This is a genomic window from uncultured Pseudoalteromonas sp., assembly GCF_963922945.1.
GTDB lineage: Bacteria > Pseudomonadota > Gammaproteobacteria > Enterobacterales > Alteromonadaceae > Pseudoalteromonas.
The window spans coordinates 1-57,671 of record NZ_CAWUKC010000012.1 but is presented as its reverse complement, the minus strand read 5'-3'; the positions used below and the strand labels follow the sequence as shown (position 1 = coordinate 57,671).

General features: G+C 40.7%; 53 protein-coding genes and 1 tRNA gene (1 of these 54 running past the window's edge). 40 read left to right on the top strand and 14 right to left on the bottom strand.

Annotated elements, in window-relative coordinates; translation table 11 throughout:
- The 4 genes in view from AABI99_RS04690 to AABI99_RS04675 are tightly spaced (at most 3 nt apart) and all read right to left on the bottom strand, a layout consistent with a single transcriptional unit that may run on beyond the window.
- A protein-coding gene (locus AABI99_RS04690; protein WP_338363886.1) for a VWA domain-containing protein crosses the window boundary here: on the bottom strand, positions 1–522 show its 5' portion. 465 nt of this gene lie to the left of the window's left edge; 522 of the gene's 987 nt are visible here — the first part of the coding sequence; its start codon is at positions 520–522; the stop codon falls past the left edge of the window.
- Positions 515–949, bottom strand: coding sequence for a DUF4381 domain-containing protein (locus tag AABI99_RS04685; protein ID WP_338363885.1), 435 nt, complete (start codon positions 947–949; stop codon positions 515–517). Before AABI99_RS04685 ends, AABI99_RS04690 begins: the two co-directional genes overlap by 8 nt.
- Positions 950–951: 2 nt before the next feature.
- Positions 952–1,896: a DUF58 domain-containing protein gene (locus tag AABI99_RS04680; RefSeq protein ID WP_338363883.1), complete on the bottom strand. Its 945-nt coding sequence runs from the start codon at positions 1,894–1,896 to the stop codon at positions 952–954.
- Positions 1,897–1,899: 3 nt separating this feature from the next.
- Positions 1,900–2,856: a MoxR family ATPase gene (locus AABI99_RS04675; RefSeq protein WP_029773481.1), complete on the bottom strand. Its 957-nt coding sequence runs from the start codon at positions 2,854–2,856 to the stop codon at positions 1,900–1,902.
- A 330-nt stretch (positions 2,857–3,186) separates the two neighbouring features.
- Between AABI99_RS04675 and fadI the strand changes: the two genes are divergently transcribed.
- The 3 genes from fadI to AABI99_RS04660 all read left to right on the top strand — a co-directional run bounded on the left by fadI (position 3,187) and on the right by AABI99_RS04660 (position 7,337).
- A complete protein-coding gene (fadI, locus tag AABI99_RS04670; protein WP_286246520.1) occupies positions 3,187–4,497 on the top strand; it encodes an acetyl-CoA C-acyltransferase FadI in 1,311 nt (436 codons plus the stop codon).
- The gene (fadJ, locus tag AABI99_RS04665) at positions 4,497–6,719 is read left to right on the top strand and encodes a fatty acid oxidation complex subunit alpha FadJ (protein ID WP_338363873.1); all 2,223 of its coding nucleotides are present in this window, start codon (positions 4,497–4,499) and stop codon (positions 6,717–6,719) included. Before fadI ends, fadJ begins: the two co-directional genes overlap by 1 nt.
- Before the next feature lie 108 nt (positions 6,720–6,827).
- Positions 6,828–7,337 carry a GNAT family N-acetyltransferase gene (locus AABI99_RS04660; protein WP_338363871.1) on the top strand — a complete coding sequence of 170 codons (510 nt, stop codon included), beginning with the start codon at positions 6,828–6,830 and terminating at the stop codon, positions 7,335–7,337.
- A 37-nt stretch (positions 7,338–7,374) separates the two neighbouring features.
- On the opposite strand, the gene AABI99_RS04655 is transcribed toward AABI99_RS04660, so the two are convergent.
- Positions 7,375–7,761, bottom strand: a complete 387-nt coding sequence (locus AABI99_RS04655; protein WP_338363869.1) for an MmcQ/YjbR family DNA-binding protein — start codon at positions 7,759–7,761, stop codon at positions 7,375–7,377.
- 194 nt (positions 7,762–7,955) lie between these two features.
- Here AABI99_RS04655 and yeiP point away from each other — a divergent pair, with 194 nt between their 5' ends.
- A complete protein-coding gene (yeiP, locus tag AABI99_RS04650) occupies positions 7,956–8,528 on the top strand; it encodes an elongation factor P-like protein YeiP (RefSeq protein ID WP_338363867.1) in 573 nt (190 codons plus the stop codon).
- A 261-nt stretch (positions 8,529–8,789) separates the two neighbouring features.
- Here yeiP and AABI99_RS04645 read toward each other — a convergent pair whose 3' ends face one another.
- Both AABI99_RS04645 and AABI99_RS04640 read right to left on the bottom strand, forming a co-directional pair.
- The gene (locus AABI99_RS04645; RefSeq protein ID WP_338363865.1) at positions 8,790–11,048 is read right to left on the bottom strand and encodes an EAL domain-containing protein; all 2,259 of its coding nucleotides are present in this window, start codon (positions 11,046–11,048) and stop codon (positions 8,790–8,792) included.
- A gap of 56 nt (positions 11,049–11,104) precedes the next feature.
- Positions 11,105–13,828 carry an insulinase family protein gene (locus tag AABI99_RS04640; RefSeq protein ID WP_338363863.1) on the bottom strand — a complete coding sequence of 908 codons (2,724 nt, stop codon included), beginning with the start codon at positions 13,826–13,828 and terminating at the stop codon, positions 11,105–11,107.
- Positions 13,829–14,010: 182 nt separating this feature from the next.
- Here AABI99_RS04640 and sixA point away from each other — a divergent pair, with 182 nt between their 5' ends.
- Complete coding sequence (sixA, locus tag AABI99_RS04635; protein WP_338363861.1) at positions 14,011–14,481, top strand: phosphohistidine phosphatase SixA; 471 nt, start codon at positions 14,011–14,013, stop codon at positions 14,479–14,481.
- Between the two features lie 15 nt (positions 14,482–14,496).
- The gene (locus AABI99_RS04630) at positions 14,497–14,847 is read left to right on the top strand and encodes a RidA family protein (protein WP_338363860.1); all 351 of its coding nucleotides are present in this window, start codon (positions 14,497–14,499) and stop codon (positions 14,845–14,847) included.
- 6 nt (positions 14,848–14,853) lie between these two features.
- Here the strand turns inward: AABI99_RS04630 and AABI99_RS04625 are convergent, their stop codons facing one another.
- Positions 14,854–15,786: an AEC family transporter gene (locus AABI99_RS04625; protein WP_338363858.1), complete on the bottom strand. Its 933-nt coding sequence runs from the start codon at positions 15,784–15,786 to the stop codon at positions 14,854–14,856.
- A 15-nt stretch (positions 15,787–15,801) separates the two neighbouring features.
- Positions 15,802–16,359: an endonuclease SmrB gene (gene smrB / locus AABI99_RS04620; protein ID WP_338363856.1), complete on the bottom strand. Its 558-nt coding sequence runs from the start codon at positions 16,357–16,359 to the stop codon at positions 15,802–15,804.
- 151 nt (positions 16,360–16,510) lie between these two features.
- On the opposite strand from smrB, the gene prmB reads away from it, so the two are divergent.
- The 8 genes from prmB (at position 16,511) to AABI99_RS04580 (ending at position 23,628) form a co-directional block, all read left to right on the top strand.
- Complete coding sequence (gene prmB / locus AABI99_RS04615; protein WP_338363854.1) at positions 16,511–17,446, top strand: 50S ribosomal protein L3 N(5)-glutamine methyltransferase; 936 nt, start codon at positions 16,511–16,513, stop codon at positions 17,444–17,446.
- 59 nt (positions 17,447–17,505) lie between these two features.
- On the top strand, positions 17,506–18,603 hold the full coding sequence (aroC, locus tag AABI99_RS04610; RefSeq protein WP_338363852.1) for a chorismate synthase: 1,098 nt from the start codon (positions 17,506–17,508) through the stop codon (positions 18,601–18,603).
- A 120-nt stretch (positions 18,604–18,723) separates the two neighbouring features.
- On the top strand, positions 18,724–19,101 hold the full coding sequence (locus tag AABI99_RS04605; RefSeq protein WP_338363851.1) for a DUF4112 domain-containing protein: 378 nt from the start codon (positions 18,724–18,726) through the stop codon (positions 19,099–19,101).
- A 118-nt stretch (positions 19,102–19,219) separates the two neighbouring features.
- Positions 19,220–19,867 carry a glutathione S-transferase family protein gene (locus AABI99_RS04600; protein ID WP_338363848.1) on the top strand — a complete coding sequence of 216 codons (648 nt, stop codon included), beginning with the start codon at positions 19,220–19,222 and terminating at the stop codon, positions 19,865–19,867.
- Positions 19,868–19,968: 101 nt separating this feature from the next.
- Complete coding sequence (locus AABI99_RS04595) at positions 19,969–20,523, top strand: elongation factor P hydroxylase (RefSeq protein WP_338363846.1); 555 nt, start codon at positions 19,969–19,971, stop codon at positions 20,521–20,523.
- Complete coding sequence (locus AABI99_RS04590) at positions 20,513–21,643, top strand: ATP-NAD kinase family protein (RefSeq protein WP_338363844.1); 1,131 nt, start codon at positions 20,513–20,515, stop codon at positions 21,641–21,643. Before AABI99_RS04595 ends, AABI99_RS04590 begins: the two co-directional genes overlap by 11 nt.
- 4 nt (positions 21,644–21,647) lie before the next feature.
- Complete coding sequence (locus AABI99_RS04585) at positions 21,648–21,923, top strand: YfcL family protein (RefSeq protein WP_338363843.1); 276 nt, start codon at positions 21,648–21,650, stop codon at positions 21,921–21,923.
- 148 nt (positions 21,924–22,071) lie between these two features.
- Positions 22,072–23,628: an AbgT family transporter gene (locus tag AABI99_RS04580; RefSeq protein ID WP_338363841.1), complete on the top strand. Its 1,557-nt coding sequence runs from the start codon at positions 22,072–22,074 to the stop codon at positions 23,626–23,628.
- A 78-nt stretch (positions 23,629–23,706) separates the two neighbouring features.
- Here the strand turns inward: AABI99_RS04580 and AABI99_RS04575 are convergent, their stop codons facing one another.
- The 3 genes from AABI99_RS04575 to AABI99_RS04565 all read right to left on the bottom strand — a co-directional run bounded on the left by AABI99_RS04575 (position 23,707) and on the right by AABI99_RS04565 (position 26,771).
- Positions 23,707–24,297 (bottom strand): hypothetical protein, encoded by a 591-nt coding sequence (locus tag AABI99_RS04575; RefSeq protein ID WP_338363838.1) that lies wholly within the window; start codon positions 24,295–24,297, stop codon positions 23,707–23,709.
- 257 nt (positions 24,298–24,554) lie between these two features.
- Positions 24,555–26,345 carry a DEAD/DEAH box helicase gene (locus AABI99_RS04570; RefSeq protein WP_338363836.1) on the bottom strand — a complete coding sequence of 597 codons (1,791 nt, stop codon included), beginning with the start codon at positions 26,343–26,345 and terminating at the stop codon, positions 24,555–24,557.
- Between the two features lie 162 nt (positions 26,346–26,507).
- The gene (locus AABI99_RS04565; RefSeq protein ID WP_338363834.1) at positions 26,508–26,771 is read right to left on the bottom strand and encodes a GrxA family glutaredoxin; all 264 of its coding nucleotides are present in this window, start codon (positions 26,769–26,771) and stop codon (positions 26,508–26,510) included.
- A gap of 265 nt (positions 26,772–27,036) precedes the next feature.
- On the opposite strand from AABI99_RS04565, the gene AABI99_RS04560 reads away from it, so the two are divergent.
- The 9 genes from AABI99_RS04560 to AABI99_RS04520 all read left to right on the top strand — a co-directional run bounded on the left by AABI99_RS04560 (position 27,037) and on the right by AABI99_RS04520 (position 36,722).
- Positions 27,037–28,065, top strand: a complete 1,029-nt coding sequence (locus tag AABI99_RS04560; RefSeq protein ID WP_338363832.1) for a response regulator — start codon at positions 27,037–27,039, stop codon at positions 28,063–28,065.
- Between the two features lie 21 nt (positions 28,066–28,086).
- Entirely contained in the window at positions 28,087–28,683 is a 597-nt protein-coding gene (locus AABI99_RS04555) for an isochorismatase family cysteine hydrolase (protein WP_338363830.1), read from the top strand.
- Between the two features lie 7 nt (positions 28,684–28,690).
- The gene (locus AABI99_RS04550) at positions 28,691–31,495 is read left to right on the top strand and encodes a PAS domain-containing protein (protein ID WP_338363828.1); all 2,805 of its coding nucleotides are present in this window, start codon (positions 28,691–28,693) and stop codon (positions 31,493–31,495) included.
- Positions 31,496–31,973: 478 nt separating this feature from the next.
- Positions 31,974–32,264: a hypothetical protein gene (locus tag AABI99_RS04545; protein ID WP_338363826.1), complete on the top strand. Its 291-nt coding sequence runs from the start codon at positions 31,974–31,976 to the stop codon at positions 32,262–32,264.
- A 291-nt stretch (positions 32,265–32,555) separates the two neighbouring features.
- Positions 32,556–33,380, top strand: coding sequence for an EAL domain-containing protein (locus tag AABI99_RS04540; RefSeq protein WP_338363823.1), 825 nt, complete (start codon positions 32,556–32,558; stop codon positions 33,378–33,380).
- A gap of 91 nt (positions 33,381–33,471) precedes the next feature.
- The gene (locus AABI99_RS04535) at positions 33,472–33,843 is read left to right on the top strand and encodes an Hpt domain-containing protein (protein WP_338363821.1); all 372 of its coding nucleotides are present in this window, start codon (positions 33,472–33,474) and stop codon (positions 33,841–33,843) included.
- An 11-nt stretch (positions 33,844–33,854) separates the two neighbouring features.
- Positions 33,855–35,249 (top strand): sigma-54 dependent transcriptional regulator, encoded by a 1,395-nt coding sequence (locus AABI99_RS04530; RefSeq protein WP_338363819.1) that lies wholly within the window; start codon positions 33,855–33,857, stop codon positions 35,247–35,249.
- 256 nt (positions 35,250–35,505) lie between these two features.
- Positions 35,506–36,036: a peroxiredoxin-like family protein gene (locus tag AABI99_RS04525; protein WP_338363817.1), complete on the top strand. Its 531-nt coding sequence runs from the start codon at positions 35,506–35,508 to the stop codon at positions 36,034–36,036.
- A gap of 239 nt (positions 36,037–36,275) precedes the next feature.
- On the top strand, positions 36,276–36,722 hold the full coding sequence (locus tag AABI99_RS04520; protein WP_338363815.1) for an Hsp20 family protein: 447 nt from the start codon (positions 36,276–36,278) through the stop codon (positions 36,720–36,722).
- Positions 36,723–36,780: 58 nt separating this feature from the next.
- On the opposite strand, the gene AABI99_RS04515 is transcribed toward AABI99_RS04520, so the two are convergent.
- On the bottom strand, positions 36,781–38,337 hold the full coding sequence (locus AABI99_RS04515) for a cryptochrome/photolyase family protein (RefSeq protein ID WP_338363813.1): 1,557 nt from the start codon (positions 38,335–38,337) through the stop codon (positions 36,781–36,783).
- A 90-nt stretch (positions 38,338–38,427) separates the two neighbouring features.
- The gene (locus AABI99_RS04510; protein WP_338363811.1) at positions 38,428–38,889 is read right to left on the bottom strand and encodes a globin; all 462 of its coding nucleotides are present in this window, start codon (positions 38,887–38,889) and stop codon (positions 38,428–38,430) included.
- A gap of 365 nt (positions 38,890–39,254) precedes the next feature.
- Between AABI99_RS04510 and AABI99_RS04505 the strand changes: the two genes are divergently transcribed.
- The 17 genes from AABI99_RS04505 (at position 39,255) to AABI99_RS04425 (ending at position 57,590) form a co-directional block, all read left to right on the top strand.
- Positions 39,255–39,331 (top strand) — tRNA-Met (locus AABI99_RS04505).
- A 279-nt stretch (positions 39,332–39,610) separates the two neighbouring features.
- The gene (gene rimP, locus AABI99_RS04500; RefSeq protein WP_338363809.1) at positions 39,611–40,066 is read left to right on the top strand and encodes a ribosome maturation factor RimP; all 456 of its coding nucleotides are present in this window, start codon (positions 39,611–39,613) and stop codon (positions 40,064–40,066) included.
- Between the two features lie 38 nt (positions 40,067–40,104).
- Positions 40,105–41,604, top strand: coding sequence for a transcription termination factor NusA (gene nusA / locus AABI99_RS04495; protein WP_338363807.1), 1,500 nt, complete (start codon positions 40,105–40,107; stop codon positions 41,602–41,604).
- Between the two features lie 25 nt (positions 41,605–41,629).
- Positions 41,630–44,287 carry a translation initiation factor IF-2 gene (infB, locus tag AABI99_RS04490; RefSeq protein WP_338363805.1) on the top strand — a complete coding sequence of 886 codons (2,658 nt, stop codon included), beginning with the start codon at positions 41,630–41,632 and terminating at the stop codon, positions 44,285–44,287.
- Between the two features lie 109 nt (positions 44,288–44,396).
- Positions 44,397–44,804 (top strand): 30S ribosome-binding factor RbfA, encoded by a 408-nt coding sequence (rbfA, locus tag AABI99_RS04485; protein ID WP_338363802.1) that lies wholly within the window; start codon positions 44,397–44,399, stop codon positions 44,802–44,804.
- Positions 44,804–45,748, top strand: a complete 945-nt coding sequence (truB, locus tag AABI99_RS04480; RefSeq protein ID WP_338363800.1) for a tRNA pseudouridine(55) synthase TruB — start codon at positions 44,804–44,806, stop codon at positions 45,746–45,748. Before rbfA ends, truB begins: the two co-directional genes overlap by 1 nt.
- Positions 45,749–45,857: 109 nt before the next feature.
- Positions 45,858–46,127, top strand: a complete 270-nt coding sequence (gene rpsO, locus AABI99_RS04475; RefSeq protein ID WP_004585888.1) for a 30S ribosomal protein S15 — start codon at positions 45,858–45,860, stop codon at positions 46,125–46,127.
- A 336-nt stretch (positions 46,128–46,463) separates the two neighbouring features.
- Positions 46,464–48,590, top strand: a complete 2,127-nt coding sequence (gene pnp, locus AABI99_RS04470) for a polyribonucleotide nucleotidyltransferase (RefSeq protein WP_338363793.1) — start codon at positions 46,464–46,466, stop codon at positions 48,588–48,590.
- Positions 48,591–48,730: 140 nt separating this feature from the next.
- Positions 48,731–49,609 (top strand): lipoprotein NlpI, encoded by an 879-nt coding sequence (nlpI, locus tag AABI99_RS04465; protein WP_338363791.1) that lies wholly within the window; start codon positions 48,731–48,733, stop codon positions 49,607–49,609.
- Between the two features lie 34 nt (positions 49,610–49,643).
- Entirely contained in the window at positions 49,644–50,783 is a 1,140-nt protein-coding gene (locus AABI99_RS04460; protein WP_338363789.1) for a hypothetical protein, read from the top strand.
- A gap of 183 nt (positions 50,784–50,966) precedes the next feature.
- Positions 50,967–53,759 (top strand): monovalent cation/H+ antiporter subunit A, encoded by a 2,793-nt coding sequence (locus AABI99_RS04455; RefSeq protein ID WP_338363787.1) that lies wholly within the window; start codon positions 50,967–50,969, stop codon positions 53,757–53,759.
- Entirely contained in the window at positions 53,759–54,112 is a 354-nt protein-coding gene (locus AABI99_RS04450; protein WP_338363783.1) for a Na+/H+ antiporter subunit C, read from the top strand. The genes AABI99_RS04455 and AABI99_RS04450 overlap by 1 nt, the downstream gene beginning before the upstream one ends.
- Positions 54,109–55,626, top strand: a complete 1,518-nt coding sequence (locus tag AABI99_RS04445; protein ID WP_338363781.1) for a monovalent cation/H+ antiporter subunit D — start codon at positions 54,109–54,111, stop codon at positions 55,624–55,626. Before AABI99_RS04450 ends, AABI99_RS04445 begins: the two co-directional genes overlap by 4 nt.
- A complete protein-coding gene (locus AABI99_RS04440) occupies positions 55,626–56,162 on the top strand; it encodes a Na+/H+ antiporter subunit E (RefSeq protein WP_338363778.1) in 537 nt (178 codons plus the stop codon). Before AABI99_RS04445 ends, AABI99_RS04440 begins: the two co-directional genes overlap by 1 nt.
- Complete coding sequence (locus AABI99_RS04435; RefSeq protein WP_013464545.1) at positions 56,156–56,425, top strand: K+/H+ antiporter subunit F; 270 nt, start codon at positions 56,156–56,158, stop codon at positions 56,423–56,425. The genes AABI99_RS04440 and AABI99_RS04435 overlap by 7 nt, the downstream gene beginning before the upstream one ends.
- A 9-nt stretch (positions 56,426–56,434) precedes the next feature.
- Positions 56,435–56,767, top strand: coding sequence for a Na+/H+ antiporter subunit G (locus AABI99_RS04430; RefSeq protein ID WP_338363766.1), 333 nt, complete (start codon positions 56,435–56,437; stop codon positions 56,765–56,767).
- A gap of 325 nt (positions 56,768–57,092) precedes the next feature.
- Positions 57,093–57,590 (top strand): DUF2059 domain-containing protein, encoded by a 498-nt coding sequence (locus AABI99_RS04425; RefSeq protein ID WP_338363764.1) that lies wholly within the window; start codon positions 57,093–57,095, stop codon positions 57,588–57,590.
- Positions 57,591–57,671: the final 81 nt, after the last annotated feature.

The following is a 57,671-nucleotide window of genomic DNA, read 5'->3' as shown; positions in this document are numbered from 1 at the left end:
GCCAATAGCAGTGGCACGCCCAACTAAGCCAATTTGAGATTCGCTGAGCATTTTACTTACGGTTTTAACGTCGCGAGTCAGTGGCGTTTGTAAAAATGCGGTGTCGCCAAATAATATCAGGCCTAGCCTGTCGCCTTGGCGCTGCTCTATAAAGTCGCTCAATACCGCCTTTACCATAGTGAGGCGGTCAACATATTGGCCGTTGTAAGCCATGTCTTGTTCGGTCATTGAGCCAGATAAATCGACCGCAAGCATTATATCGCGTCCTTCATTAGGTAATGAAATAGGCTCATCTAACCACGTTGGGTTTGCAGCCGCTGTTACCAGTAAAAACCATAAAATCCATTCAAAAACATTTAACTTACGTGCGCTTTGTTCGAGGCTATGCGTGGTTAAGTTGTGTTTGGCAAAGCTAGGAATGCGAAGGCGTGTTTGTGCGCTAGTTGCAGCCGGTTTTAATAATAAAAGTAATAAAGGCAGGGGTAGTAATAAAAACAACCAAGGCCAGCTAAATTCAAACATGTACTGACTCCTTTAGCTTAAATTGTTTTATGCCTAGGCGTAATTTTTCGTTAAGCGCGTCATTGCTGTGCTGCGCATTATACAGGCTTAAAAGCTCATGCTCGGTAAAGCTTAAACCGGTTAACGTATTAAGTGTGTTACACCAGTTAGCTGTTGATTGCGTTGCTAGGCGTTTATCGTAATACTCTATTACTAGGCGCTTTAAAATAATATGAAGTGTTTGCGCGCTTTGCTCGGTGTGGCTTAAATCGATTGCGTAGCGCTTAGGCTTTTTAAATTTATAATTTTTGTAAAAGCAAAAAGCAGCTGCACACAGTGCTATAAACAACAGGGTAATAATAACCCACCAAGCAGGAGCGAGTGGCCACCAACTAACTTGGCTTGGCGCTATTATATCGTGCAGGCCATCGAGTGGATTGGTTTGCATGGTTATTTTCTCACTAATTGCAGCTCAAGCGGGCTGGCTGCATTGAATGATATTAAATTAAGTCCCGATTTAGTTAAGCGATTTAGGCGTGTGCTAAATGCGTGTTCGGCGTTTTTTGCAAAGCGTGCTCTAAAGCTTTTATCCATCAGCGGTAACGTAAAATCTTGGCCGTTAGCATTGACAGTGACTGCCTGTTTAAACGCAGGGAGCGTATGTTCAAACGGATCACTAATATGACAGCCTATCAGCTCACAGTGGCGGCTTAAAATTTCTAATTGTTTAAAGCTTGCATCATCAAGGGCATTAAAGTCAGAGACTAAATACACTAAGCTGCCAGGTTTAGCTAAATGGTTAAGGCGTTTTAAATTATCGCTAAAGTTATTGGTGGCTTGCTTGTCTATATTGTTAAGTGCTTGCTGGTGGCTATCGCACAGGTTATGACAAAGTTTTAGAACGGCTTTTTCTCGGGCGCTGGGCTTTAGCTCTAAATGCGAGTGCTGGTTAAACACAATGCCGCCAATTCTATCCCCGCGTTGACACGCCGACCACGCAACTAGTGCACTAATGTGGGCAGCCTGTACCGACTTAAGCAGCAACTTTGAGCCAAATAGCATAGAGTTTGAAAAATCAGTAAATACAAAAACTGGGCGCTCTTTTTCTTCTTGAAAAAGTTTTGTGTGGGTTTCGCCGGTACGCGCTGTTACTCGCCAGTCAATAGAGCGAATGTCATCGCCTTGCTGATAATGGCGCACTTCGGCAAACTCCATGCCTCGGCCTTTGTGTGGCGCAAGGTATTGCCCAGCTAAACTGTTTTTAATTTTAACTTTTGGTGCAAGCTCGAGTAATTGCGCTTTTGCTTTGTAATACATAAGCTCTTTTAGCGCTAAATTTACACCGTGGCTATGGCTTTGCTTTAGCCACGCCTTTGAGTCTAATTGTGTTTGCATAACTTAGGGTACGGCTACAAGTTCAACAATACGGCTTATAACCTGATCTTTAGTAATGCCATCAGCCTGTGCTTCGTAGCTTAAAATAATACGGTGGCGCAGTACGTTATGCACAACGGCTTGAATGTCATCGGGGGCTACAAAATCACGGCCATGTAACCAAGCGTGGGCACGGGCACATTTATCAAGTGCAATGGTGGCACGTGGGCTTGCGCCAAACTCAATCCAGCGGCCAAGTTGCTCATCAAATTTAGCGCCCTCACGAGTGGCGATAATAAGCTGTACTAAATATTGCTCAAGTGGCTCGGCTAAATACAACCCTAAAATAGCTTGGCGAGCGGCAAATAAATCGCTTTGAGTAATTTGCTGCATAACAGCTTGGTGTTCATTAAGCGCTTCACCACGGGTTAAGCGAAGTATATCGAGCTCGTGCTCTGCACCTGGGTAATCAATGCTTAAATGTAATAAAAATCGGTCAAGTTGTGCCTCTGGTAGTGGGTAAGTCCCTTCTTGCTCGAGCGGATTTTGGGTTGCCATTACCATAAATAAATCGCTCAGCGGGTAGGTATTTTTACCAACCGTTACTTGGCGCTCCGCCATGGCTTCTAGTAGCGCAGATTGTACTTTTGCTGGAGCACGGTTAATTTCGTCGGCTAAAATAAGGTTATGAAAAAGAGGGCCTTTTTCAAACACAAATTCGCTAGTTTGTTGGCGGTAAATATCGGTGCCAGTTACATCAGCAGGTAATAAATCAGGCGTAAATTGTACGCGTTGAAACGAGCCTTCAATGCCTTTAGCAAGGGCGTTAACAGCACGTGTTTTTGCAAGCCCAGGCGGGCCTTCTACCAATAAGTGGCCATCAGCTAAAATGGCAATAAGGAGTGCTTGAGTGAGCTCTGGCTGGCCAATAATTTGTGTATCTAAGTACGTTTTTAATTGTTTGAATGCGTTAGCTGCCATATTAAATAGACTTCCTCGTCAGCTGGATTTGTACCTAATTTATTTTAGGTGATTAATACTGACCTAGTTATAAGGTTTATAAGTGAGTAACTCAAGAGTTAGACTGTATTTTTAAAAATAGTTCGTTATTTTTTAACGGTTTTTAGCGTACCACAAAACTTTGTAAAAACGCGCAAAAAAGCCTATTGTGATAACCACTATTAAGCATTATTTAAAGGTTAAGCCTTTAGTGCTTTTGTATAAATTTGTGTTTATCTATTGGCATTAGCACACGGGTTGTTTAGAATCGAGGAAAACAAACAGGTCAGACCTGTCAGCGGGAGAGCATAAATGTCTGAGCAAAACATACTAAAAACACCAAAAGGCGACCGTATTGCCATTGTAAGCGGCTTACGTACACCTTTTGCAAAACAAGCAACCGCGTTTCACCATGTACCGGCCCTTGATATGGGTAAGCTGGTGGTTAACGAAATGCTTGAACGATTAAATTTCGACAAGTCAGAAATCGATCAACTTGTATTTGGTCAAGTAGTGCAAATGCCAGAAGCGCCAAATATTGCACGTGAAATTGTATTGGGCACGGGTATGCCAGTTGGCGTAGACGCGTATTCTGTATCACGTGCGTGTGCTACCAGCTTTCAGGCCATTGCTAATGTAGCGGAGTCTATTATGGCAGGCTCTGTAAATGTAGGTATTGCCGGTGGCGCCGACTCATCTTCAGTGTTACCAATAGGTGTAAGTAAAAAATTGGCAGGCAGCTTAGTTGATTTAAACAAAGCACGTACCCTAGGCCAGCGTTTACAAATATTCTCAAAACTGCGCTTAAAAGATTTACTACCCGTACCGCCTGCGGTTGCTGAGTACTCGACAGGCCTTTCTATGGGGCAAACTGCTGAGCAAATGGCTAAAACACATAACATAAGCCGTGAAGATCAAGATGCATTGGCGCATCGCTCGCATTCACTCGCAACCCAAGCATGGGCCGACGGCAAGTTAAAAGACGAAGTAATGACGGCACACTTACCGCCATACAAAAGCTTTATTGAAGAAGATAATAACATTCGTAAAAACTCTACTGTTGAGGGCTACGCTAAGCTTAAACCGGTATTTGATCGCCAACATGGCTCGGTTACCGCAGCAAATGCAACACCACTAACCGATGGTGCAGCAGCGGTATTGATGATGAGCGAAAGCAAAGCAAAAGCACTAGGCTACGAAATTTTAGGTTATGTACGCAGTTTTGCGTTTTCGGCAATTGGTGTAGAACAAGACATGCTAATGGGCCCTGCACATTCAACGCCTATCGCACTTGATAGGGCAGGCATTACGCTTGCTGATTTAGATTTAATTGAAATGCACGAAGCCTTTGCAGCACAAGCGCTGGCGAATATGAAAATGTTTGCATCAGATAAATTTGCGCAAGAAAAACTTGGTCGTAGCAAAGCAATTGGCGAAATTAACATGGATAAGTTTAACGTTAACGGCGGCTCACTGGCATATGGTCACCCATTTGCAGCAACGGGTGCTCGCTTAATTACGCAAAGCTTACACGAGCTTAAACGTCGTGGTGGCGGTTTAGCATTAACAACAGCGTGTGCTGCTGGTGGTTTAGGTGCAGCCTTTGTATTGGAGAGCGCGTAATGACAGATTCAGTATTTAATTTAACGGTAGATGAAAACAAAATTGCCGTAGTAACCATTGATGTGCCGGGTGAAAAAATGAACACCCTGCGCGACTCATTCGCTGATGACTTAAAAGCTTTGCTTGAACAAGCAAAGCAAGAGTCAGTAAAGGGGATGGTATTTATAAGCGGTAAAAGCGATAACTTTATCGCGGGTGCTGATGTAAAAATGCTTGATAGTGTGCAAAAGCGTGAAGATGCATTAGCAATCAGTGAGCTGTGTCATCAAGCCTTTTTTGATATGACAAAGCTACCTTACACAACGGTTAGCGCAATTCATGGTGCGGCGCTTGGTGGTGGTTTAGAGTTTGCTTTAGCCTGTGATTACCGTGTGGGCACTGACAGCGATATTACTAAAGTAGGCCTGCCTGAAGTACAACTTGGCTTGTTACCAGGCGGTGGCGGTACGCAGCGTCTAACTAAAATTGTTGGTATACAAAAAGCACTAGAGTGGATGCTAACTGGTAAGCAAATTCGCCCTAAGCAAGCTAAAAAAGCGGGCGTATTAGATGATGTAGTACCACAAAGCGTATTGCTAAAAGTCGCTAAAGAATTTGCCGCCAAGAAAAAGCCAACAGATAAAGAGCCAAAGCTTGATAAAGTAAGCAAGTTATTAGAGTCAAATCCGTTTGGGCGTAACTTTATTTTTAAAAAGGCGAAAGAAAACGTCCTTAAAAAAACCGGCGGACATTATCCAGCACCGCTTGCCATTATTAAAGCTGTGCGTGCAAGTGTAGAGCTTGATAAATTAAAAGCATATAAAACAGAAGCAGAAGGCTTTGCAACACTTGTAATGAGTGATGAATCTAAAGCACTTCGTAGTATTTTCTTTGCAACCACTGAAATGAAAAAAGAGTGGCGCAACGATGATGCGCCGGCTATTAGTAAAACAGCCGTATTAGGTGGTGGCTTAATGGGCGCGGGTATTGCGCATGTAAGCGCAGTAAAAGCCAAAGTACCTGTGCGTATTAAAGATGTAGCAGAGCAGGGCATTAGTAATGCCATGAACTACACCTACAAAATTTTAGACAAGCGCCTTAAGCGCCGTATTATGTCTAAAGCTGATATGCAGTTAACCATGAACCGTATTACCGGTACTACTGACTACAGCGGCTTTAAACACATTGATCTAGTAGTAGAAGCTGTATTTGAAGACCTAGCCTTAAAGCAAGGTATGGTTGCTGATATAGAGCAGCAGTGCCAAAGCAATACTATTTTTGCAAGTAACACATCATCACTGCCTATTTCACAAATTGCAGCACAGGCACAGCGCCCTGAAAACGTGATTGGTTTACATTACTTCTCGCCAGTTGAAAAAATGCCACTAGTGGAAATTATACCGCATGAAGGCACGTCACAAGAGACTATTGCGCGCGTAGTTAATTTTGCACGCAAGCAAGGTAAAACGCCAATTGTAGTAAAAGACATGGCTGGTTTTTACGTAAATCGTATTTTAGCGCCTTATGTAAATGAAGCAGCTAACTTAATGCTTGCTGGTGAGCCAATTGAAAAAATAGATGCAGCGCTTGTAGAGTTTGGTTTCCCAGTGGGGCCACTTGCTTTACTTGACGAAGTAGGAATTGACATAGGCTCTAAAATTGCCCCGATTCTTGAAAAAGAATTAGGCGAGCGATTTAAAGCGCCAGATGCATTTTCTCGTATGATTGATTCAAAACGTTTAGGCCGTAAAACGGGTCGTGGTTTTTATGAGTACGATAAAAAGAGCAAGAAAGTTGACGAGTCTGTCTATGAGCTATTAGGTGTGACACCTGCTCCGCGTTTAAATAAAAGCGAAATCGCTAAGCGTTGTGTATCTCAAATGCTTAATGAAGCCGTACGTTGTTTAAACGATGGCATTATTGCAAGCCCACGTGATGGCGACATTGGCGCTATATTTGGTATTGGCTTCCCACCATTTTTAGGTGGACCGTTTAGCTACATGGATAAACTTGGCGCAAGTAAAGTAAGCTCTGAAATGTCTACTTTAGCTAACAGCAATGCGAACTTTACTCCGTGCGATACGTTAGTCGCAATGGCAAATTCAGGCGCTACATTTTACAATGTGAAAACAGCCACTGATGAGCCAAGCACTGCGGCTATCGAAGAGCAAGTAAAACACGCTGAACCGTCTGATAAGCAAAATGAAGAAAGCGAAGTAGAGTCTTCCAAACAAGATTCTTAACAGCTGCTTTTATAAAAACCGCATTTATATGCGGTTTTTTTATGCCTGCTAGCTGCGTATAGACAAAATATGTTAGCGTAACTATGAGCAAGTAAGAGGTAAACCATTATGCAGTTGTTTACAGCACGATTGGCAATGCGTCCACTTCAAAGCAGTGATTGGCCATTATTTTTGCAGCTGCATCAAAATGCAACCGTGATCCGTTATTGCTACGATATGCCCAGCGAAGCGTTTGTACGCAGCCGCTTTGAACAACGTTTAAAAAACGGGGATAGCACTTCAACTCACCCACTTTGCCTTGTAGTATTTGATAAGCATTCAAACGAGCCCATGGGTGTTACGGGGTTTACGCATGAGCTTGGGCAAGCTGAGCTAGGTTATTTGTTTTTACCCGCGTTTTTTAATCAAGGCTTTGCTAGTGAGTCGCTACGTGCCGTGATTGAGTGGGCATGGCAACAATGCGGTATAACACAGTTTAAAGCTGTGGTTACAAAGGGAAATATAGGCTCTGAAAAAGTATTACAAAAGTGTGGACTAACGTTAACGGGCATTAATAAGCAAGCGCATACTATTAATAATACACGTTATGATGATTTGATATACACATTAAAGTTGTAGCAAATAGGGCTAGCAAGCTAGCCCATGATGGTGACCTTTATAGATGGGCTTCAATAGCCTTGCGATCTTTCTCAGGCATATTCTCAACAACTAATTTAAAAGAATTATCGATCATTCTTTCAATCTCGCCTTGTGGAATAGAGCCATCTAAAATAACCGTATTCCAAAGCCGCTTGTTCATATGGTAGCCTGGGATCACTGCGGGGAAAATATCTCTTAATTCAAGTGCTTCATCAGGGTCACACTTCAAATTAAGCCACCAAATAGGATCTCCATCATCATTAACGTCACCATCATTACCTAAGGCAAGGGTGGCAAACATTTTATGATTTACTTTATAAACATCAACCTCTTGTGCAAATGGTTTAGTCACTCGCACCAAAGGCTTCTTTACTAAATACTCATGTACTGTTTTTTGGTCCATGATCCAATCCTTGAAGTCATACTCGGTAGAAATACAATAGCAGTTTTTTTATGATTTGATTATAGCTTTTTAAATTTAAATTAAAAATTTGCAAGTTAATACAAGGTGTAGGCGCAATAGTTGCGTATTTTTAGTTGAACAATACCCAGTTCGTGGTATGTTTCTGGCAATCAAAAAAATAATAGGAAAACCCCATGCCAAAGGCGAGTGACGTTAAAAAAGGAACCGCGATTGAGTTTAATAATCGTGTGTTGGTAGTTAAAGATATTGTACGCTCAGTACCACAAGGCCGTGCAGGCGGCAGTTTGTACCGTATGCGTTTATACGATGTAGTAACAGGTGCAAAGGTAGACGAAACATTCAAAGACAGCGACATGCTAACCCTCGCTGATTTAACCCGCCGCGAAGCAATGCTTTCGTACATTGATGGCGATGAATACGTGTTTATGGATAATGAAGACTACACGCCGTATAACTTAAATAAAGAGGCAATAGCAGAAGAAATTCAATTCGTTAACGAAGAAACACAAGGTGTACACGTTATTGTGATTGATGGCTCGCCTGTAGGTTTAGATTTGCCATCGAGCGTAGAGTTGGTTGTTGAAGAGACTGACCCTTCAATCAAAGGTGCTTCTGCGAGTGCACGCTCTAAACCTGCACGTCTGAGCACGGGTTTAACTATTTCGGTGCCTGAGCATATCTCTACGGGCGACCGTGTCCGTATTAATACGGCTGAGCACAAATTTATGGGCCGCGCTGAAAAGTAGCCCAAGCTATATGATAAAGCTGGCATTATGCCGGCTTTTTTTATGCCAAAATTTTATAAACTAAGTAATCACAACCTATATCAATACTTAATTTATATAAGCTGATAGCTAGACCCGCTACTAATTCATCTTATTAAACGGGTCTATTTGCCCTAAAATACGTAGCTTTGCTTTGAGTTTAATGGAGAAGATGTTTGCTTTCCGTACACAGGTGCTTGCCTACACAATGTAGAAGCCAATTTGTGTATTTGCCCCATGTCATTATCTTATTTGCGCTAAGTATTTGTTTTCGCTAATAAGGCTTGGTGCAGAGTTACTTTGTTGCTGTTTTAAAAAGGCTGTAAATTCATCTTTTGAAAGCGGTTTTGAATAAAAGTAGCCTTGCACGGTTTCACAATTGAGCGTTTTAAGTAGGTCAATTTGGCTTGCTTGCTCAACGCCTTCTGCAACCACATGTAAATCTAGATTGTGCGCAATCGTCACAATAGAGTCGACCATATTGCGGCCACGCTCGGTTTTCATATCATCAATAAATGCTTTATCTACTTTTAAGGTATTCAGTGGAAATTGCTTTAAATACGCTAATGAAGAATAACCTGTACCAAAGTCGTCCATGGCAAGATGAATACCACGGGCACTTAGCGAGCGCATAATTGCAATGGCTTCTTGTGGATCGTCCATTACCGTGCCTTCGGTAATTTCTAGCTCTAAAAAGTAAGAGGGCAGCTCGTTTTTTTGCAAAATTACGTCAATACGGGTCGTTAAGTCTGGCAAGCTAAATTGTTTGGCCGATAGGTTGACTGCAACACGGCCACTAAATAGCCCTTCATCCAACCATTGTTTTACATCGCGACACGCTTTGTTTAAAACAACTTCGCCAATTTCAATTATTTGCCCAGTTTCTTCAGCAATAGGTATAAATACGCCAGGGCTGATGACGCCCTTTTTTGGTGTTATAAAGCGTACTAACGCTTCCATGCCGGTAAGTTTACCGGTACGAATATTCATTTTGGGCTGGTAATACACTTCAAAATGATTTTCTTTTAAGCCAAAGCGCATTAGGTTTTCTATTTGTAAGCGTTTAACCGCTTGGCGGTTCATGGTGTCATTAAAGAACAGGTAGCTATTGCCTTTCTTTTTGGCGTGATACATTGCAGTATCAGCGTTTTTTAATAGCAGCTCTGGTGTACTGCCATCTTCAGGAAATAGTACAATGCCTATGCTTGAGGTAATAGCCAACTCATGGCCTGCCATTTTAAAAGGGGTAGCAATTGCAGCTAAAAACTGCTTTGCCATGCGAGTAATAACATGTATATCATTAGTATCTGCCATAACTAAGGCAAACTCATCGCCGCCTAAACGGTAAAAAACATCATTCTCGCGGGTTAACTTATTTAACCGCATCGCTAGTTTAGCTAACAAGCTATCGCCTAGCTGGTGGCCTAATGAATCATTAATCTTTTTAAAGTTATCTAAATCAAATACCAAAAGGGCATGGTGGGTATTTTGTTTTACTAGCTTATGAAGATCGGTAAAAAATAAATTTCTGTTTGGTAAACTGGTAGTACGGTCTCTATTTGATAAATTATGCAGTTGCGATTGTGCATTTTTACGTTCGGTTAAATCTGAATAAACAACTACATAGTTTGTTATTTGGTTTTGATCGTTCTTTATTTCATCAATCGAAATTTCTATTGGCAGTAATACTCGCTCACTATTGCGCAGTTTTACCTCTTGTTGAATTCGCTCGCGCTCTTGCACTATATTTTTAATGTTTTCAATATAGCTTTTATCGTAACCAGGTAAGTTAAAAGGCTTTTTGAGGTATTGCTCTCTGACGCCACCAAAAAGGGTTAAAAAACTGGGATTTACATCAACTAAGTTGAAGTTTTTATCGTATATAGCAAGTGCATCAGTGAGTGATTCTACGCACTTAGCAAATAAATTAAGGCGCTCTTGTGTTGATTTTAACACTGAAATATCGCGAACGGTGCCGGTCATTCTCAGTGGTGCTAAGTTTGCATCTTTTTCTATTATTTTTCCGCGGTCTAACACCCAATGCCAATGGCCAAAGGTGTCTTTAATACGGTAGGTCGCTTCAAAAAAAGCAGATTTTTGAGCAAAGTGCTCTTTTAGCAAATGCTCGACAGCAGCAATATCGTGAGGATGGATCAAGCTTTTGTTAGGCGGAAACCCCATTAAAGTTGTTGAGTCCATCATGTATTTATCGTTAATACGAATAACTTGACCCGTTTTTACATTCCAGTCCCATAACGTGTCGCCACTGCCTTCTACGGTACTTTTTAAACGTTTTTCTGAGAGGCTGTGCTGTAGCCGAGAGCGCTTCAATTTATAAATTACAAATAATAGGTAGGGCAAAGCCAGCGCAAGTAAGGTGCTGGCAACAATTAAAACAGTATTGGTGTTTATATTAAAGGCATGATCGAAAGCAACTGCTTGAGGTAAAAGACTCAGTAAAGACAAGAAAACCACACATTTTATTGTTGTTATTTTTATCATTTGTTTTTATTACTGCTCATTAACAAACGATAATTTAAATTAAGCCACTTACAGAGTCAAAGAGATTGCGAGCAAAGCGGTATTTTTTGCGATTTAGTTACTTTTGCATTACTTAACAACTCGAATCTTGGCCTGTCTTTTGAAAATATCGCAATGGTGTAGTGCTTCATTTCGTCTAAGCTGAGGGCGTGCAGAGCGGCTAGTAAGCGTTTTTGCATATTAAAATCATGATCTTTATTGCCTATGGCGAGCCACAAACGTTGCGAGCGTAATCGTAGGTTTTTATCTTTTTCGGCGATATGCGTTGCCAACCCCTGCTTATGCTGTTGCCAAGTCGATTCATCGAGGGTATCCAAACTAACAAGAAACTGATTTAAAAAATGATTGTGCCTTTTTAATAAGGTTTGGGCATCAAACTTAGGAGATTGAATATAAAAAGCAATACCGGCTCGCGTGTTAAATGGCGCGTAGCCAGAGCCAACTAAGTAACCTAGTTGCTGTGTGGTACGCAGCTCATTAAAGTAGTCTTGGTTAATGATATGGTTGAGTATCATTAGTTTTATTTTTTCATTAACTGTTGCAGTTTGTGCCTGGTAGTAAATGACCATGGCATTGTCGCTACAGGCCAGTTCAAGCTCGCTACAGGTAACGTGCTTTATTTCTTTCAATGGACGCGATAAATCATCAATCGCAGCGGTATTTTTTAAATGCTTTGTTACGTTTTTATGAAACATTTTTGCTTCGTTTTGCTGCCAGTTACCATGCAGAAAAGCCTCAACATGTAAGGCGCTAAAAAACTCGGCTCGAAACTCATTAAATTGCTGAAAACAGGTGTTTTTAAGCGCAGTTGCTAGCTCCTCTGGCTGTGGATTCCATGGCATTATTTTAGCGCCTAACACACTAAATAAAGTGCTGACAGGTTTATTTTGGTTGCTGCTTTGCCAGTGCCTAACCAGCTGTTTTTTATATTCGGCAAAGCGTCGAGCGCAAATATCAACATTGAATAGGGTGTCTAATAGTTGCTCCACTAACTCTAGCTGACTGGTAGAGAGTCCGGCTGTATGTAATGTTAATCCGCCCTGATGCGAAGTTAAGTGATAACTTAAACCGGCCAATTCTGCGGGGTAAAACTGCTCGCCTACGCTGTCCATAAATAAATCACTAAAAAGACGAGTTAAGGCCATGTGCTTTACATCTTTGACTGCAAAGTGTGAGTCCATGGCTAAATAAAAATGTCCTTTGGCAACTCTAAATGTGTTGTCTTGTTTAAACCAAAAGTTAAAACCAGGCTCTTTAACGAGTAAATGAGGTTTAGTTTGGGGCGCTTGCACATCATATAAAATAACATCTTTAGCTAAATAAGGGTTTGCTGTAGGCAGTAGCATAGTACTAAGCGGTTTATTTATGTGCGCGAGTGAATCTAGCCACTGTGATGAAATAGCTTCTACTTTGTAAGGGGTATTATACCAGGCTGTTTTGCGCTCAGGCTCAACATCAGGGTGAATGAGCACTAAGCGCATGTTATGAGGTGTAAGCCATTGCATGGCCATCTCGTGAGCGGCTTTATTAAAGCCCTCCATTAGGTAATCACCTTGTACGTAGTTAACTTCGTCGTAATGCTGCATGTTGATACTTAAGTTACTCACCCAATCAATTAAGCGCGATTTTTCTTGGTTATCAAATGCAATTTGCAATAAGTTTTTTTTATCTTGGTATAGGCGTGGCAATTTGTCGGTGTTGTTGTTAATTAGGCAGATATACTCAAACACTATTTCTACTATATCTTCAAAGTACTCAATGCCCTCATCGGTAAGCGCCATACTAATGTTAAAATCTTTAAAGTTGCTCCCGTTTATACCTCCGCCAGCAGAAAGCGCATTAATCCACCCTTGTTCTTTTAAAATAGAATACAGCGAACCGGCTCCTTCGTAACCTAGCAAATGCGCTATAAAACTGACGGTTTTGTGGCGATAAAAGTCATCAATATTGGGCATAGCAAAACTAATAATGAGTTTTTGCATGTGCTTGTGAGGCTCTATATGTAAAATTTTACCTATATCTTGTGGACGATATAACGGCTCGCTAATTATCGGTTTAAATACACTTTTATTGCCTTTAATATCACTAAAATAGTTATTTACCCAATTTGCCATTGTATCAAGCTGCTCGTTGGCACAGATTACTAGTGTCATCCATTGTGCTTGATAGTGTGTATTAAAAAACTCTTTTAGCTCATCACTTATACAACGCTCCCTGTCGGCGAGGGTATGTAAGTTACCGACAGAGAATTTGGCAAAAGGGTGGGCTGGGTTTACGGTTTCTTTATGCGCTTGATAAATACGACGCCCATCATCTTTTATTTTTAATTTAAACTCGGCCTCTATCGCATTGCGTTCTTTTTCAGTTTCTTCTGGCTTTAATAACGGTGCTATAAAAAAACGACTAAACTGCACAAGTGCTTTTTCAATGGCTTGATTATTAATATCAAAGTAATAACACGTGTGCTCAGTGCCGGTCCACGCGTTGGTATTACCGCCCGATTGAGACACAAAATTATTAAAACTACCGGAGTCAGGGTAGTGATCAGTGCCCAAAAAAAGCATGTGCTCTAAAAAATGTGCAAGGCCTTGCCTGTCAAGGGGATCATCAAAATGCCCAGCGTTAACCGCCATAGAAGCAGCAGCTTTAGTTGAATCTTTGTCTTGCACTAATAATACTTTTAGCCCATTGTCGAGTGTAAGGGCACGGTATGCTCTGTTATCATTGCGGCTGATATTCAAATGATGCTCCTGAAACTAAGCGTTTATGTGTTAATAACAGATGATAGCTTCAGGACAGCGAAAAATTAGAGAAAAGATTTACCTGAATATCATGAAAGAATTATTCTTTGGAATAATAGTAATATAGCGGACAAATAGGCAAACTGGCTACTGTTTTATATTCATCAATCGGTTGATTTTTTATGAAAACACTCTTAATTATGCGCCATGGCGAAGCAACACCGATGCAAGCTAACGACGCAGCAAGAACCCTCACACCGAAAGGCCATGCAGAAGCAGAAAAAATGGGCTTATGGTTGCAAAAACATTTTAACGTAGATGCATTGTTGGTAAGCCCTTACTCTCGCGCCCAGCAAACAGCTAAAGAAGTTGAAAAAAATAATGTCTTTAAATTTAATGAAACCTGCAGCGATATACTTCCCGAAGGTAAGCCTCAAGTAGCTGCTGATTACTTAGAAACACTTATTGCTATGCACCCGCAATGCAATACTTGGCTAGTGGTCGCTCACATGCCAATTGTCAGCTATTTAGTTGACCAGCTTAGTCCAGGTAATATGCCTATTTTCAACACTGCAGCAGTTGCTGTAATTCAGTATGATGAAATCACACAGCGCAGTGAATATGTTAACATTAACGCACCTGATAATATTTAAAGAACAGAGATAAAAATGAGTATAGAACGTCTTGAAACGGGAGCTCGTATGAGCCGTATAGTTAAACATAATGGAACCGTTTATTTATGCGGGCAAGTTTGCGCAGATGCAGAAAAAGGGATAACAGAGCAAACACAAACTATGCTCGACAAAGTAGAGGCATTACTTGAACAGGCGGGTAGTTCAAAAAAGCATATGCTCAGCGCGACAATTTACGTTAAAAGCATGGAATACTTTGCTGATATGAACGCGGTATGGGATGCCTGGGTGCCAGAAGGCTATGCACCGGCACGTGCCTGTGTTGAAGCTAAAATGGCACGCGATGCACTATTGGTTGAAATTTCGGTAGTGGCTGCACTTAAATAAGCGTTTTTATAAAAGCGCAGCAAGCCAAAATGAAAAGCTTACTACACTCAATACCGTTGAAAGCACCACAGCACCGGCAAGCGTGACTTGATGCGTATTTAACTGGCTCGCAATTAAATACGCATTAACACCAACAGGTGAGGCGCTTAGCAATACCAGTACGTTACGAATTTGACTATCTAGCTCAAACCCCCACGTGGCTGTTACAAAAACAACAGCAGGTAATATCAGTATTTTTAACAATGAAGCGATAAGTGCTGGCTGCCAATTTGCAGCTACTTTATAAAATACCAAATTAGCGCCTAATACAAATAAAGCACATGTAATAGCTGGGCTGGCGAGTAGCTCGAGAGAGTTGGCTAAATTAGCAAATAAGGTAACTCCCGATACATTCAACAATAACCCACAGCCAATACTTAATACAATTGGATTAAGGATCATATTTTTAGCAAATTTTAGCCATGAGAAGTCATCAGCATTCCCCTTTGCGCCTATCAAGTAGGTTAATGCAAAAAGCAGTGTGCTATGAAATGTAATGATCATAAAAGCGATAGCAATCATGTCTTTACCAAGCGAGGCAATAACAATGGGTATACCTACTAACACCATATTTGAATAACTACCGGCAAGAGCGAATACACTGTGCTGTTGGTAATTTCCAGCATTGGCTTGTTTAGTTAAATAGTACCTATCGATAAATATGCCCAATGTAAATACAGCTAATACAGGAATATAAAAGCTTAAAAATGCTTCGAGGCTAATACTTTGCTGCAAATTTATTTGCGACATATTGAGCATTAAGAAAGCGGGTAAGCTTACATAAAAAGTAAACTTACTTAGACCCGCAATGTGCTGTTGATTAAAAAATTTTAAATAACAACAGGTATAGCCTAGTGCGACAAGAAAGATTAAGGGAAAAATAATCGAAAAAATTTGCACGAATGTTTCCTAAAATTAGCGTCTAAACTCATCACTTTGTGGTAAATCAATTAAGATCAGCACCGCGCCTCGTCCGCCGTATTCAAGCGGTGCTTGATGCATGGCTATTACATCGGGGTGCTGTACCAAATACTGCGGTACTTTGTGTTTTAACACGCGCTCGCCAATGCCATGTACTATACATGCGCAGTAATAATGCTGTTTTTTGCACTCGTGTATAAGTCCTGCAAGTTCATCTTTGGCACGCTCTTTATTAAGTCCATGTAAGTCAAGCGTTAGATCTGGAGCGTAATCGCCGCGGCGTAACTGTTTTGCTAAAAAAGTGTCGTGCCCATCTTGTACATAATTAATAGTGCTATTTGTGTCTATATCGGGAATGTATTCGTCAGAAAAGAAAAACTCTGACTCAACCTGCTTTTTTTGCTGGGCAAATTGCTTCGCTTGTGACACTTTAGGTTTTGTGTCAAACCTATGGGTGTCTTGTTTAAACACTTTAGCGCCAGAAATTGTTTGACGAAAAAGGTCTATGTCGTCATTGCTTAGGGGCGATTGTGACGAGGTGTTTTTTTTCATAAATTTTACCTAAACAAAAAAACGTAAAAACGCAGCGCAAAAGGCGTTACAATACAAAACTGATGGGCAATTGTAATTTGCTCAGCACAGTTAGGCAATGCAATCGTTGCAAAGACTCAAAACAGTCAGTTAGCTAAAGCAGGTAAAAAATATGAGTGATTTACAAATAGAAGAAGCAACACTTGATGAAGCAGTTGCAGAGCTGTCAACGTTACATGACTGGTTACGCTGGACCACAAGCCAATTTGCAAGTAGTGGAATATTTTTTGGACATGGCACAGATAACGCGTGGGATGAAGCTGTTAGCTTACTACTTCCTGCACTAAGTTTACCTATTGATGCCCCCAAAGAGTTAATGCATGCGCGGTTAACAAGCACAGAAAAAAACCGCTTAGCGGGTTTAATCGCTGAACGTATAAATGATTGCACACCGGTTCCTTATTTAACAAACATTGCTTGGTTTGCCGGTATGCCATTTTATGTTGATGAGCGTGTGTTAATTCCACGTTCGCCATTTGCAGAACTTATTGCTAATAAATTTTCGCCATGGCTTGAGCAGCCGCAAAGCGTTAACCGCATTTTAGATTTATGCACAGGCTCTGCGTGCATTGCCATTGCACTTGCTCAGGCATTTGAAACTGCGCAAGTAGATGCGGTTGATATATCGTATGAAGCTCTTGAAGTGGCAGATATAAATATAAATGATTACATGCTAGGCGAGCGTGTTTTGCCCATTCAATCTGATGTATTTAGTGGTGTGCCAGGGCAAAAGTATGACCTAATAGTCGCAAACCCTCCTTATGTTGATGCTGAGGACATGGCTGATTTACCGCGCGAATTTCATCATGAGCCTGAGCTTGGTTTAGCTTCGGGGCATGATGGCTTAGATGTAACTCGTACCATTTTAGATGAGGCTAGCGATCATCTAACAGATAACGGTTTGTTATTTGTTGAAGTGGGTAACTCTATGGTACATATGGAAGCATTGTATCCAGGGGCACCGTTTGAATGGATAGAGTTTGAGCAAGGTGGCTTAGGTGTATTTGTAATAAGCAAAAAGCAGCTTGATGCATATTTTGCAAAATAAATTTTAGGCCGAGCGTACGCTCGGCAATGTTAAGTAGTCATTAGGAATGAGGAAAGTTAATGGCAGGTAATAGCATAGGGCAGTTATTTAAAGTGTCCACCTTTGGTGAGAGCCACGGCGTTGCCCTAGGTGGTGTTGTAGATGGCACTCCCGCAGGCCTTGAGATCACAGAGGCTGACTTACAAATTGATTTGGACCGTCGTAAACCCGGACAAAGCCGCTATACAACGCAGCGCCGTGAAGACGATCAAATAAAAATTCTTTCAGGCGTTTTTGAAGGTAAAACTACAGGCACCAGTATTGGTTTACTAATTGAAAATACCGATCAGCGCTCAAAAGACTACGGTAAAATTAAAGATGTGTTTCGCCCAGGTCATGGCGATTACACTTACTGGCACAAATACGGCCTGCGTGATTATCGCGGCGGTGGCCGCTCTTCTGCGCGTGAAACCGCAATTCGTGTAGCGGCAGGCGCCATTGCTAAAAAATACTTAAAGCAGTTTCATGGTATTGAAGTAAAAGCATGCCTAAGCCAACTGGGGCCAATAAAAGCCGAAAGCTACGACTGGGATGAAGTTGAAAACAACTTATTCTTTTTCCCTGATGCAAGCAAATTAGAAGCGCTCGACGAGTACATGCGAGACCTAAAAAAACAAGGTGACTCAGTGGGCGCTAAAGTAAAAGTAGTGGCGAGCAATGTACCTGTAGGGTTAGGCGAACCTGTATTTGATAGGCTAGATGCTGAAATTGCGCATTCACTCATGAGCATTAATGCCGTTAAAGGTGTAGAAATTGGCGATGGCTTTGATGTAGTAGAGCAAAAAGGCTCAGCGCATCGTGATGAGTTAACCCCAGATGGCTTTACTTCAAACCACGCAGGTGGCGTACTTGCTGGTATTTCTACAGGGCAAGATATTATTGCCTCTATTGCGCTTAAGCCAACATCAAGCATTACGATTCCAGGTAAAAGCATTAATACTGAAAACGAAGCGGTTGAGATGATCACCAAAGGGCGTCACGATCCGTGTGTTGGTATTCGTGCAATTCCTATTGCTGAGGCAATGATGGCCATTACACTAATGGACCATTTACTGCGCCAGCGCGGCCAAAACCCGCATGTTAACCATGAACATGGGCCAATTAACGGCTCTGTTTAACAGTTAATATTTTAATAAAAACGCGGACTACCGCGTTTTTTTATACTTAAAACTCACTTTTAAGCCTTTCAGGAGTTGTTCAAGTTTGCGCTATATACTGTTTTAAGGAGGAGAGTAATCATGAATGATATTAAGCGCATTAACACACACCTTGAAACTCAAGCTGCTATTACAAGGCTAGAGCGCTTTAGTAAGCTTACCGACAGCAGCATTGGCATCCCTTTTACTAAATTTAATTTAGGCCTAGAGGCTGTAATTGGTTTAATTCCTGTTATAGGGGATGCGGCAGGGCTTATCTTATCAAGCTATGTACTTATAGAAGCGCAGCGCTTAGGTGTGAGTAAACGCATTAAAACCAAGATAGTCATTAATATGCTGATTGATTTTGTAGGCGGCTTAGTACCATTTTTTGGCGATATATTTGATGCATTTTTTAAAGCCAATACCCGTAATACGCGGCTTTTAAAAAAACACTTGAATAGTCAGTTAGCTAACTGATACTAAACCTATTTTTTTTAGTAGCTTAAGTTTAGAATCAAAAATAAAAAACAAACTGTTGTTGGTTTTTTAATCACCGAGTAAAGTAGGGCTGCCTATTCACTTTGGAATACACAAAATGCAATTATTTATCGGTAATAAAAACTATTCTAGCTGGTCACTACGTGCATGGTATTTAATGAGTAAGTTTGATGTCGTGTTTGACGAAACTCAGCTTGTGCTCGACACCAGTGATTTTTACGACGAACTTAAACAACATTTTCACGTTCAAAAAGTGCCGGCGTTAATTGATGGTGATTTGCAAGTGTGGGACTCGCTCGCAATCTGTGAATATATTAACGATGCATACCTATCAGGTGCGGCATGGCCAAAATACATTACCCAAAGAGCTAAAGCACGTGCGTTAAGCGCTGAAATGCATTCGGGCTTTATGGCACTTCGCAATGAAATGCCAATGAATATACGCGCAACCCGTAAAGTAACGCTCTCAAACGAAGCACTAAAAGACATAGCGCGCATAGATGAGATATTTTCGCAGCAACAAGATGTGTTTCCCAATGAATGGTTTTTTGGCGGCTTTAGTATTGCCGATGCGATGTACGTCCCCATTGTACTGCGCTTAAAAACCTATCAAATTACACTATCAGAACAGGCGCAGCAATATTGTGATTTTGTAATGCGCTGCCCCGTATTGCAAACATGGATTACGCAAGCACTAACTGAAACAGATAGAGTAGAGTGTGATGAGGCGGGTGAGGAGGTTTAACTTCCTCATCACTTTTACTTTAAAGGTAAAAGCCCGTACAATTCGTCTCGTTTTTAGTGCGCTAATTTTGCGCTGTAACCGAGACGAATTAATCAGTTTTTATGCATCATATTGCCGATCTTATATCTATTTTCGATAGTGTTTTTTATCAAAGCCATAACACTCGCTTAGTAAAAGGCGATGATGAGCCTATTTATCTACCTGCCAATAATACCCATGGGTTTAATCAAATTGTATTTGCACACGGCTTTTACGCCAGTGCCCTACATGAAATAGCGCATTGGTTAGTGGCTGGCAATAAACGCAGAGAGCTTGAAGATTATGGTTATTGGTATTGCCCTGATGGGCGAGATAAACACCAACAAGCTGAATTTGAAAGCGTAGAAATAAAGCCACAAGCCATAGAGTGGATGCTCAGCACCGCTGCTGGCTTTGATTTTAACGTGTCGGTAGATAATTTAAACGGCGAGCAAACGTGCCGGTTTGATTTTCAGGCGCGAGTACACCAGCAAGTATTAATGTTATTAGAGCAGGGGGTTAACGCACGTACCCATGCATTATTAAAAGCGTTAAGTGATTTTTATAAAACACCGTGGCCGTTAACCGCTTTGCAATTTAATTGGCACCACCCTGAGGATTTACAAAATGCAGTTTAAGTTAGGCTTAATTATTAACCCTGTTGCAGGACTTGGTGGCAGTGTTGCGTTAAAAGGCAGCGATGGTGAAAACACGGCTGCAAAGGCGATAGAACTTGGTGCGCAAGCTAAGGCTAACACTCGTACACAGGCTGCGCTTGAAGTGCTAGTACCGTATAAAGATAAGTTAACCATTTATACGGTAAATGGCGATATGGGTGAAAAAACGGCGCGTAAATTGGGCTTTAATGTTGAAGTAATTTACACCGCTAATTCAGTTACTAGTAGCGATGATACAGAAGCAAGCGCTAAGCTGCTCAAAAGTTTAGACGTAGACTTAGTGCTTTTTGCAGGGGGTGATGGCACGGCACGTAATATTTGTCATGCCATAGAAGACACCATCCCAGTGCTAGGTGTACCAGCTGGCTGTAAAATTCATTCTGGCGTTTATGCCATTACACCTAAAGCAGCAGGGCGCGTAGTCGAAATGTTAGTTACAGGTGAGCTTGTGACACTTGCTGATGCTGATGTTATGGATATTGACGAAGAGGCGTTTAGGCAAGGCACCGTAAAAGCTAAACGCTACGGTGAAATGCAAATACCAAGCGAAGTCCGTTATGTGCAAGCTGTAAAAAATGGCGGTAAGGAAACGGATGAGCTTGTACTTGCAGATATAGCTGCACATGTAGTGAGTGAAATGGATGAAGATACTTATTACATCATGGGGAGTGGCTCAACTGTTGAAGCAATAATGCAGGAAATGGGGCTGGATAATACTCTATTAGGCGTTGATTTAATTAAAGATCAAACTTTAGTTGCGAAAGACCTAACAGCTCGGCAGCTGCTTGATTACACGCACGGGCATAAGAGCAAACTAATTATTACCCTTATTGGTGGTCAAGGCCATATTTTTGGGCGAGGGAATCAGCAGCTAAGCCCTGAGCTTATTCGCACTATTGGCAAAGAAAACATTATTGTGGTGGCAACTAAAATCAAATTACACGCGTTGAACGGGCGTCCACTTATTTGTGACACCGGCGACAGCGCTTTAGATGATGAATTAACAGGTTACATTAAAGTAACCACCGGCTATAACGACCATATTATGTATGCTGTCGGTTATGAAAACCAGGAGAAGTAACACAATGAGTTTAGTGAATTATATTGATGCTGCGCAGCAATACTTTGATGATTTAGTGATTAAAGCAACAGATGATGAGCTGTTCGCTGGTGGTTACTTGCGCGGACATTACGACCTTGCAGTAGGCTATGCACAAGTAGAAGAGCTGACAATTTCTATTGATGAGCTCAACGAAACCGTGGAGCAAAGCTTAGTAAAAGCATACCGCAATGGCGAGCTAAACGAAGAAGATAAAGCTTTAGTCGTGAGACTGTGGGATGAAGTGAAAGCGCTTGCTTAAAACAGTGGGCATTTAGCTATAAAAACGCGGTTACCATGCAGGAACCGCTTTTTTTATGTTTTACTTGTGCCCAAAATAGATTTATTAGTTAATTTACTGTTACTCACTAATCGTATATTGTAACTTAAACCTGTTTAAGGAGCTTTAAATGAATAATAATAACCAAGCTGCGGTACCTTCAGGGGTAATCGCACGTTTTTTAAATTTTGTGGAGCGAGTAGGTAATAAACTCCCGGATCCTGCGATTATTTTCTTATTCGCTATGTTACTTATTTGGCTGTGTTCGTGGTTATTGTCTGGCGTAAGTTTTGACGCGTTAGACCCCCGTACAGGCCAAGCGATTGTGGTAAATAATTTACTCGAGGGTGATTCGCTCGCCTCGTTTTTATCTTCCATGGTTAAAACGTTTACAGGGTTTGCTCCTTTAGGCGTGGTACTGGTTGCTATGCTAGGTGTGGGAGTGGCTGAACATTCTGGCTATATCAACACAGGCCTTAAGCTCATGCTTAAAGTGACCCCAAGGCAACTGCTTACCCCTTCAGTCATTTTGGTTGCTATTGTAAGCCATACAGCAACTGATGCGGGCTATGTATTGGTGATCCCTCTAGCTGGGGTAATATTTTTTGCCGCAGGGCGACACCCGCTAGCGGGTATTGCTGCAGCGTTTGCAGGCGTTAGCGGTGGATTTGGTGCCAACTTTATCCCATCAGGGATAGATCCATTACTACAAAGCTTTACCCAAAGTGCAGCGCAAATTATAAACCCCGATATGTCGATTAACCCTCTTAATAATTGGGCGTTCACCTCTGCTTCGAGTTTATTTATTGTTTTATTAGGCTGGTATATTACTGACAAAATAATTGAACCGCGCTTAAAAAATACAGCGCTTAATGAAGATACTCAAAACTTGCCTGCCTTCGATGAAGCTAAAAGTGATGAAAAACGCGCCTTTTTTATAGCCAGTAGCGTAATGATTGCAGGCCTTGCTTTACTTGCATTTGTATCCGCTCCTGCTGACTCAGCAATGCGCAGTGCCGATGGCTCACTGACTAATTTTAGATCGCCCCTTATGCAATCTATTGTGCCTTTAATCTTTTTATTATTTTGGATACCTGGTGCCGTATATGGTTTTACCGTTGGCACCTTTAAAACCTCAAAAGATATGATAGATGCGATGAGTACCGCAATGAGTGGTATGGCTTATTACATTGTCATGGCGTTCTTTTGCGCGTTATTTATTGCGGCGTTTTCTAACTCTAACTTAGGAGCATTAATGGCCATTGAAGGAGCGCAGCTTTTAAAAGCAATGGAGTTACCAAGCGCTGTAACAGTGATAGGTATTATCTTTTTGACCGGCTTTGTAAACCTATTTGTAGGTTCAAGCTCAGCAAAGTGGGCATTACTTGGGCCTATTTTTGTACCTATGCTTATGCAGTTAGGTATATCACCCGATTTAACCCAAGCGGCTTACCGAATAGGGGATTCTAGCTCAAACATAATTACCCCACTTATGCCGTACTTCCCACTGGTTGTAGTGTATTGCCAAAAATATGTTAAAGATACCGGCATAGGTACGCTTATCGCGCTGATGATCCCTTACTCAATCGCGTTTATGATTGGTTGGAGCATATTCTTGTTAGGGTATTGGGCACTCGGAATTCCGTTAGGCTTAGATGCGAGCTACGTTTACCCTGCGTTACCTTAACTTTAACTTGATTTATAAACCTCACTCACTTGAGTGAGGTTTTTTATATAAAAATGCAGCAATGTAAAAAAGTGCTAATTACCTTTCTAACTCTCTCACTATATAGCCAAATAAACTCGCCTCACCAACAATATACACATAATCGTTTTTACTATTCATTATTGTGGACTTATCGTCATACCATCTAAAATCAAGCGTTTCATTCGTTTTAGGGTCTTTAAAATATAAACGAGTGCAACTATCTTCATAATCAGTTCCACATTCTTGTACATCAGTGAGAATATATTCTTTAAACCAATAGTCACCTTGTGTGTAGTAAGCCCATAGCTCAATGGGGGCAGAAAATAAAAAATAGAGAGTTGCATAGACTAACAAAGGGAGTAGAGGGTAGGAGAATATTAATGATAATTTAGCTTTTGCATCTGAAAAACTATCTTTAAGACGCTGTCTGTACTCACTGCAACGCCTATATTTTTTGATTACAAGTACGTGAAGATAGATAAATAAAGCCCCACAAAAAATAGGAAGCGCTACATAAAAAATAGCCTCATAAATTTTATTTTCAATAAATGGTGGATCGGTAAAATCCATTAGCATAAGCGTGGCAATACTCAGAAGTGGGAAGCCAATTATTGCTGCAAAGAGCAAGTTGTCATAATATTTTTTCAATGTAAATTCATCCGTGAATCATAGTCTTCATTTAGTTTACAGAATTTTTGTTGTTTTAAAAATCAAAGATAACCTATTTATAAGCATTTACTGTTCTGCATTAGTTGCTAATAAAAACTATTAATTGCCATATTAATTTCTGCAAACTGATTTGCGTTGGAGTAATCATACTAGGTGAATTTTAAAACGGCTCGTTTTAAAACAAAAAAACCTTGGCACTTTCGTGACAAGGTTTTTTACAACATAAGCTATATAGCTTAGTTAGATGTGAAGCTCACCGGGCGGCGTTCTTTACGAGGACCGCCACGCTTATCACCGCGTTGATTGTCTTTGTTAAAGCTACGCTTTCTGTCGCCGCTTGGACGCTCACCGCGAGGAGTCGCAGGGCCTTGATCTTGTGTAAGCGTCATATTCATAGGGCGCTTACAAATAAACACTTTTTGGAAGTGATCAAGTACATCTTTAGGCATGTTTTGTGGCAATTGCACTGTGCTGTGGCTGTCGTGAAGACGGATATCACCAATAAACTTACTTGATATATCAGCTTCGTTAGCAATTGCACCAACAATGTTTTTAACCTGTACACCGTGCTCACGACCCACTTCGATACGGTAAGTATCCATAGGGCCAGCATCGCGGCTATTACGCTCACGAGGTTTACGCTCTGGGCGGTCACCACGACGGCGATCGCCTCGTTCGTTACGAGAATTACGCTCGTTGCGAGGTTGAACCTTAACTTCTTCAACTTTTATTGGCGACTGCTGCTGTGCTAAACATAGCAAAGCGCCTGCTAAATCTTCTACAGACAAATCTAGCTTTTGTGCCATATTTGCAGCAACTTCGTTAAAGAACGTAATATCTTTATTTTCAAGAGCAAGCGTTAGCTTTTCTTTTAATGCATTAATACGTTTTTCTTCAACTACTTTTGCAGTAGGTAAATCTACTTGTGCTATTTCAGACTTAGTATGGCGAATAATATTTTTAAGCAAGTAACGCTCGTTATGCTTAACAAATAAAATAGCTTTACCTGTACGTCCAGCACGACCTGTACGGCCAATACGGTGAACGTAGGCTTCTGAGTCTTGCGGAATATCGTAGTTGATAACTAAGCTTAAACGGTCTACATCAAGACCACGTGCTGCTACGTCAGTAGCTATAACAATGTTGATCATACCGCTTTTTAAGCGATCAACAGTGCGCTCACGCGCTTGCTGGTTCATATCACCGTTAAGTGGTGCAGCAGAGAAGCCTTCACGCTCTAGTAACTCAGCAAGTTGTACTGTGTCGTTACGAGTACGCACAAAAACAATAGCACCTTCGTATTGCTCAGCTTCTAAAAAGCGAACAATGGCTTTGTTTTTGTGTACGTTTGCATTCCAAAACACTTGCTCAACAGATGATGTTGTTGAATTGCGAGCAGAAATATGAACCTGTTCAGGGTTATTCATATATTTGCTGCTGATGTTTTGAATTTGCTTAGGCATGGTCGCAGAGAAAAGACATGTTTGCTTTTCGCGCGGTGTTTTTTCCATGATGTTTTCAACATCATCGATAAAGCCCATACGTAACATTTCATCGGCTTCATCAAGTACAAGTGCTTGTAAAGCATCAAACTTGATAGTACCACGGTTTATGTGATCGATTAGTCGACCCGGTGTAGCAACAATAATTTGTGCGCCACGACGAAGTGCGCTTAATTGAATGCTGTAACTTTGGCCACCGTACAGTGCTAACACTTCAACACCACGAGTACCTTTTGCATATTGTTCAAATGCCTCAGCAACTTGGATCGCAAGCTCACGTGTAGGTGTGAGTACAAGGATCTGTGGCTGTTTCACAGACGGGTCAATATTGTTTAACAACGGCAGTGCAAATGCTGCAGTTTTACCTGTACCCGTTTGTGCTAGTCCCAGTACGTCCTTTCTTTCTAGCAATAACGGTATACATTGAGCTTGGATTTCAGATGGTGTCTTGTAACCCAACTCTTCAACTGCCTTTAAAATTGCAGGAGAAAGATTTAGAGATTCAAACGTGACTGGTTCTGACATTAATACGCCTCAACGAATTTAAAGAGGCGCGCATTGTATAGGAAATACGAGGCAATTGCTTGTATAAATTACAACTAATTTGTATGTGATTGATGTTGGTCGAAATTTAACCAGTTTAAATTTCTGATTTTTTAAACTGGTTAACAAGCTATATACAAAGCGCTATTTATACAGGCCTAGGTTTTCTTTTGCATAGGCTTCAAATTCGGTAAATCCACCAATGTGAGTTTGATCAACAAAGATTTGTGGCACAGTAGGGCATGGTTTTCCTGCAGACTTTTCTAAATCCGCTTTGCTGATGCCTTCTTTGATAATATCAATGTAACGGTATTTAAAATCATCACGTTCATTAGCTAGTTGCTCGGCAACGTCTTTAGCACGAACACAAAATGGGCAGCCTTCACGGCCAAAAATTACTGTAAGCATTGTACTCTCCTCAATTTAGTTGGGTTCATATTAAACGATTAATTAATAATTTAAAGCGCAAAAAATCGATTAGTTGATTCTGTTTTTATGGTACGCACATAAATTAGTGATTTGCTTCGCACTTTGAATTGCAATTTGCAAAAATTTTTCTTTTTATAATCAATGGTACTTTTAAAACTCATAAATTCATCGTATTAGCTATGTGAATTTAGGTGGCATATAAATTGATATCCAGAGAGTTACCTACTCTTTTTTAGGAACTGTGATGGGTCATAACAGCCATGTCTTAGAAATTATACAAGGGGTAATTGCACGTTTTTGTATACATGAGCGCTGTACAGTGCCAATTACACTCATCAATAAGTTGCAATGTAACTATATTTGCTTGCAGGTTCTACCGGAGCAAATGATAGCTCAATGTGATGCATTTATTTTGCCCGGCTTAGATAAGGCCAAAACTAGCTTTGTGTTAACTGTAGAGGCTAATTTACAGGGGGTAAATTTAAGCTACTGGGTAGATGGCAACTCCAAAGCGTACTCTATTGATATTCATGGGCTGTTAGCAACTCGACAGCCTATCCAATCACTTAATGATAAAAAAAGGTCTGTATCGGTATTAAATTTAAAAGCGGACTTACAGCAAAACATAGTGTATTTAGCTAGCTCTAGCCTTGAGCATTATAACGTTATATTAGCTGACAGCGATACCGAAAATACTATTGTAATCGAGGATGTACGTCACCTTTCGACCAGTGAACTTGCGAGCGATGTTCAAAAAAATAGAGCAGAAAATCGGATCAAAGTGTGTTCTCTTGATGCAGTGAGTGAATTGCAAAATCAGCAGACAGTTTCTGATCAAGTGCTGGTATGGCCTTTTTTTGATACTGACTTAATCCATGCAATTAACAACACACGGGCCGATAGCAAATTATCTGTATTGGTGGCTGATGATAGTCTACCGAGTCAAATAGCAACTAAAGTAATGCTTGAAATGCTAGGGTGTGCAGTTACTTGCGCTGAAAATGGTTCAACTGCATTGCAGATTGCACAGCAAGAGCCATTTGATTTATTGCTGTTAGATGAGCGTATGCCTGGAATGTTTGGTAGCGACGTTGCTCAGCAATTAAATAAACAAAATACCCCTAACGACAATACACCTAAAGTCATTTTAACGGGTATCACTGAAGAGCAACAAATCGCTCAACTTTTCGATAAAGGGGTTACCCACTATCTACAAAAGCCGGTCACAAAAGCTGTATTAGAAGAATTTATTAAGCCTTGGCAAGTTGCCTAAGGACACGGTTAGGAGATTTATATGCGTGATTTATCAAAAACGGCTTTATTGTTAATCGGGTTTCAAAACGACTACTTTTCGCCTGATGGCATTTTGTATCAAGTTGTGGAAGAGTCCTCAAGAGTCACTGGTGTGGTTGATAATACCTTAGCGTTACTGGATAAATATGTAGATAAATTTGCCTTAGTGCTCAGTACACCTATTCACTTTACACCTGATTATAGTGAGCTTAAAAATCCAATTGGTATTTTAAAAGTCATTGCTGAAGTAGGGGCATTCAAGGCAGATTCATATGGGGCGCAAAGTATTAAAGAGCTAGACAAATACACTAAACAAATAGTTCAAATTCCAGGGAAGCGCGGGTTGAATGCGTTTACAAACACCGAGCTTGCAAGTGTATTAAACGACAACGGTATAACCGATATAGTTTTAGCCGGTACAGTTACCTCTATATGTGTTGATTCAACCGCTCGCTCTGCTGTGGAGCTTGGTTTTAATGTTACGGTATTAAACGATTGTACATCTAGTCGCACACCATTTGAGCAATCATTTTATTGCGAAGAAGTGTTCCCGCTTTATGCAAATGTGTGCGGCTACACTGAATTAGCAAGCGAGTGAGATTTGTATGGAAGAAAAAGACGAGTTACACGTACAGGTTCATTATGCACTCATAGAGCAGCTTTCAGCTAACAATCGGAGACAAACCAAGTTACTTGCTCTACTAGATGAGTGTGTTTTTGAGTGTGATAAACACTTAGCGTTTACCTACGTCAACGAGGCTTGGCTTAATAAATTAGGCTTTACGCCAGCTATGCTTATTGGCAAAAAGATAACATCCTTATTAGGGTGTGAGGATAGCTTAAAGCTATCTGAGTATCTAACATCTGTTTTTGATGGTTCCATAAATGCCTCAGTAGAAATAAAAGTTAAAAATAATGATGGTCTTGGTCATTGGTTTGAAGTGCGTTTAGCGTGCGACGATAGCGGCGGGTACATTGGCTCACTACATGACATTCAGCGACATAAAGATTACCAGTATTTACTCACTCAGCAGCAGGAATACGCTAAACGCCTGTCTTTAGTGGCAAGTCATACTAATAACCTAGTAATAATTACCGATCGCTATGGCAAAATAGAGTGGGTGAACAAAAGCTTTGAGGCGCTCACTCATTATAAATGTGAAGAAGTGATTGGACTTATTCCAGGTCAATTATTACAAGGCCCTAAAACTAACCCAAAGACACGCAGTGTAATGCGCAAGGCTATTAGAGATGCTGAACCTTTTCAAGTTGAGACTGTTAACTATGACAAAAACAAAAACGAATATTGGGTTTCTATTGATGCAACACCTGTCAAAGATGATGACGGCCAAGTTAAGCATTTTATAGCCATAGAAACGAATATCACACAACGAGTGAAAGCCGAACAGGCTATGGCAGAAATAGAGTATAACTATCACTCTGTGGTCGATAATATTCCTGACATTGTATTGAGGCTAGATGTAGAAGGTCGCCTTTTGTTTATGAACAAAGCATGGCAAAAATTTTTCCAAATAGATATTCAACATCACCTCGGTTTATCTGTCGGCAAATTTATTTTGGCAGAGGATGTAGAACAGCTTAACGCAGTGTTAGCTGGTTATAATGGCGGGAATCGTGAAGTTAAACGCTTAGATATTCGATTGCTTGATGCTAATAACGAGCCTAATTGGGTTGAAATGACGCTTACGCCAATTACTTCGCTTAACGGTACATATTTAACGTCTATTGCTGCTACTGTTGTAGATATTCAAGAGCGAGTGATTGCAGAACAAATTCTACTAGATGCGAAAGATCAAGCTGAGTTATTAGCTGAGTCAAAAAGTCGCTTTATGGCTAATATTAGCCATGAGATACGCACGCCTTTAAATGCGGTGATCGGCTGTGCAGATATTTTGCACGATACAGGGCTGACTGCAGAGCAAAAACGTTACACACAAATGATAAAAACGAGCTCTGATGCACTATTAAGTATACTAGATGATGTTTTAACTTACTCTCGTTTTGAGGCGCAAGCTATTTCAATTGACAACCAGCCTTTTAGTCTTGACTCGTGCTTAGAAGAAGCTATTGATATTGTGAGTGAAAGTGCGGTTCAAAAAGGGTTAGAACTTATTTTTGATCTTCACCCTGATATACCCACACAAGTTGTAGGAGACCATGCGCGTATCAGGCAGATTGCAATAAACCTACTGTCTAATGCTATTAAGTTTACTCAAAAAGGCGGACTGATTTTAACGGCTCAATGTGTTGAGCTTAAAAACAATCAATACACGCTTGAGCTCAGCTTTAAAGACACTGGAATAGGGATTGCTCAAAACAAGCTGGACAGTATGTTTAAGCCCTTTATACAGTCAGATAATTCAATAACCCGTGAATATGGTGGCAGCGGCTTAGGTTTAGCTATATGCAAGCAAATATGCGATGCGGCAGGGGGGAGTATTACTGTTAACTCGCAGTTTGGTAAAGGGAGTGAGTTTATTGTGAATTACCCTTTATTAATAGATACAAGCGAGCAGGTGCAAAGAGAAGGCTTTTCAGCCAGAGCCAAAAAGCCCTATGTGTGTGTGATAAGTAAAAACTTGCAATTAAACAGGGCGATAGAGCATATGCTTACTCGCCATTCGATAGATTTTGTACGCCTTGAAAACATCGAAAAGCTAGATAGTATCGATATGCCCGACGCTATTGTTACCACTAACAAAGCCGAATTAGACGCAGTGCAACAATTTTTAAAAAGTTACAAGAGCCTAAATAAGCCGTGTTTATTACTCATAGACCTACTGGGGAAAAACCAGAAAACAGAGGCGCCGAGCTCTGGTACGTTGATGTTTAATGGACCCTTTAAGCCTTCTCATTTACCCAGAGCGATTGCTGCGCTTGAGGAAGAGCTTTTTCATCTTGATATTATTTTCACAAATAAAAAAGATACCACATTAAACACAACCACTATTAGTGCTCAGCCATTTAAAGGTACGCATGTACTTGTGGTTGAAGACAATAAAAATAACCAAATTGTGATTCAGCAATTTTTAGAGCAACAAGGGTGCTTAGTAGTAATGGCCAGTAATGGGCAAGAGGCGATTGAAAAAGTTAAAACGCAAACAATAGATTTAATATTTATGGATATTCAAATGCCAATTTTAGACGGTATTTCTGCCACTAAAAAAATCAGAGAGTTAGCTATTGTCACCCCTATTATAGCGCTTACAGCGAATGCGATTCATGGCGATAAAGAGCGTTTTATTAAGGCAGGGATGAATGACTATTTAGCAAAACCAATAATTAGCAGAAAACTTAATCTGCTTTTGAATCAATACTTACCAAAACTTGATGACGTTAAACACTCTAAGCTAGAGCGTATTAATGAAATTTGGTCATTATTAAAGTAAAAAGTAACACCGTTGTACTAGAGCTTAAATGAAAGCTAAATATGACCTAATAAAGCCTTACATCGGTATTTGAGGTTAATGATTTTTGAAGGTAGAAGACGTGTTTTAAAATGTACTATGAATTAATTTTTTATTTTACTAAACCTTGAGCTGTTAACTAAACGGCTAATTGGTACCTTAATACTAATTTCTTTTGATTATAAAATTAATCTAACCCTACTACTTTTGAATTGCTTTTAAAATGGTTTGCATTTTGCAAATCAAAATGAAATTTATTTCATAATGTAATTGGTTACTCAGCGAGTTTTTATATTCTTCTATTAAATAAATTATTTTAATTGTTGATTTATAAAGACTTAAAACTTTTATCCTCATTTAATTTAATGTGGCATGGCTTTCGCTACATAGACACCAAGTAAAGCGAAATAATCGCAGTTACAAATTTATTATATCGTCATATGATTTTAAGGTGTCTATTATGCAAACTAATACTAAAGTTAAACAGCAACCAAAAAAAATGTCTTTTGTTCTTACTCCTGAATTAATGGTGCTGTCTATTATTATTGTTGCAGCGGTTATTGTTGGTGCAACGGCACTACGAGGCACAGTTACTATTGAGCCTGTTAACGAAGGCATTACCGAGATGTTCACCAATAAATTTAGCAATAGTGATTTAGATAATGCAACTATTGAAAGCAACACATTAAACTACGCTCAAAGCATAGATGAGCAATCTGCTCAATCAGGCACACAAGGTTTAAACAACTAAACAATACTTCTCCTTTAGTATTTACTTCGGCTGACTCTAAGCAATTAGGTCAGCCTTTTTATTTTTAAAGCCACTTTATACCCAAACCATCGCTTACTCCTACTTTAAATCAGCTTGCGTGTCAGTGTGATTTGCAAAATGCAAATATCCTATTAAAAATCCCAGTTTAATAGTTTGTTTCTAGTGCATTGAATTTAAAGGTTTTATTTTTGTTTTTGCCTGCTGGTTTTGGTCTGTAATTTGCAGTTTATGTGACAAGCTTACGGTGAACCCTTATTTGTGGAGAAATTTATGAATGCGTTTAAAAGTTTAGAGCCTATCAATACGCTCAACATTGCACGCTGGCACGAACTTGAGCAAATTATGGTTCATGCAATAAAAAACCACTGTTTTAATATGGTGTATCAACCGCTTGTCTCATTAACAAGCGGTCGGTTAGTCGGTTTTGAATCGTTAGTTAGATGCGAGTCATCTCGCTACGGTGTTGTCGGCCCCGATGAGTTTATTCCACATATTGAAGAGTCTGGAATGATCCTTCATCTAGGTGATTGGATTTTTAAACAAACTTTGAGCGACTTTAGCCAGATGAGAAAAAAGGGGATGAGCGATATCACTATTTCGTTAAATATCTCACCTGTACAGATTATTGAGGGTGATGTTTTCTCACAAGTAATGGCTTTGCTTGATAAGTATCAAATAGATCCTGCTGCAATTAAAGTAGAATTAACAGAAACTGCATTAATCAACAGCCCACAGCGTATCGCTAAAACCTTTGAGAACTTTCACAAAGAAGGTATAAAAATTTGGCTTGACGATTTTGGTACAGGTTACGCATCGTTAGGTCTATTAAGACAATTTAATATAGATGGCCTAAAGATAGATCGCAGTTTTATAAATGGCATAGCAACCAACAACGAAGACTTTACGCTATGCAGCGCGATAATTGCTATGGCACAAAGACTTGGATTGGAAACGGTTGCCGAGGGGATTGAACATAGAGAGCAATTACAAATACTGGAGCAGCTAGGGTGCGATGTAGCGCAAGGTTATTTACTTGGAAAACCCAGCAGCTTAGCGAACAATACACAAACATGGATAAAAATGTATACGCCTTAATGTTTCAATTTGCAAAATGCGAAAAACAACTTATTCTAAGAGTATAAGAACTTTTGAAGCTTCGCATCAAAATAATAAATGAAGGGCTAATATGCCAGTACAGCAAAAGTATATTGATAAAACTATCACGCAAATTCATGTGCTAACCCAACTAGAACAAGACGTTGGCTCAGTTACCTTATCTAGGTTGGTTAATTTATTTATTGATGAATTAGAAGAAATGAAAGGTCGTCTTGAGAATGCCATTGTTGAGCAAGACGAAGAAAATATAAAAGAAATAATGCACGTACTCAAAAACTCTGCGGCGCTTTATGGCGCTTTAACTTTAGCAGCCCTTGCTAGCCAATTACATGATTACCCTCCTGTTACTATTGAAGAGAAAATTCACGCAGCTCAAAATGTTCATCATAATTTAGAAAAAACGCACGCTGCGTATCAGGTTATTGCAAACAGTATTACTTAAAAGGCTTTGCCATGAACGACCCTCAAAAAAAAGCATTGGTTTATATAGTAGAAGACAGTATTGCTAGCGGAGCGCTTTATGCAAGCCAATTAGAGCAGGCAGGGCATGACTGTAAACACTTTACCGATGGATACTCTGCATTGGTAGGGATAAAAGAACAAATGCCTGATGTAATCGTGCAAGATGTTTGTTTACCCGATATTAGTGGCTTAGAAGTATTACAGTTTGTTAAAAAACAAGAAAAGCCCGCAAATGTCGTTATGATAACCTCAAATAGCTCTATCGATGTTGCGGTTGAGGCAATGCGACTGGGTGGTTTTGACTTTTTAGAGAAGCCATTTACAGGCCAGCGTCTTGTGAGTGCCGTAGATAGTGCACTCTCACAACAAGTACCTCAAACGGTAAAAAAACATGAGCAAGCAACGCAGAACACCACTGGGTTTATAGGTGAGTCATTAGCAATGCAAACCGTGTTTAGGCTTTTAGATAGTGCGGCCCGAAGTAAAGCGTGTGTTTTTATTACAGGTGAAAGCGGTACAGGTAAAGAGGTATGTGCACAAACATTGCACGACTCTAGCCCAAGAAGCGAGGGCCCGTTTATTGCAATTAACTGTGCTGCAATTCCTGGGGATCTGTTTGAGTCAGAGTTTTTTGGTCATGTTAAAGGCGCCTTTAGTGGCGCACTGAGTGACAGAAAAGGTGCTGTAGAAGTCGCAAATGGAGGCACGCTATTTTTAGATGAATTGTGCGAAATGGAACTTAATCTACAGGCAAAACTACTGCGATTTTTACAAACAGGGGCCTTTAATCGTGTAGGCAGTAGCGAGGTGTTGCATAGCAATGTAAGGCTAGTATGTGCTACAAACAGAAGCCCAGTTGTTGAAGTTGCAGAAGGGCGTTTCAGAGAAGATTTATACTATCGCCTCAATGTTATCCCTGTAAAGCTACCACCACTGCGTGATCGTGCTGGCGACATAATGCTACTGGCCATGCATATTTTAAAACAAAAGAGTGAAAGCAACTCAAAGCTATTTAATCGTTTTTCAAAAGAAGTTGAAGAGCGTTTTTGCACCTATGACTGGCCTGGGAATATTCGTGAATTACAAAATGTTATTGAGAATATTGTAGTTATCAATGACGGTGAAGTGGTTGAGCTCGATATGCTACCAAGTTCGTTTGGTGTTAACGCTGCTGCTCCTATCAAAAAAACGAACGCACTTGAGCCTAGCGACAGTACTCAATCTTCTTCGCTTATGGGGGTGCACGATATTGAACCACTGTGGCAAGTTGAAAAAAGAGCCATAGAGTCGGCAATAGCCGTATGCGATGATAACATTCCACTTGCTGCGGCCTATTTAGGCGTAAGCGCCTCGACTATTTACAGAAAAATAAAAGCCTGGAGTTAGCTTTTGCTTCTTACATACACCTGCTTGGTGTTTTACCATGCTATAGCTTGTTAATAAGAGTAAGGTGCCTGTTTTATCTAATATTTTATTATTCTGCTTACAGCTTATAATTCTCCTAATCACATTAAACAAGGCTACCTAATAAAAGTGAGTCGCCTGCCATTTCGTTCTCAGTTACATTTTCATGGTTGAAATAAATAAAGATACCCTAAGCTCTATTACTACACCCTAAGTTTAATAGTAAAAGGAGATCACAATGAGTAACGTTAATTTACAGCCAGCCAGTGTAATGCAGCCACTAGTGGTAAGCAGTTTAGATAAAGGCGGCGTGAATTTAGTTGACCGCGTAAGCGACAAACCTTGGAAAATGATAGTGGTGTACAGAGGCCAGCATTGCCCTAAATGTACCGAGCAACTGAACGAGCTTGCAACAATGCATGACGACTTTGCCAGCGCAGGTGTAGAAGTTGTAGCAGTAAGTGGCGATAGCGAAGAGCAGCTTAAAAAGCATCTTGAAAAAATAGACGTAAATTTCCCTCTTTATTACAATTTAACCATTGAGCAAATGACTGATTTAGGCTTATACATTAGTGAACCGCGCAGTGATGCTGAAACAGATCACCCATTTGCTGAGCCTTGTATTATTGTTTTAAACGAAGACAACCAAGTACAGATGCTTGATAAATCAAATAGTCCATTTGTTCGCCCAAGCCTTAAGCAGCTGCTAGGCGGTATTAAATTTTCACGCGAAAACGACTATCCAATTCGCGGTACTTTTATTAAGTAACGTGTATTGAGTAATTTGATGAATATACGAAGAGGGCACATTTTTGTGCCCTTTTTTTTACTTTTTTTAATTTAATTACTTGAAAACTATTTTCCTGCCCATAAATAGTTTAGTGAGGACGCCTGATGGGTCCCAAAAAAGACAGAAGTTATTGAAATTTATATTATTAATTTAATTATGTTGTACTTGTTCAAAAGAAAAGTAACAACATTATATCGCTTAAATATGAGGATATTATTATGCGTACAGTAGATTTATCACCACTTTATCGTTCATTCATCGGCTTTGATCATTTAGCATCTTTAATGGATGCGGCAGCTCGTACAGACAAGCAACCTAGCTTTCCTCCTTATAATATCGAAGCGCTAGATAAAGACAAATACAGAATCACAATGGCCGTTGCTGGTTTTAGTGAAAATGAACTGAGCATTGAGTCAGAGAACAACACTTTAAAAGTTGCAGGCACTAAACCAAACAAAGATGAAAATGAAGAGCGCAAGTTTATTCATCAAGGTATTGCCGAACGTAACTTTGAGCGAAAGTTTCAACTAGGGGATCATGTAAAAGTACTTGGTGCCGATTTAGCCAACGGTCTGCTTAGCATTGACCTTGAGCGTGAAATCCCAGAAGCACTTAAACCACGTAAGATTGAAATTGGCGGTGGAAACCTAATCGAAGGTAAATAATCGCTAATAAACATTTTCCCTGATTGTAGCCGCCTCAACTGAGGCGGCTTTTTCGTTTTTATAACTCGTTTATATGCGTTAAATAATAATTTGCTTGGGCTAAGGTCTGCTGTTGAAGTTGGGGTGTTTGTTTGTCCCAGTTTTTATAGACCATGCCAATGCGTGGGTTTTTTTCAAGTAATGCGCGGTGTTTATCCATAAATTGCCAATATAAGCTGTTGTAAGGACACGCCTTCTCACCTACTTTTTGCTTAACATCATAATGACAGCTTTTGCAGTAATCACTCATTTTATTGATGTAATTACCACTGGCTGCATAAGGTTTAGTAGCAATAATTGCATCATCTGCAAATTGGCTCATGCCACGGGTGTTAGGCATTTCAACCCATTCAATGGCGTCAATATAAACCCCTAAATACCACTGGTCGACTTCATCTGGATCAATACCCGTTAATAAACAGAAATTACCAATGACCATTAACCTTTGAATGTGGTGTGCGTATGCAGTGTCTAAACTTTGCGATAATGCATGATGTAAGCAATTCATTTTAACGTTTGCATCCCAAAAATAGCTTGGCAACGTTCCCTTAGCGTTAAGCTGATTTTTTTGGGCGTAGTCCGGCATATTTACCCAGTATATGCATCGCACGTATTCACGCCAGCCAAGTATTTGCCTAACAAAGCCCTCGACTTGAGAAATTGCGATCGTATTAGGGTGAGCATTAAATTCATCAATGACTCGCTTTATAACATACAGCGGATGGATGAGCTTGGCATTTAGAGCAAACGATAAACGACTATGATATAAGCTAGCATTTTCTTCTATTTGGTCGGTCATCGCATCTTGAAACTGGCCAAAATTCTTTAATAATTGAGTACAAAAATAGTCTAAGCATGTTTTAGCTTGTTCGCGGGTAAGTGGCCAGGGCAGCTGCTGAGGGGTTATTTCACCAAAATAGCTTACGTTATGCTTATCAAGTCTTTCAATAATAGCGCTAACATCATTTTTAAATAGTTTTGGTGATGGGATGGCGTTTAAATCTGATTTTTTGAATTTGTTTCTGTTACTACTATCAAAGTTCCATTTTCCTCCTTGAGGTTTGTTCCCGTCCATAAGAATATCGTACTGCTTACGCATCCCACGATAAAAATGCTCCATAGTCACGTGTTTATTTTTTTTAAACCGCTCGCTTATTTGCTCAAATGGAAGCATAAAATGCTCAGTATCATACGCTTTGACTACAAAATCAGATTCTCTTTTAAATTTACTTAGCTGTGCTTTGAGCCTAAATTCGTCTGGGTATTGGTAATGTATTTCATCGCAATGATATTGCTTGGCTACTCGTGTGAGTAGATCAGGTAAGGTTTTGTCTTGCTGAGTATCATCGAGTGTGAGGTGAAGGGCGCAATAGTTAGCGCTTTTTAAAGCTACTGCAAAGCGTTCCATCGCATAAAAAAAAGCACATATTTTTTGCACATGGTGCTTAACGTAGCTTGTTTCTTGTTTTAGCTCCGCAATTAAATAGAGGGTATCAGGAGATTTTTCTTTAAACCAAGTATGTGAAGCATTAAGTTGATCACCTAATACCAAGCGCAGCACCTTAAAATGAGACATAAACCACCCAAACTCATTGATACGCTTAAAGCGACGTCTTGGATCTAGGTAGTTTATTTATCGATTCACACATCGTGATTTAAGCATGTCTTACTGTTCGTTCGAACGTAACCGATTAACTTTTTGCTCAAACGAAACAACATTTGATTTATTAAACAAGGCTGTATTAGCAAAGCTTTCGAAATACCGTAGTGCCTTTTGCCAAGCAAATTGCGTTTTTTCTGTAAAGAAACGACCTAAATGTTCGCTTAAAGTATCGTAAAAAGTATCGCATAGTATCGATATATCTTTTGACGTCACATCCATCTTTTTTAAGTGCTGTAAGTGAAACGATAAAAATGGCGCTACTGATGATGGATTATCTAAATGCCTGACTATGCGTTCTAAAATACAGTATAAAATGTAACTTTTTTCGTTGAAATATGCAGCGCTTGGGTATTGCATATTTATGTTGGAAGCTTCAAGTTTTGCATGAAAGCGAGCTGTAAATGCATGAAAGTTTGGCTTAACTATATGCAAACTTGTTATTAACTGTGGCTGATAAGTATTCATACGTAATCTCATTAAAATTTGTAATTTTTATTTTTATCCACATCGATGAGCCTTTAGTATAGTGCGTTGCTCACATATCGCACGTAAAATAAACAAAATTACATCATTTTTATGAATTTTAGCTATTTTATTTATAAATATAATGCGCTTTACGTACAAGTTATAGATTGTACGGTTTTCATTTTTAGGCCGAGATAATCATAGTATATACATCAGAAGCTGAAAATAGCTGGACGCTGATTTTATCAAACTTATTCGTTATTATGGTTGCTAATTACCCCGTACATCCTTATAATAGGCGCCATTGTTTAGCGGTTAAATACTCGCTAACAGCGATATTGAATTTTAACTTTAATATCTATTGGCGCGGGATGGAGCAGCCTGGTAGCTCGTCGGGCTCATAACCCGAAGGTCGTCGGTTCAAATCCGGCTCCCGCAACCAATTTTATAGTAAGTGTACTCTTACTAATTCTGTATCGCGCATTCTGAGTAATGCGCGTTTTGCGTTTAAGCTAATTAAGTTTAATTTGGTCAGTATAATGACCCGCAGCCAAGCTTGGCCTGAGGCCACACAGTTTTATGCTTTATTGGTGTGACGCCCCGCTTGGTTCGGGGCGTTGTTGTATCTGCACCTTTGATTTATGGCCTTGTCATCAAATCAAAACTTAAACTCAGTATTTTAGGGCTATAAGCCCTTTTTTTGTTTGTATGGAGGATTTTCGTGACAAAACTTGAGCAAGATTTATTAACCATGCTTACGCCTGCAGTAGAAATGTTAGGCTTTGAATTACATGGTCTTGAGTTTGTACAAGCAGGCCGCCATTCTACCTTAAGGGTTTACATTGACCATGAGGATGGAATAACTGTTGATAATTGTGCGGATGCAAGTCGCCAAATTAGCGCGATTTTAGACGTCGAAGACCCAATTACAAACGAATATGATTTGGAAGTGTCGTCTCCTGGTGTTGATCGTCCATTATTCAAACAAGATCACTACGAGAAGGCGCAAGGAGAGGAAGTACGAGTTCGTACAAAGCTTCCACAAGACGGTCGTCGCAATTTTAAAGGCGACTTAATAGCAGTTAGCAGTGATATGATCACACTTAAAAGCGATGGCGAAGAGCACTTAATCATGCTTAGCAATATCGAACGTGCGAACATCATCGCAAAGTTTTAATTTGAGTGCGAAGGAATAGGGCAAGCGAGGCATTACCCATGGCAAAAGAGATATTATTGGTTGCTGAAGCCGTTTCCAATGAGAAAGCGGTTCCAAAAGAGAAAATTTTTGAAGCGTTAGAGTTCGCTCTAGCAACAGCAACAAAGAAAAAACACGACGGCGAAATTGAAGTACGTGTATCAATCGACCGTAAGACCGGCGATTACGACACGTTCCGTCGTTGGCAAATTGCAGAAGTTCAAGAAGATGGTTCACTAGAGAATCCTTACAGCGAAATCACTTTAGAAGCGGCACAGGTTGAAGAGCCAGGCTTACAACTGGGTGAATATGTTGAAGAACAGATTGAATCTATTAAATTTGACCGCATAACAACTCAAATGGCAAAGCAAGTTATCGTACAAAAAGTACGTGAAGCTGAGCGCGCTTTAGTTGTAGAAGCGTATAAAGATCAAGAAGGTGAGCTTGTAACAGGTGTAGTTAAAAAAGCAACACGTGATGCAATTGTTCTTGATTTAGGTAACAACGCAGAAGCGGTTATTTACCGTGATGATATGTTGCCACGTGAAAACTTCCGCCCGGGTGATCGTATCCGTGGTCTTTTATATGAAGTTAAGCCTGAAGCACGCGGTGCACAATTATTTGTAACACGCTCAAAGCCAGAAATGCTGATGGAATTGTTCCGCATTGAGGTGCCAGAAATTGGCGAAGAAATGATTGAGTTACGTGGTGCTGCCCGTGATCCAGGTTCACGCGCTAAAATTGCAGTTAAGTCTAACGATAAGCGTATTGACCCTGTTGGCGCATGTGTAGGTATGCGTGGAGCGCGTGTACAAGCTGTTTCGTCAGAACTTGGCGGTGAGCGAGTGGATATCGTACTTTATGACGATAACCCTGCACAGTTTGTTATCAATGCAATGGCGCCAGCTGACGTCGCTTCAATTGTAATGGATGAAGACACGCACTCAATGGATATCGCAGTAGAAGCTGATAACCTAGCGCAAGCAATTGGTCGTAATGGTCAAAACGTACGTTTAGCAAGCCAACTAACTGGTTGGGAGTTAAATGTAATGACAGTTGACGAAATGCGCGCCAAAAATGAGGCTGAATCAGACAAGCTAATCAACTTATTTACTGAAAACTTAGATATTGATGATGAGTTTGCGACACTACTTATCAACGAAGGTTTCTCAACGCTAGAAGAAGTAGCCTATGTACCGGCTTCTGAGTTTTTAGAGATTGATGGTTTAGATGAAGAAACAGTGGATGTGTTACGTTCACGTGCAAAAGACGCGCTAACAACTAAAGCACTTAAAACGGAAGAAAGTTTAGAAGGCGTAGAGCCTGCTGAAGACTTGCTTGCGCTTGAAGGCTTAGAGCGTCATTTGGCATTTGTTATGGCAAGTAAAGGTGTAGTAACACTTGAAGACTTAGCTGAGCAAGGTATTGATGAACTGGTTGATATTACAGAGCTTACACCTGAAAAAGCAGGTGAGTTAATTATGGCTGCACGTAATATTTGTTGGTTTGCAGACGAGTAATTTATTAACGGAGGTATGACACACTATGGCAGAAGTAAATGTTGAAAAACTAGCCGGCGATATAGGTACAACTGTTGATAAATTGCTGACGCAGTTTTCACAAGCGGGTATCACTAAAAAAGCGGGTGACAATGTAACGGAAGCAGAAAAAGCGCAGTTGCTTGATCACTTAAGTAAATCACATGGTGGTACTGGTTCAGAAGGGCCGGCGCGCATGACCTTACAGCGTAAGAGTAAAAGCACATTGAGTGTTACAGGCTCTACAGGTAAGGCAAAGGCTGTTCAAGTTGAAGTACGTAAATCACGTACTTATGTGAAAAAAAGCGCAATTGAGCAAGAGCAAGAGCAGCAGCGCCTAGCCGCTGAAGAAAAAGCCCGTATCGAAGAGCAGCAAAAAGCTGCACAAGAAGCCGCTGAATTAAAAGCGAAACAAGAGGCAGAGCGTAAAGCGAAAGAAGAAGCGGAACGTAAAGCCAAAGAAGAAGCTAAACGTAAAGCAGAAGCTGAGCGTAAAGCTAAACAACAGCAGATGACCCCAGAGCAAAGTGCTAAGTCTGAGAAAGATCGCATCGAAGCTGAGCGTCTGCAGAAAGAAGCAGAAGAGGCCGCATTGAAGAAAGCTGAAGAAGAAGCGAAACGTCAAGCAGAAGAGGCAAGAAAGCTAGCTGAAGAGAATGAAGCTCGCTGGAAAAAGGAAGAAGAAGAACGTAAGAAACGCGAAGAAACCGCGGATCACCACCTTACGACTTCTACATATGCACGTGAGGCAGAAGATGTTGCCGATGCACGTGATGAGCAGGGCGCACGCCGTGCAAAGAAAAAGAAAAAAGCCCCAGCAAAAGATAAATTTGCAGGTGGTAAAGGCCGTAAAGGCAAGCTAAAAGCACCTACATCATTGCAGCATGGCTTCCAAAAGCCAACGGCTGATGTTAAAAACGAAGTGCGTATTAGCGAAACAATTACAGTTGCAGAGCTTGCTTCACGCATGGCTGTTAAAGGCGCTGAAGTTGTTAAAACAATGATGAAAATGGGCGACATGGTTACCATTAACCAAGTGATTGACCAAGAAACAGCACAGCTTGTTGCTGAAGAAATGGGTCACAAAGTTATCATCGTTAAAGAAAACGAATTAGAGCAAACAGTACTAAATGATCGTCACGAAGACGGTAAGTCTGAGCCGCGTGCGCCAGTAGTTACTGTAATGGGTCACGTTGACCATGGTAAAACATCAACGCTTGATTACATCCGTTCAGCTAAAGTGGCATCAGGTGAAGCGGGTGGTATTACCCAACACATTGGTGCATACCACGTTGAAACAAATGGCAACATGATCACGTTCTTAGATACACCAGGACACGCGGCATTTACATCAATGCGTGCACGTGGTGCTAAAGCGACAGATATCGTAATCCTAGTAGTTGCAGCAGATGATGGCGTAATGCCTCAAACTAAAGAAGCGGTACAGCATGCTCGCGCAGCTGGCGTTCCTTTAATCATTGCTGTGAACAAAATGGATAAAGAAGGTGCTGATCCAGATCGCGTTAAAAATGAGCTAGCTCAGCTAGACGTTATCCCAGAAGATTGGGGCGGCGATACACAGTACGTGCATATCTCAGCTAAAACTGGTTTAGGTATCGATGACCTACTAGAAGCAGTACTGATGCAATCTGAGCTATTAGAACTAAGTGCGCCTTCTGAAGGTATGGCAGCAGGTGTTGTTATTGAATCGCGTCTTGATAAAGGCCGTGGTCCAGTTGCTTCTATCTTAGTTCAATCAGGTACCCTTAACCAAGGCGATATCGTACTGTGTGGTCTTGAATACGGCCGTGTTCGTGCAATGAAAGACGAAAACGGTAAAGATATTAAATCGGCTGGCCCTTCTATTCCAGTTGAGATTTTAGGTCTATCAGGTATTCCTGCTGCAGGTGATGAAGCGACCGTTGTAAAAGATGAGCGTAAAGCGCGTGAAGTTGCTTTATACCGTCAAGGTAAATTCCGTGACGTTAAACTAGCTCGTCAGCAAAAAGCGAAACTTGAAAACATGTTCTCTAACATGGCTGAAGGCGATGTGTCTGAAGTTAACATTGTACTTAAAGCCGATGTTCAAGGTTCAATTGAAGCTATTTCAGACTCACTAACTAAGCTTTCTACTGATGAAGTTAAAGTGAAGATTGTTGGTTCGGGTGTAGGTGGTATCACCGAAACAGACGCAACACTCGCTGCGGCATCAAATGCAATCGTTGTTGGCTTTAACGTGCGTGCTGATGCATCTGCGCGTAAAGTCATTGACACTGAAAACTTAGACCTTCGTTACTACAGCGTAATCTACAGCCTAATTGAGGAAGTTAAGCAAGCCATGTCTGGTATGCTTGCGCCTGAGTTTAAACAAGAGATTATTGGTCTTGCTGAAGTGCGTGACGTATTTAAGTCTCCAAAAATTGGCGCAATTGCTGGTTGTATGGTTACCGAAGGTACAATTAAGCGCAGTGCACCAATTCGTGTACTACGTGACAACGTGGTTATTTACGAAGGTGAACTTGAGTCACTACGTCGCTTTAAAGATGACGTTCAAGAAGTACGTAACGGCATGGAATGTGGTATCGGTGTTAAGAACTACAATGACGTGCGCGTTGGTGACCAAATCGAAGTATTTGAGACAGTTGAAGTACAACGTACACTTTAATTGCTCGTAAGCTAAGATTGTAAATGGGGGCTTTGCCCCCATTTCTGTATCCATTATTTAATTAACTTATTATTTTAATTCAGTAAGTTATGATTTTAGGAAAACAATCATGAGAGAATTTTCTCGCACTGATCGTGTTGCTCAGCAAATTCAAAAAGAAGTTGCTGTTATTTTACAACGCGAAATTAAAGATCCGCGCTTAGGCATGGTGACAGTGTCTGCGGTAGAAGTATCGCGCGATTTATCTTACGCAAAAGTTTTTATTACGGTGTTTAATACCGAAGATGAGAACAAAGCAAAAGAAAGCGCAAAAATACTTAATGAAGCAACGGGCTATATTCGTTCGTTACTGGGTAAGCGTATTCGTGCGCGTATAATGCCTGAGCTTAAGTTTGTAGTAGATAACTCACTCATGGAAGGGATGCGTATCTCTAACTTAGTGGACTCGGTTATACGCGAAGATAACGCTAAACATGTTGATGATGAAACTGATAGCGAAGAAGGCACTAAAGACTAATGGCTAGACGCAGTAAAGGCCGTCCGATTGATGGTATTTTGTTGTTAAACAAACCGCAAGGCATTTCGTCGAACAAAGCCCTACAGCAAGCTAAAGGTATTTATTTTGCTCAAAAAGCAGGTCATACCGGTGCGCTAGATCCACTGGCCACTGGCATGCTGCCTATTTGCTTTGGTGAAGCGACTAAATTTACCCAGTTCTTGCTCGATACAGATAAAACCTATGTGGTAAGAGCAAAACTAGGGGAGCGAACAACTACCTCTGATTCAGATGGCGAAGTGGTGGAAACCCGCGATGTAAACGTCACCACGGAACAGTTAGCTGCAGAAATTGAAAAGTTTTTAGGCGAGTCAGATCAGTATCCATCAATGTACTCGGCACTTAAATATGAAGGTAAACCTTTATATAAATATGCCCGTGAAGGCATTGAAGTACCGCGAAAATGTCGAAAAATAAACGTGTTTAGTTTGTCGCTTGATGAGTTTGACGAGGTAAATAACGAAGTGCAAATGACTGCGCATGTATCTAAGGGTACATACATCCGTACCATTGTAGATGATTTAGGTGAAAACCTAGGCTGTGGCGCACATGTTATTATGTTGCATCGCTCGGCGGTCGGCCATTATCCTAAAGACAAAATGGTCTCGCTTGAGCACCTTGAAACTCTATTAGCGAAGGCTAAAGAAGAGGAGGTTGCCCCTTCTACATACCTTGATGAACTGCTATTGCCTATGGATAGCGCCTTGGTTGATTTACCTGTGGTTGAAATAAGTAAAGAGCAAGGCGTTGCGTTTAGCCACGGCCAAGCTGTTGTTTTAGGTGTCGATTTACCAGAGGGTGCTATAAAAGTGCTTGCAGACGGGATATTTATTGGCACCGGTGAGCGTAACCCTGACGGGCACTTAAAATCAAAGCGTGGCTTGTCTAATCAGCAGCCTGAGTAAACTTTCACTTGTAGTTATCCTCATAGTTGGTAGAATATGCCCGCTCAATCGTTTTGGCTGAATTAGTGATCGGCTAAAACACCTATTTAATTTAACTTTTGGAGTTATTATGTCACTAAGCAATCAAGAAAAAATCGATATCATTGCTAAATTTGCACGTGCTGAAGGCGACACTGGTTCACCTGAAGTACAAGTAGCTTTACTTACTTTTGATATCAACAAGCTTCAAGGTCACTTTGCTGACCACAAGCATGACTTCCACTCACGTCGTGGTCTGCTTCGTAAAGTAAGTACTCGCCGTAAACTGCTTGATTACCTTAAAGGTAAAGACATCTCGCGTTATACTGCGTTAATCCAAGAGCTTGGCCTACGTCGCTAAGAACTTGATTACGAAAAAAGGAGCTTTATAGCTCCTTTTTTTGTGCCCCAAATTTAATTTGCTTATTCTTGGTTAAATTAAACACCTTTATATACAAACACAAAACAAAAAATGACAAAGGCAATGCGATTGTGTTTTATCTTTTGGTAGGCTCGCAATTTTACGTTGCTTTGGTATATACTATGCGCGTAGATAAATAGGTTATCTGCAGTCATTAAAAATTTTGCCAATTGTAGTACTTAATTGATTTCCAAATGAATACAATTATGTACTGTAATTGGCCCTTTTAATGACACTTACTTAATGAAATACAAAAACATTTAAGGAATATTTTAAGTGCAAGCAATTATTAAAGAATTTCAACTAGGTCAACACACAGTTACCCTAGAAACAGGTGCAATCGCACGTCAGGCAGACGGCGCGGTATTAGCAAGCATCGGCGACACGTCAGTATTAGTAACTGTTGTTGGTAAGCGCGAAGCTCAACCTGGCCAAGATTTTTTCCCACTAACAGTTAACTACCAAGAGCGTATGTACGCTGCAGGTCGTATTCCTGGCGGTTTCTTAAAGCGCGAAGGTCGCCCTAACGATGGTGAAACACTAATTGCACGTCTTATTGACCGCCCGATTCGTCCACTTTTCCCTAATGGCTTCGTAAACGAAGTACAAGTTATTGCAACAGTTGTGTCTGTTAACCCTGAAATCCAACCTGATATGGTTGCAATGATTGGTACTTCAGCTGCACTTGCTATCTCAGGTATCCCATTCAATGGTCCAATCGGTGCATCTCGTGTTGGTTACATCAACGGTGAGTACGTACTTAACCCGACGCTAAAAGAGCTAGAAGAGAGCCAACTTGATTTAGTTGTTGCAGGTACTGATAACGCAGTACTAATGGTTGAATCAGAAGCTGATGTACTAGCAGAAGACGTAATGCTTGGTGCGGTTGTATACGGCCACGAGCAATCACAAGCTATTATTAATGCAATTAACGAGTTTAAAGCAGAAGCCGGCAAGCCTACATGGGATTGGACTGCACCTGAGAAAAACGTATCGCTTGAAGAAAAAGTAGCTGAACTTGCTGCTGATAAAGTAGGCGAAGCGTACCGTATTACTGATAAAGTAGCGCGTAAAGAAGCATTAACTGCAGCCAAAGACGCTGTAATTGAAACACTTACAAGTGAACTTGCTGAAGATGAAACACTTGATAAGCAAGAAGTTGGTAAAGTATTTGGTTCTTTAGAGAAGAAAATTGTACGTGGTCGTATTACGGCAGGTGAAAAACGTATTGATGGTCGTGAACCAGATATGATCCGTGCACTAGATGTTATGACGGGCGTATTACCTCGTACTCATGGTTCTGCAATCTTTACTCGTGGAGAAACACAAGCACTTGTTACAGCAACACTTGGTACAGAACGTGATTCACAGTTAATCGATGATTTGACGGGTACTCACAAAAACCACTTTATGCTTAACTACAATTTCCCTCCATTCTGTGTAGGTGAAACGGGTTTTGTAGGTTCTCCTAAGCGTCGTGAAATTGGTCACGGTAACCTTGCTAAGCGTGGTATTCAAGCTGTAATGCCTACACTGACTGAGTTCCCATACTCTATCCGTGTTGTATCTGAAATCACTGAATCTAACGGTTCATCTTCAATGGCATCTGTATGTGGTACATCACTAGCACTTATGAATGCAGGTGTTCCAATCAAAGCGTCTGTTGCGGGTATCGCGATGGGTCTAGTTAAAGAAGATGAGAAATTTGTTGTTCTTTCAGATATCTTAGGTGACGAAGATCACTTAGGTGACATGGACTTTAAAGTAGCAGGTACTACTACCGGTATTACTGCACTACAAATGGATATCAAGATTGAAGGTATCACAAAAGAAATCATGCAAATTGCGCTTAAACAAGCAAAAGCAGCACGTTTACACATTTTAGGTGTGATGGACGAAGCGATTTCTGCACCTTCTGAAGAATTATCAATGTTTGCTCCTCGTATCTACACTATGCAAATCCCTGCTAAGAAGATTGCTGAAGTTATTGGTAAAGGCGGTGCTACTATCCGTCAACTTACTGAAGAGACAGGCACAACAATTGAAATTGAAGACGACGGTACAATTAAGATTGCTGCAACAGACGGTCAAAGCGCACAAGATGCGATTACTCGTATTGAGCAATTAACGGCTGAACTAGAAGTAGGTACTATCTACACTGGTAAAGTTGTACGTATTGTTGACTTTGGTGCGTTTGTAAACATTCTTCCTGGTAAAGATGGCCTAGTGCATATTTCTCAAATCAGCACTGAGCGTGTTAACAACGTAACTGACCACTTAAGTGAAGGTCAAGAAGTTAAAGTTAAAGTACTAGAAGTAGACCGCCAAGGCCGTGTACGTCTAAGCATTAAAGAAGCAATGGAATCAGCAGCACCTGCAGCTGATGAGTCAAAAGACGCATAATTGCTAAACTTTAACCCGTTAATATACACGGGATAATAAAAAAGGGGCTGTTTAGCCCCTTTTTTTATGCTTTAATGAAACCTTATTAGACAAGGTCTGTCTTATTTTTATTGCGATATATCTTGGTATTAAGGATTTTAATGATACTCAAACATTTAGCTTTGGCATCTTTTGCTATTTTGTCTTTAAGCGCTTGCCAAACCACGACTGAATCAAAACCTACGCCGATTGTTAATGTGCCATTTACTGCGCCTTTAGCGTCTGATTTTAGAAGCGAAATTGCAATCGCACGCTATTCTGAACTATTAAATAGGGCCGATTTAAGTACCGAGCAGCAAGCTAAACTTTATTACGACCGCGGGGTATTATTTGACAGCTTAGGCATGACCACGTTATCGCGCATCGATTTTAATCGCGCAATTAAATTAAAGCCTGACTTAGCCGAAGTGTACAACTTTCTAGGTATTCAACATACTCTTATGCAGCAGTACGATAAAGCGTATGAGTTTTTTGACTCAGCCCTTGAGCTTAATGAAGAGCATGAATACGCTTATTTAAACCGAGGGATTGCACTGTATTATGGTGAAAGATCGAACTTGGCGCAAAGCGATTTTGATGAGTTTTTAGCGCGTTCTCCAAACGATCCTTACCGTGTATTATGGCTTTATCTTGCCCAATCGCAAGAAGACAAGGCCCAAGCGTTAAAATCACTCAAAACCAATGCTGCGGCACTTGATGAATCACAATGGGCCTATCAATTAATTTCGCTTTACACTGGCGAAATGAGTGAGCATACGTTTTTATCGGGTATTAGCGAAGGGGTTAAATCTGAGCAAGAATACGCACAGCGCCTGTGCGAGGCGTATTTTTATTTAGCAAAAATGCACCAAGCGGCAGGGCAGCAATTTTTAGCTGCGGATTATTTTAGATTAGCGTTAGCCACGAACGTGCATGAGTTTATTGAATATAAATATGCCCGTTTGGAGCTTGAGCTGATGGCTGGTGCTGACGCTAGCTAAGTATATCAAATTAGCAGCGCTGTTGCTCGGGTGTTTGATTTTATCAGGCTCTGGCAATCAGCGTGGCACCATTGATTTTTGGCACGTATTAAATTCAAAGGCCAATGTGTCACAAAGCTACTGGCATTTCTCTTCTTATTTCACCGCTCACCTTGAGCAGCTTCCTGATAGTATGTTAGTTAAATTAGCACGGCTCTCAATTCCGTTAGCGCAATATATATACTCACTTAGGCTGTTAGAAGGTGATCACCTTAATACAGCTAAAATATATTGGGGCAGTGCCGTTAGTGAATTACCTAATGAACATCGAGAAGTGCTCGCTCAACATCTACTAGCTCGCTCGCGCTGGAGTGACTTAGCGTTTCTTAACGATAACAATTTTTTACCTGAAGGGGCGACTAAAGAGTATCTCAAATTAGAGCTGGGCGTTAACCATAACAAAGTATCTAGCGCATTTGTGAGTGAACTTGGCTTTGCCTCTTTAGGTGACGACATTAAGCCTAAACCCCACTGCTTATTCAACGTGCTTACTATGAGCAACCATCGCTCGGGATTAAATAAATTAGATGAGCTGATTGCCATTTATAACCAAACGCCAGAGCCGCACAAAAATGTTTTTTGCTTTTCCAAACCTGTGTATGTAGCAGGCGCTGTGCAATGTGGGCTTAATGAAAACCAAGCCGCTCGATGTGAAATGCAAACCATTGCGCATACAAATTTAAGCTTTGACGATTTTGACTTTAAAATAATGATGCCAAGGCACGGTACTGCTAATGTTACTAACGATACAATGCATATTAATTCAACCGCCACCTACCCAGTGTTTTTGCACGAATTAATGCACTTTAATGGGTTTGAGGATGAATATGTTCTGCCACAGGCGAAACAGGCTTGGTTATGCACTCAACGTGGTTATGTTGCACCCAATTTGTATATTTCTGATGACGGACACAGACCAAAAGGCTGGCATAAGGCAAAAAGTTGCCAAAAAGGAGGGGTGGCTTATAAGCCGAGTGAAAATTGGTCTATTATGGAATATCAGCAATTAGGGCTTTCTGACCAATATAGAGCGCTTTGGTTAAATCACTTAGATATAGTTAAAGCAGATTTAAAACGTGCTCCTAGAGGCGCTACGTCGATAAATAAAGGGGTTAAAAGCGAGCAAATAAAATAATTAATTAGCCCTTAAATCATGCATAAAAAACAACCATACAGATCCGCTTTTCGTAGACAAAAACTATGTTTTTCAGTATAACTATCAGTATTAATGTCGTTTAAAAACAGGTAGTAAAAGCATCTTCAAGTCTCCAAAAAAGGGATGCCCTGATAAACTTATGATAATAAAAGGCCCTATATTATGACTTTGCTCTGGATACCCTTGTTATCCTTAATTGGCAGTGTTATTTCTGCATGCACAGGTAAACTAACGCGAAACCAAAGCGCGGGTTTAACAGCCCTTGCTCCTTTGGCTGCGTTGGGAATTACGCTTTACCATGCACCTGCGGTTTTAGCGGGCGAAACAATTCGATATTCATTGTCATGGATCCCCACACTTGGACTCGATCTATCACTGCGTTTAGACGGTCTTAGTTTATTGTTTATGTTCATGATTTTGGGCATAGGCCTACTCGTTATTTTATACACCCGCTATTACTTAAGCGCCAACGATTCGATGCCTAAGCTCTACAGCTACTTAATGCTATTTATGACAGCCATGCTGGGTATTGTTATGTCGAATAACGTTATTCAACTGTGGTTATTCTGGGAGTTGACAAGCATCAGCTCATTTTTACTCATTAGTTTTTGGTGGCATAAATCTGAAGCGCGCAAAGGTGCGCGTATGGCGCTGGCTGTTACTGGGGCTGGCGGGTTAGCGTTACTTGCTGGGTTGGTTTTGCTCGGTGATATTGTTGGCAGCTATAACCTTGATACTATTTTAGCGAGTAGGGCTATTATCCAGTCTCACGACTTATATGAAGTTGCGTTAGTGCTAGTTTTATTAGGCGCATTTACAAAATCGGCACAATTTCCATTTCATTTTTGGTTACCTCATGCAATGGCTGCTCCAACACCTGTTAGTGCTTATTTACACTCAGCCACCATGGTTAAAGCGGGTATCTTTTTGCTCGCGCGCTTTTACCCTGCGTTATCGGGCACAGATACGTGGTTTATTTTAGTCGGGTTAACGGGCTTAACAACGTTACTGATCGGTGCCTATATCGCACTATTTAAGCATGATTTAAAAGGCTTGCTGGCCTATTCTACAATCAGCCATTTAGGCTTAATTACCTTACTGTTAGGGCTAGATACAGAGCTTGCGACTGTGGCTGCCATATTCCACATTATTAACCATGCTACATTTAAAGCGTCTTTATTTATGGCGACGGGTATTCTAGATCACGAAACAGGTACGCGTGATATGCGTAAGCTCAATGGTATGTGGCGATTTTTACCGTACACTGCAACCCTGGCTATGGTCGCGGCAGCTTCAATGGCAGGTGTACCTTTGCTTAATGGCTTTTTATCAAAAGAAATGTTTTTTGCCGAGACCTTACATCAACAGGTGCTTGGCTCGATGTCTTGGCTAATTCCTGTGCTGGCAACAATAGCGGGTGCCTTTTCTGTGGCTTATTCAGCACGCTTTATACACGATGTATTTTTTAACGGTGACCCGATTGATTTACCAAAAACTCCACATGAGCCGCCGCGCTATATGCGTGTGCCAATAGAAATCTTAGTTGTCATTTGTTTGCTCGTAGGTATTTTTCCGCACTTTATTGTGGGCGGTATTTTGTCAGCGGCCTCATCATCGGTGCTCGGTAAGGCTATGCCAGAGTATGTGGTAGCTTTATGGCATGGATTTAATTTACCCTTGCTCATGAGTGCTATGGCGGTAGCTGGCGGATTATTTATCTATATTAACCGCAAATACCTATTTCAATTTCAAGCATCGTTACCGCCTTTGAACGCTAAAAAAACGTTTGAACGCGCGGTGCTATCGGCTGTCTCTTGGTGTCAGTCAAGAATTAATAATATCGAAAACGGCTCATTGCAGCGTTATTTAGTGATTATGCTGGGCGTTGTGCTGCTGTGTGCAGGCTGGCCTTTATTTGAAATGCAAGCATTAGCGGGCACCATGACTAGCACGCCTGTTGATGTTCATAACGCAATTGGCGCTGGCTTATTGATTATTGGTGCATTAGCCACTGTAATTTGGCATCGTTCTCGCGTGGTTGCGTTACTAATGATTTCAATTGTAGGGCTTATGGTGTCAGTGGCGTTCACACGTTTTTCTGCGCCTGACTTAGCCCTTACGCAGTTAACAGTAGAAGTGGCTACCGTTATTTTGTTAATGCTCGCGCTCTTTTTCTTACCTCAGCATACGCCCAAAGAGTCTAGCTCGTTACGCGTGCTAAGAGACTTAGGTATAGCCTCAACGCTGGGTATTGTAGTGGCAAGTATTTGTTATGCGCTACTTACTCGCCCACTTGAGTCAATATCAGACTTCTTTATTGCCAATGCTAAAACAGGCGGTGGCGGCACCAATGTTGTTAACGTTATTTTGGTCGATTTTAGGGGCTTTGATACGCTAGGCGAGATAACCGTGTTAGGGATTGCGGCGTTAGGTATATTCAAAGTACTGTCACGTATTCCATTATTTATGCCTGCGAGCGATGGCGAAGGGCGTCCATGGGCCAGAGAGCGTCACCCGATATTACTTGCCAGTATTTCACATAGCCTATTGCCACTAGCTCTATTAGTGTCGGCTTATATTTTCTTGCGTGGTCATAATTTACCAGGTGGTGGCTTTATTGCAGGGTTAGTAACATCTATCGCCTTTATATTACAGTATATGGCGCACGGCTCAGCCTGGATAAGCGAGCGCTTTGTCGTTAATTATCGCAAAATTATTGCGTCAGGCATCGGTATTGCCTTGTTTACAGGTTTAGGTAGCTGGTTCTTTGATAGACCATTTTTAACAACGTGGTTTGATTATTTTGATATTCCATATATCGGCAAAACAGAGCTAGCCAGTGCAATTGTGTTTGATTTAGGCGTTTATTTAACCGTGGTTGGCGCCACGTTAATGATATTAGCAAGCCTTGGCAACATGACAGCAGATACCCAGAAAAAAGAGGTAAATATTTAATGGAGCTATTGTACGCATCTTGCGTTGGTGTATTAGTTAGTTGCGGTGTGTTTTTACTGCTAAGAGCCCGTACGTTTCCGGTAGTGCTTGGGCTTACTATGATTTCCTATGCCGTTAACTTATTTTTGTTTTCTGCAGGTCGTTTAACAATTAATAAAGCCGTTGTACTTGGGACTGGTACTGAATATGCAGACCCTTTGCCTCAAGCCTTGGTGCTTACGGCGATTGTGATTGGCTTTGCAATGACTGCGTTTGTGGTTATTTTAGCAATACGTGGTAGAGCCGATCTAGGGAGCGATCACGTCGATGGCCAAATAACCAGTAGCGCAGCTGATAGCAAGGAGCAAAAATGATTCAGCATTTTACTTCTTTGCCTATTTTGTTACCCATGCTTGCGGCGGTAATATTACTTTTGCCACCGTGCGGTAAAAGTTTACGTATTCGCCGTATTGCTTCATCAATTTTAGCGATTGTTACTTTTGTTATCAGCGCTGTGTTGTTAGTCCACATTTATAACAGTGGTATCAGTGTATATGCCATTGGTAATTGGTCGGCTCCTTTTGGCATTGTGCTTGTAGCCGATATGCTATCTACGTTATTGGTTGCCCTTACATCCTTTTTAGGAATGGGGGTGATTTTATATGGCTGTGCGGGCGATGATGCAAAAGGAAACTTTTTTCACCCTTTAGTTCACTTTTTAATATTAGGTGTTAACGGCGCGTTTTTAACGGGTGATTTGTTTAATGTGTTTGTATTTTTTGAAGTACTATTAATTGCTTCATACTCATTACTTATGCATGCAGGAGATAAGCAAAATACCCGGGCAGCACTTCAGTATGTAATATTAAACTTGGTTGGCTCAAGTGTATTTTTGATTGGTTTAGGCATCTTATATGGTGTACTTGGCACATTAAATATTGCTGATATGACGCAAAAAGTTGCGTTATTAACCGGTGATGACGTTTATTTAGCTAAAGCTGGTGGCTTATTACTATTGGTCGTATTTGCTTTAAAAGCTGCACTCCTTCCTTTGCATTTATGGCTGCCAAATACCTATGCTAGTGCAAAACCTGTGGTTGCTGCTTTGTTTGCAATTATGACCAAGGTCGGCGTATACGCTATGTTGCGTGTATACACAGTTATTTTTGGAGAGCAAGCCGGTGAGCTTGAGCATATGGCGCAATCGTGGTTATGGGGCTTAGCCATTGCTACTATAGTGGTTGGTGCAATTGGCGTAATGGCTGCGCAAGATTTACGTAAATTGACCGCAAATCTCGTTGTTGTTTCTGTTGGCACACTCGTGGCCTTAATCGCACTACAAAATGTAACCGCAACAGCCGCACTATTATATTATTTGGTGCACTCAACATTAGTTAGCGCAGCACTGTTTTTGTTAGCAGATCTTATTGCCACACAAAGAGGTAAAGTAGGGGATAGACTTGTACCAGGGCGTGCTGTGAGCCAGCCATACTTGTTAGGTGCATGTTTTGTGATTGCCGTTTTAACTGTGGTAGGCATGCCTCCGTTATCTGGGTTTGTAGGTAAAGTTTGGATCCTCAAAACAACCTTAAATAGCGAGCAAGCCTTACTCTTTTGGCCTGTGTACTTAATTGCTAGCTTTGTTTTATTAGTAGCACTTTCTCGTGCTGGTACAAGTATGTTTTGGGAAAGAAAAGGCACTAAGACAGAGAGTAGCGATGGCACAAATGCTCATCCGCTACAGGTAGCAATAATTGTAGGGCTTCTTGCATGTTCACCTTTGTTAGTTGTTTTCGGCGGTTCAATAAGCGAATACATGGTCAGTGCTGCTACGCAGTTGCACGACATTAGTGGTGGCATTAACGCAGTCATGAAAGGAGGCAAGTAATGAGATTACAAGCCCGGTATCGTTGGTTGCCAACGCCGTTTCGTAGTTTGTTCTTGTTTTTAATTTGGTTATTATTAAATAATAGTGTATCGCCAGGTCATCTCGTATTAGCTACATTTTTTGCGATATTTATACCGCTATTGAGCTTTTCATTACGCGATCCGCAACCATTAATACTCAAACCTGGTTTGGCACTTAAGCAATTGCTTATTGTCCTTTACGATATAGTGGTAGCTAACTTGCAAGTTGCTTTGTTAATACTCGGCCCAGCTAAAAAACTACGTCCTGCTTTTGTAAAAGTACCGATAGATTTGAAGCATGATATGCCTATTACTATTCTTGCCAGTTGTGTTTCACTCACACCAGGTACAGTAAGCGCCGAGGTATACCCAATACCTGAGTCGCTTAGCGAAGGTGAGGTACCAAAGCAACGTTACCTACTTATACACGTGCTTGATTTAAAAGATGAAGAGGCACTTATCAAACAAATTAAACAACGCTATGAAGCTCCCCTAAAGGAGATTTTTCAATGTTAGATACAGTATTACTTATTGTTTTTTCAATGATCGGCTTATCGTTATTACTTAATTTATGGCGGCTTATTATAGGCCCTTCGGTGCCTGACCGTATCTTGGCACTGGATACTATGTATATAAACGTAATCGCGCTAATTATTTTATACAGCATTAGTATGGGTACAGGTTTGTATTTTGAAGCTGCTTTGCTTATAGCTATGCTTGGATTTATTAGTACTGTTGCTGTGTGCAAATATTTACTACGCGGTGACATAATTGAATAGGACATTAAAATGATAAGCGAATGGGTTGTATCAATATTACTACTTTTTGGTGGACTATTTATTTTAATAGGATCGCTGGGTTTAATAAAATTGCCCGATTTTTACATGCGCTTACATGGCCCAACTAAAGCAACAACACTAGGCATGGCCAGTATATTAATCGCAGCTATGGTGTTCTTTGCAAGCTTGGCGCACACATTAAGCGTAAAAGAGATTTTAATTACCGTGTTTTTGTTAATTACTGCCCCTATTAGTGGGTATATGTTAATAAAGTCAGCAATTCACCATAAACTCAAAGCCAAAGAAGGCACAAAAGGGCTTGATAACGTAGAAGACGATTAGCCCAGAGAACTGATAAAAAGGCCAGATAAGCATGTTTTATTTGGCCTTTTTAGTATGGGTTTACGCATTCACAAACTATTTTATATTAATGCGCATAATTAAGTGCTCTATTTTGAGGGTGGATAAACGTATTGACAGCAAGGCAAAAAATTAGCTATTAAGTTGTTCTCAGCAATTGCTCTACCTTTGCATCCATGCAGTCGTGAATGAGAATTTTTAACGTAAGTAGCGACACGACTAGCCCACCAAAATGAGTAAGTATTATTGCGCATTGGTATTAATCATGTGAGTATGCCTCTTACTTTTAATGTTTAAGGATATAATAATGGTTAAAACACTATTACTTTCGTTACTTTTGCTTTCTGGCAGCGTATTGGCTGACGAGGCAACTAAGCAGCAAAAAATAGATGAGCTAATTACCGTGATGAACATGGATGCTATGGTTGACTCTATGTACGGGCAGGTTGAGGGCATGATGAAAAATATGTCTGCACAAATGGGAGTTAAGCCCTCTGAGCAAGCTATTTTTGATAAATACTATGCAGATATGACTAACGTACTTAAAACCGAAATGAGCTGGAAAAAGATGCAGCCAATGATGGTGAATGTCTATGACAAACATTTTAGCGAGCAAGAAATTGCCGATATGCTGGCGTTTTATAAAACTGAAACAGGGCAAAAAATTCTCAAAAAAATGCCTGTAGTTATGCAAGAGTCTATGCAAATGTCGCAAAGCTTAGTGCAAGATGCAATGCCAAAAATTCAAGATATAGCAGGCAAGCTAAGTGAAGAGCTAAAAGCCTCTCGCCAACAAGAAAATTAGGGCGTGTTGATCTTTGCGGATTGAAATTTGTTCAATCTAGGGGCGATCAAATCGCGGCGCGAGGTTTGTAACCTAGTGGGC

What these genes read in the sequence shown, in the direction of transcription:
- AABI99_RS04435 (WP_013464545.1), top strand. Translation starts at nt 56,156, where the DNA reads ATGTTAGATACAGTATTACTTATTGTTTTTTCAATGATCGGCTTATCG.
- AABI99_RS04520 (WP_338363815.1), top strand. Translation starts at nt 36,276, where the DNA reads ATGCGTACAGTAGATTTATCACCACTTTATCGTTCATTCATCGGCTTT.
- AABI99_RS04540 (WP_338363823.1), top strand. Translation starts at nt 32,556, where the DNA reads ATGAATGCGTTTAAAAGTTTAGAGCCTATCAATACGCTCAACATTGCA.
- fadJ (WP_338363873.1), top strand. Translation starts at nt 4,497, where the DNA reads ATGACAGATTCAGTATTTAATTTAACGGTAGATGAAAACAAAATTGCC.
- AABI99_RS04590 (WP_338363844.1), top strand. Translation starts at nt 20,513, where the DNA reads ATGCAGTTTAAGTTAGGCTTAATTATTAACCCTGTTGCAGGACTTGGT.
- smrB (WP_338363856.1), bottom strand. Translation starts at nt 16,359, where the DNA reads ATGAAAAAAAACACCTCGTCACAATCGCCCCTAAGCAATGACGACATA.
- AABI99_RS04685 (WP_338363885.1), bottom strand. Translation starts at nt 949, where the DNA reads ATGCAAACCAATCCACTCGATGGCCTGCACGATATAATAGCGCCAAGC.
- AABI99_RS04555 (WP_338363830.1), top strand. Translation starts at nt 28,087, where the DNA reads ATGCGTGATTTATCAAAAACGGCTTTATTGTTAATCGGGTTTCAAAAC.
- AABI99_RS04530 (WP_338363819.1), top strand. Translation starts at nt 33,855, where the DNA reads ATGAACGACCCTCAAAAAAAAGCATTGGTTTATATAGTAGAAGACAGT.
- AABI99_RS04430 (WP_338363766.1), top strand. Translation starts at nt 56,435, where the DNA reads ATGATAAGCGAATGGGTTGTATCAATATTACTACTTTTTGGTGGACTA.
- AABI99_RS04655 (WP_338363869.1), bottom strand. Translation starts at nt 7,761, where the DNA reads ATGGACCAAAAAACAGTACATGAGTATTTAGTAAAGAAGCCTTTGGTG.
- nusA (WP_338363807.1), top strand. Translation starts at nt 40,105, where the DNA reads ATGGCAAAAGAGATATTATTGGTTGCTGAAGCCGTTTCCAATGAGAAA.
- AABI99_RS04605 (WP_338363851.1), top strand. Translation starts at nt 18,724, where the DNA reads ATGAATGATATTAAGCGCATTAACACACACCTTGAAACTCAAGCTGCT.
- infB (WP_338363805.1), top strand. Translation starts at nt 41,630, where the DNA reads ATGGCAGAAGTAAATGTTGAAAAACTAGCCGGCGATATAGGTACAACT.
- prmB (WP_338363854.1), top strand. Translation starts at nt 16,511, where the DNA reads ATGAGTGATTTACAAATAGAAGAAGCAACACTTGATGAAGCAGTTGCA.
- sixA (WP_338363861.1), top strand. Translation starts at nt 14,011, where the DNA reads ATGAAAACACTCTTAATTATGCGCCATGGCGAAGCAACACCGATGCAA.
- aroC (WP_338363852.1), top strand. Translation starts at nt 17,506, where the DNA reads ATGGCAGGTAATAGCATAGGGCAGTTATTTAAAGTGTCCACCTTTGGT.
- AABI99_RS04425 (WP_338363764.1), top strand. Translation starts at nt 57,093, where the DNA reads ATGGTTAAAACACTATTACTTTCGTTACTTTTGCTTTCTGGCAGCGTA.
- truB (WP_338363800.1), top strand. Translation starts at nt 44,804, where the DNA reads ATGGCTAGACGCAGTAAAGGCCGTCCGATTGATGGTATTTTGTTGTTA.
- AABI99_RS04630 (WP_338363860.1), top strand. Translation starts at nt 14,497, where the DNA reads ATGAGTATAGAACGTCTTGAAACGGGAGCTCGTATGAGCCGTATAGTT.
- AABI99_RS04565 (WP_338363834.1), bottom strand. Translation starts at nt 26,771, where the DNA reads ATGCTTACAGTAATTTTTGGCCGTGAAGGCTGCCCATTTTGTGTTCGT.
- AABI99_RS04660 (WP_338363871.1), top strand. Translation starts at nt 6,828, where the DNA reads ATGCAGTTGTTTACAGCACGATTGGCAATGCGTCCACTTCAAAGCAGT.
- AABI99_RS04680 (WP_338363883.1), bottom strand. Translation starts at nt 1,896, where the DNA reads ATGCAAACACAATTAGACTCAAAGGCGTGGCTAAAGCAAAGCCATAGC.
- AABI99_RS04525 (WP_338363817.1), top strand. Translation starts at nt 35,506, where the DNA reads ATGAGTAACGTTAATTTACAGCCAGCCAGTGTAATGCAGCCACTAGTG.
- AABI99_RS04675 (WP_029773481.1), bottom strand. Translation starts at nt 2,856, where the DNA reads ATGGCAGCTAACGCATTCAAACAATTAAAAACGTACTTAGATACACAA.
- rpsO (WP_004585888.1), top strand. Translation starts at nt 45,858, where the DNA reads ATGTCACTAAGCAATCAAGAAAAAATCGATATCATTGCTAAATTTGCA.
- AABI99_RS04440 (WP_338363778.1), top strand. Translation starts at nt 55,626, where the DNA reads ATGAGATTACAAGCCCGGTATCGTTGGTTGCCAACGCCGTTTCGTAGT.
- AABI99_RS04580 (WP_338363841.1), top strand. Translation starts at nt 22,072, where the DNA reads ATGAATAATAATAACCAAGCTGCGGTACCTTCAGGGGTAATCGCACGT.
- yeiP (WP_338363867.1), top strand. Translation starts at nt 7,956, where the DNA reads ATGCCAAAGGCGAGTGACGTTAAAAAAGGAACCGCGATTGAGTTTAAT.
- AABI99_RS04510 (WP_338363811.1), bottom strand. Translation starts at nt 38,889, where the DNA reads ATGAATACTTATCAGCCACAGTTAATAACAAGTTTGCATATAGTTAAG.
- nlpI (WP_338363791.1), top strand. Translation starts at nt 48,731, where the DNA reads ATGATACTCAAACATTTAGCTTTGGCATCTTTTGCTATTTTGTCTTTA.
- fadI (WP_286246520.1), top strand. Translation starts at nt 3,187, where the DNA reads ATGTCTGAGCAAAACATACTAAAAACACCAAAAGGCGACCGTATTGCC.
- AABI99_RS04545 (WP_338363826.1), top strand. Translation starts at nt 31,974, where the DNA reads ATGCAAACTAATACTAAAGTTAAACAGCAACCAAAAAAAATGTCTTTT.
- AABI99_RS04600 (WP_338363848.1), top strand. Translation starts at nt 19,220, where the DNA reads ATGCAATTATTTATCGGTAATAAAAACTATTCTAGCTGGTCACTACGT.
- AABI99_RS04585 (WP_338363843.1), top strand. Translation starts at nt 21,648, where the DNA reads ATGAGTTTAGTGAATTATATTGATGCTGCGCAGCAATACTTTGATGAT.
- AABI99_RS04595 (WP_338363846.1), top strand. Translation starts at nt 19,969, where the DNA reads ATGCATCATATTGCCGATCTTATATCTATTTTCGATAGTGTTTTTTAT.
- AABI99_RS04455 (WP_338363787.1), top strand. Translation starts at nt 50,967, where the DNA reads ATGACTTTGCTCTGGATACCCTTGTTATCCTTAATTGGCAGTGTTATT.
- AABI99_RS04445 (WP_338363781.1), top strand. Translation starts at nt 54,109, where the DNA reads ATGATTCAGCATTTTACTTCTTTGCCTATTTTGTTACCCATGCTTGCG.
- AABI99_RS04535 (WP_338363821.1), top strand. Translation starts at nt 33,472, where the DNA reads ATGCCAGTACAGCAAAAGTATATTGATAAAACTATCACGCAAATTCAT.
- AABI99_RS04570 (WP_338363836.1), bottom strand. Translation starts at nt 26,345, where the DNA reads ATGTCAGAACCAGTCACGTTTGAATCTCTAAATCTTTCTCCTGCAATT.
- AABI99_RS04560 (WP_338363832.1), top strand. Translation starts at nt 27,037, where the DNA reads ATGGGTCATAACAGCCATGTCTTAGAAATTATACAAGGGGTAATTGCA.
- AABI99_RS04450 (WP_338363783.1), top strand. Translation starts at nt 53,759, where the DNA reads ATGGAGCTATTGTACGCATCTTGCGTTGGTGTATTAGTTAGTTGCGGT.
- rbfA (WP_338363802.1), top strand. Translation starts at nt 44,397, where the DNA reads ATGAGAGAATTTTCTCGCACTGATCGTGTTGCTCAGCAAATTCAAAAA.
- AABI99_RS04550 (WP_338363828.1), top strand. Translation starts at nt 28,691, where the DNA reads ATGGAAGAAAAAGACGAGTTACACGTACAGGTTCATTATGCACTCATA.
- AABI99_RS04515 (WP_338363813.1), bottom strand. Translation starts at nt 38,337, where the DNA reads ATGTCTCATTTTAAGGTGCTGCGCTTGGTATTAGGTGATCAACTTAAT.
- AABI99_RS04645 (WP_338363865.1), bottom strand. Translation starts at nt 11,048, where the DNA reads ATGATAAAAATAACAACAATAAAATGTGTGGTTTTCTTGTCTTTACTG.